Source organism: Candidatus Obscuribacterales bacterium (assembly GCA_019744775.1).
Taxonomy (GTDB): Bacteria; Cyanobacteriota; Vampirovibrionia; order Obscuribacterales; family Obscuribacteraceae; genus SBAT01.
Window position 1 is genome coordinate 517,999 of the sequence record JAIETZ010000003.1, and the last position, 57,671, is coordinate 575,669.

At 47.9% G+C, this 57,671-nt stretch carries 48 protein-coding genes (1 of these 48 running past the window's edge); 26 read left to right on the forward strand and 22 right to left on the reverse strand.

What is annotated here, in order from left to right; translation table 11 throughout:
• The 5 genes in view from K2Y22_09085 to K2Y22_09105 are tightly spaced (at most 25 nt apart) and all read left to right on the forward strand, a layout consistent with a single transcriptional unit that may run on beyond the window.
• Positions 1-1,269: the 3' portion of a hypothetical protein gene (locus K2Y22_09085; GenBank protein ID MBX9878598.1), read on the forward strand. The gene continues 33 nt to the left of window position 1, outside the view; 1,269 of the gene's 1,302 nt are visible here — the last part of the coding sequence; its start codon lies beyond the left edge, outside the window; the stop codon is at positions 1,267-1,269.
• Positions 1,270-1,276: 7 nt separating this feature from the next.
• Positions 1,277-2,527, forward strand: coding sequence for a hypothetical protein (locus tag K2Y22_09090; protein MBX9878599.1), 1,251 nt, complete (start codon positions 1,277-1,279; stop codon positions 2,525-2,527).
• The gene (locus K2Y22_09095; GenBank protein ID MBX9878600.1) at positions 2,528-3,148 is read left to right on the forward strand and encodes a CDP-alcohol phosphatidyltransferase family protein; all 621 of its coding nucleotides are present in this window, start codon (positions 2,528-2,530) and stop codon (positions 3,146-3,148) included.
• A complete protein-coding gene (locus K2Y22_09100) occupies positions 3,145-4,098 on the forward strand; it encodes a phosphatidate cytidylyltransferase (GenBank protein ID MBX9878601.1) in 954 nt (317 codons plus the stop codon). Before K2Y22_09095 ends, K2Y22_09100 begins: the two co-directional genes overlap by 4 nt.
• A 25-nt stretch (positions 4,099-4,123) precedes the next feature.
• Entirely contained in the window at positions 4,124-6,814 is a 2,691-nt protein-coding gene (locus tag K2Y22_09105) for an AMP-binding protein (GenBank protein MBX9878602.1), read from the forward strand.
• Positions 6,815-6,817: 3 nt separating this feature from the next.
• Here K2Y22_09105 and K2Y22_09110 read toward each other — a convergent pair whose 3' ends face one another.
• The 3 genes from K2Y22_09110 to mutS all read right to left on the reverse strand — a co-directional run bounded on the left by K2Y22_09110 (position 6,818) and on the right by mutS (position 12,347).
• Entirely contained in the window at positions 6,818-8,185 is a 1,368-nt protein-coding gene (locus K2Y22_09110; GenBank protein MBX9878603.1) for a rhomboid family intramembrane serine protease, read from the reverse strand.
• A 255-nt stretch (positions 8,186-8,440) separates the two neighbouring features.
• Entirely contained in the window at positions 8,441-9,658 is a 1,218-nt protein-coding gene (locus K2Y22_09115) for a 1-acyl-sn-glycerol-3-phosphate acyltransferase (protein ID MBX9878604.1), read from the reverse strand.
• Between the two features lie 136 nt (positions 9,659-9,794).
• Positions 9,795-12,347, reverse strand: coding sequence for a DNA mismatch repair protein MutS (mutS, locus tag K2Y22_09120; GenBank protein MBX9878605.1), 2,553 nt, complete (start codon positions 12,345-12,347; stop codon positions 9,795-9,797).
• Between the two features lie 114 nt (positions 12,348-12,461).
• Here mutS and K2Y22_09125 point away from each other — a divergent pair, with 114 nt between their 5' ends.
• The 3 genes from K2Y22_09125 (at position 12,462) to K2Y22_09135 (ending at position 15,120) form a co-directional block, all read left to right on the forward strand.
• A complete protein-coding gene (locus K2Y22_09125) occupies positions 12,462-13,349 on the forward strand; it encodes a hypothetical protein (GenBank protein MBX9878606.1) in 888 nt (295 codons plus the stop codon).
• A gap of 138 nt (positions 13,350-13,487) precedes the next feature.
• The gene (locus K2Y22_09130) at positions 13,488-13,856 is read left to right on the forward strand and encodes a roadblock/LC7 domain-containing protein (GenBank protein ID MBX9878607.1); all 369 of its coding nucleotides are present in this window, start codon (positions 13,488-13,490) and stop codon (positions 13,854-13,856) included.
• Between the two features lie 199 nt (positions 13,857-14,055).
• Positions 14,056-15,120 carry a hypothetical protein gene (locus tag K2Y22_09135; protein MBX9878608.1) on the forward strand — a complete coding sequence of 355 codons (1,065 nt, stop codon included), beginning with the start codon at positions 14,056-14,058 and terminating at the stop codon, positions 15,118-15,120.
• Here the strand turns inward: K2Y22_09135 and K2Y22_09140 are convergent, their stop codons facing one another.
• Entirely contained in the window at positions 15,121-15,873 is a 753-nt protein-coding gene (locus tag K2Y22_09140; GenBank protein MBX9878609.1) for an isoprenyl transferase, read from the reverse strand.
• Between the two features lie 120 nt (positions 15,874-15,993).
• Between K2Y22_09140 and K2Y22_09145 the strand changes: the two genes are divergently transcribed.
• Together K2Y22_09145 and K2Y22_09150 are read left to right on the forward strand one after the other, a co-directional pair.
• Positions 15,994-16,479 (forward strand): YqeG family HAD IIIA-type phosphatase, encoded by a 486-nt coding sequence (locus K2Y22_09145; protein ID MBX9878610.1) that lies wholly within the window; start codon positions 15,994-15,996, stop codon positions 16,477-16,479.
• A 74-nt stretch (positions 16,480-16,553) separates the two neighbouring features.
• Entirely contained in the window at positions 16,554-18,278 is a 1,725-nt protein-coding gene (locus K2Y22_09150; GenBank protein ID MBX9878611.1) for a tetratricopeptide repeat protein, read from the forward strand.
• Positions 18,279-18,335: 57 nt separating this feature from the next.
• On the opposite strand, the gene K2Y22_09155 is transcribed toward K2Y22_09150, so the two are convergent.
• From K2Y22_09155 to K2Y22_09165, 3 genes are all read right to left on the reverse strand, one after another.
• Complete coding sequence (locus K2Y22_09155; protein MBX9878612.1) at positions 18,336-19,067, reverse strand: alpha/beta hydrolase; 732 nt, start codon at positions 19,065-19,067, stop codon at positions 18,336-18,338.
• Positions 19,068-19,098: 31 nt separating this feature from the next.
• Complete coding sequence (locus K2Y22_09160; protein MBX9878613.1) at positions 19,099-19,821, reverse strand: tyrosine-protein phosphatase; 723 nt, start codon at positions 19,819-19,821, stop codon at positions 19,099-19,101.
• Between the two features lie 83 nt (positions 19,822-19,904).
• The gene (locus K2Y22_09165; GenBank protein MBX9878614.1) at positions 19,905-21,107 is read right to left on the reverse strand and encodes a TIGR00300 family protein; all 1,203 of its coding nucleotides are present in this window, start codon (positions 21,105-21,107) and stop codon (positions 19,905-19,907) included.
• Positions 21,108-21,362: 255 nt separating this feature from the next.
• Here K2Y22_09165 and K2Y22_09170 point away from each other — a divergent pair, with 255 nt between their 5' ends.
• The 5 genes from K2Y22_09170 (at position 21,363) to K2Y22_09190 (ending at position 25,526) form a co-directional block, all read left to right on the forward strand.
• A complete protein-coding gene (locus K2Y22_09170; GenBank protein ID MBX9878615.1) occupies positions 21,363-21,644 on the forward strand; it encodes a hypothetical protein in 282 nt (93 codons plus the stop codon).
• An 87-nt stretch (positions 21,645-21,731) separates the two neighbouring features.
• The gene (locus K2Y22_09175; protein MBX9878616.1) at positions 21,732-22,139 is read left to right on the forward strand and encodes a hypothetical protein; all 408 of its coding nucleotides are present in this window, start codon (positions 21,732-21,734) and stop codon (positions 22,137-22,139) included.
• 79 nt (positions 22,140-22,218) lie between these two features.
• Positions 22,219-23,670, forward strand: coding sequence for a hypothetical protein (locus tag K2Y22_09180; protein ID MBX9878617.1), 1,452 nt, complete (start codon positions 22,219-22,221; stop codon positions 23,668-23,670).
• 78 nt (positions 23,671-23,748) lie between these two features.
• A complete protein-coding gene (locus K2Y22_09185) occupies positions 23,749-24,945 on the forward strand; it encodes a DUF1574 domain-containing protein (protein MBX9878618.1) in 1,197 nt (398 codons plus the stop codon).
• 185 nt (positions 24,946-25,130) lie between these two features.
• Positions 25,131-25,526, forward strand: coding sequence for a tetratricopeptide repeat protein (locus K2Y22_09190; GenBank protein MBX9878619.1), 396 nt, complete (start codon positions 25,131-25,133; stop codon positions 25,524-25,526).
• A gap of 37 nt (positions 25,527-25,563) precedes the next feature.
• Here the strand turns inward: K2Y22_09190 and K2Y22_09195 are convergent, their stop codons facing one another.
• The 3 genes from K2Y22_09195 to K2Y22_09205 are packed head-to-tail and all read right to left on the reverse strand — an operon-like array spanning position 25,564 to position 29,029.
• Positions 25,564-26,535 (reverse strand): NAD-dependent epimerase/dehydratase family protein, encoded by a 972-nt coding sequence (locus K2Y22_09195; GenBank protein MBX9878620.1) that lies wholly within the window; start codon positions 26,533-26,535, stop codon positions 25,564-25,566.
• Positions 26,532-27,461 (reverse strand): glycosyltransferase family 2 protein, encoded by a 930-nt coding sequence (locus K2Y22_09200; protein MBX9878621.1) that lies wholly within the window; start codon positions 27,459-27,461, stop codon positions 26,532-26,534. The genes K2Y22_09195 and K2Y22_09200 overlap by 4 nt, the downstream gene beginning before the upstream one ends.
• Positions 27,458-29,029 carry a methylmalonyl-CoA mutase family protein gene (locus K2Y22_09205; GenBank protein MBX9878622.1) on the reverse strand — a complete coding sequence of 524 codons (1,572 nt, stop codon included), beginning with the start codon at positions 29,027-29,029 and terminating at the stop codon, positions 27,458-27,460. The genes K2Y22_09200 and K2Y22_09205 overlap by 4 nt, the downstream gene beginning before the upstream one ends.
• 54 nt (positions 29,030-29,083) lie before the next feature.
• Between K2Y22_09205 and K2Y22_09210 the strand changes: the two genes are divergently transcribed.
• The 4 genes from K2Y22_09210 to K2Y22_09225 all read left to right on the forward strand — a co-directional run bounded on the left by K2Y22_09210 (position 29,084) and on the right by K2Y22_09225 (position 33,191).
• On the forward strand, positions 29,084-30,484 hold the full coding sequence (locus K2Y22_09210; protein ID MBX9878623.1) for a cystathionine beta-synthase: 1,401 nt from the start codon (positions 29,084-29,086) through the stop codon (positions 30,482-30,484).
• 9 nt (positions 30,485-30,493) lie between these two features.
• Complete coding sequence (locus K2Y22_09215) at positions 30,494-31,669, forward strand: cystathionine gamma-synthase (protein ID MBX9878624.1); 1,176 nt, start codon at positions 30,494-30,496, stop codon at positions 31,667-31,669.
• Between the two features lie 3 nt (positions 31,670-31,672).
• Positions 31,673-32,476 (forward strand): WD40 repeat domain-containing protein, encoded by an 804-nt coding sequence (locus tag K2Y22_09220; GenBank protein MBX9878625.1) that lies wholly within the window; start codon positions 31,673-31,675, stop codon positions 32,474-32,476.
• Positions 32,477-32,546: 70 nt separating this feature from the next.
• A complete protein-coding gene (locus tag K2Y22_09225) occupies positions 32,547-33,191 on the forward strand; it encodes a hypothetical protein (GenBank protein MBX9878626.1) in 645 nt (214 codons plus the stop codon).
• Positions 33,192-33,197: 6 nt separating this feature from the next.
• Here the strand turns inward: K2Y22_09225 and K2Y22_09230 are convergent, their stop codons facing one another.
• Positions 33,198-34,148, reverse strand: coding sequence for a hypothetical protein (locus K2Y22_09230; protein MBX9878627.1), 951 nt, complete (start codon positions 34,146-34,148; stop codon positions 33,198-33,200).
• Between the two features lie 18 nt (positions 34,149-34,166).
• Entirely contained in the window at positions 34,167-35,267 is a 1,101-nt protein-coding gene (locus tag K2Y22_09235) for a tetratricopeptide repeat protein (protein MBX9878628.1), read from the reverse strand.
• 167 nt (positions 35,268-35,434) lie between these two features.
• On the opposite strand from K2Y22_09235, the gene metH reads away from it, so the two are divergent.
• Both metH and K2Y22_09245 read left to right on the forward strand, forming a co-directional pair.
• A complete protein-coding gene (gene metH / locus K2Y22_09240) occupies positions 35,435-38,965 on the forward strand; it encodes a methionine synthase (protein MBX9878629.1) in 3,531 nt (1,176 codons plus the stop codon).
• Positions 38,962-39,612 (forward strand): redoxin domain-containing protein, encoded by a 651-nt coding sequence (locus K2Y22_09245; protein MBX9878630.1) that lies wholly within the window; start codon positions 38,962-38,964, stop codon positions 39,610-39,612. The genes metH and K2Y22_09245 overlap by 4 nt, the downstream gene beginning before the upstream one ends.
• Position 39,613: 1 nt before the next feature.
• Here the strand turns inward: K2Y22_09245 and K2Y22_09250 are convergent, their stop codons facing one another.
• Both K2Y22_09250 and K2Y22_09255 read right to left on the reverse strand, forming a co-directional pair.
• Entirely contained in the window at positions 39,614-40,564 is a 951-nt protein-coding gene (locus K2Y22_09250; GenBank protein ID MBX9878631.1) for a protein kinase, read from the reverse strand.
• An 11-nt stretch (positions 40,565-40,575) separates the two neighbouring features.
• The gene (locus K2Y22_09255; GenBank protein ID MBX9878632.1) at positions 40,576-41,637 is read right to left on the reverse strand and encodes a lysophospholipase; all 1,062 of its coding nucleotides are present in this window, start codon (positions 41,635-41,637) and stop codon (positions 40,576-40,578) included.
• Positions 41,638-41,870: 233 nt separating this feature from the next.
• Here K2Y22_09255 and K2Y22_09260 point away from each other — a divergent pair, with 233 nt between their 5' ends.
• Positions 41,871-42,653 (forward strand): SDR family oxidoreductase, encoded by a 783-nt coding sequence (locus tag K2Y22_09260; GenBank protein MBX9878633.1) that lies wholly within the window; start codon positions 41,871-41,873, stop codon positions 42,651-42,653.
• Here the strand turns inward: K2Y22_09260 and K2Y22_09265 are convergent.
• Complete coding sequence (locus tag K2Y22_09265; GenBank protein MBX9878634.1) at positions 42,650-44,599, reverse strand: bifunctional homocysteine S-methyltransferase/methylenetetrahydrofolate reductase; 1,950 nt, start codon at positions 44,597-44,599, stop codon at positions 42,650-42,652. The two genes, K2Y22_09260 and K2Y22_09265, sit on opposite strands and share 4 nt — an antisense overlap.
• Before the next feature lie 135 nt (positions 44,600-44,734).
• Here K2Y22_09265 and lepA point away from each other — a divergent pair, with 135 nt between their 5' ends.
• Positions 44,735-46,537, forward strand: coding sequence for a translation elongation factor 4 (gene lepA / locus K2Y22_09270; GenBank protein ID MBX9878635.1), 1,803 nt, complete (start codon positions 44,735-44,737; stop codon positions 46,535-46,537).
• Here the strand turns inward: lepA and K2Y22_09275 are convergent, their stop codons facing one another.
• Complete coding sequence (locus K2Y22_09275; GenBank protein ID MBX9878636.1) at positions 46,538-47,578, reverse strand: NAD-dependent epimerase/dehydratase family protein; 1,041 nt, start codon at positions 47,576-47,578, stop codon at positions 46,538-46,540.
• A 209-nt stretch (positions 47,579-47,787) separates the two neighbouring features.
• Between K2Y22_09275 and K2Y22_09280 the strand changes: the two genes are divergently transcribed.
• Both K2Y22_09280 and K2Y22_09285 read left to right on the forward strand, forming a co-directional pair.
• On the forward strand, positions 47,788-48,942 hold the full coding sequence (locus tag K2Y22_09280) for a DegT/DnrJ/EryC1/StrS family aminotransferase (protein MBX9878637.1): 1,155 nt from the start codon (positions 47,788-47,790) through the stop codon (positions 48,940-48,942).
• A 31-nt stretch (positions 48,943-48,973) separates the two neighbouring features.
• Positions 48,974-49,717: a glycosyltransferase family 2 protein gene (locus K2Y22_09285; protein MBX9878638.1), complete on the forward strand. Its 744-nt coding sequence runs from the start codon at positions 48,974-48,976 to the stop codon at positions 49,715-49,717.
• A 4-nt stretch (positions 49,718-49,721) separates the two neighbouring features.
• Here the strand turns inward: K2Y22_09285 and K2Y22_09290 are convergent, their stop codons facing one another.
• From K2Y22_09290 to K2Y22_09315, 6 genes are all read right to left on the reverse strand, one after another.
• Positions 49,722-50,033 carry a hypothetical protein gene (locus tag K2Y22_09290; GenBank protein MBX9878639.1) on the reverse strand — a complete coding sequence of 104 codons (312 nt, stop codon included), beginning with the start codon at positions 50,031-50,033 and terminating at the stop codon, positions 49,722-49,724.
• A 15-nt stretch (positions 50,034-50,048) separates the two neighbouring features.
• The gene (locus K2Y22_09295; protein ID MBX9878640.1) at positions 50,049-52,328 is read right to left on the reverse strand and encodes a hypothetical protein; all 2,280 of its coding nucleotides are present in this window, start codon (positions 52,326-52,328) and stop codon (positions 50,049-50,051) included.
• A gap of 133 nt (positions 52,329-52,461) precedes the next feature.
• Positions 52,462-52,878, reverse strand: coding sequence for a hypothetical protein (locus K2Y22_09300; protein ID MBX9878641.1), 417 nt, complete (start codon positions 52,876-52,878; stop codon positions 52,462-52,464).
• A gap of 237 nt (positions 52,879-53,115) precedes the next feature.
• Positions 53,116-54,744, reverse strand: coding sequence for a chaperonin GroEL (gene groL, locus K2Y22_09305; protein ID MBX9878642.1), 1,629 nt, complete (start codon positions 54,742-54,744; stop codon positions 53,116-53,118).
• Positions 54,745-54,823: 79 nt separating this feature from the next.
• Positions 54,824-55,135 (reverse strand): co-chaperone GroES, encoded by a 312-nt coding sequence (gene groES, locus K2Y22_09310; GenBank protein MBX9878643.1) that lies wholly within the window; start codon positions 55,133-55,135, stop codon positions 54,824-54,826.
• Between the two features lie 247 nt (positions 55,136-55,382).
• Positions 55,383-57,053 (reverse strand): sensor domain-containing diguanylate cyclase, encoded by a 1,671-nt coding sequence (locus K2Y22_09315; protein ID MBX9878644.1) that lies wholly within the window; start codon positions 57,051-57,053, stop codon positions 55,383-55,385.
• 142 nt (positions 57,054-57,195) lie between these two features.
• Here K2Y22_09315 and K2Y22_09320 point away from each other — a divergent pair, with 142 nt between their 5' ends.
• Positions 57,196-57,540, forward strand: a complete 345-nt coding sequence (locus tag K2Y22_09320; protein MBX9878645.1) for a histidine triad nucleotide-binding protein — start codon at positions 57,196-57,198, stop codon at positions 57,538-57,540.
• The last annotated feature ends 131 nt before the right edge of the window (positions 57,541-57,671 follow it).

Consider the following 57,671-nt stretch of genomic DNA (forward strand, 5'->3'; position numbering starts at 1 on the left):
AGTTCGAAGTATCGCAAGCTCTTGCTTGGTTTTGCCGTTGCAGCCAATTTATTGGTGCTCGCATATTACAAGTACGCATACTTTGCTATTGAAGTTGCTAATGACCTCTTAAAACCGTTAGGCAAAAGTCTGCCAGACCTCACAATGCAAATTCTTTTGCCACTGGGGATCTCATTTTTCGTATTTGAATTCATCCATTACGTGACTGATGTCTACAAGGGCAGTCAACCGGTTAAATCATTTGTTGACTTCGCGTTGTTTGCAAGTTTCTTCCCGACGCAGATAGCCGGACCGATCAAACGCTATCAAGATTTCATCCCACAGCTTTCCGCAAAACTGAAATTCGATTGGGCAAACGTAGACGAAGGCATCAACTTAATTGTCTTTGGTTTGTTCAAGAAAGTAATTTTTGCGGACAACTTATCTGCAGTGGTACAGAGCGCATTTCAAACTCCGCAGTTGCTTTCTAGTGTCGATGCCTGGATGGCTGTCTACGCATTTGCTTTCCAGATTTACTTCGACTTCTCCGGTTACACGGATATCGCTCGTGGCTCCGCCCAGCTATTCGGCTACAAAGTACCGCTCAACTTCAACCTGCCATATCTAGCTTCGTCAATTGCCGACTTCTGGCATCGCTGGCATATTTCATTGTCCACGTGGTTGCGCGACTATCTCTTCATTCCTTTAGGTGGCAGCCGCTGCTCTAAGATTTTCAACTACCGCAACTTATTCATTACGATGGTTCTTGGTGGTCTCTGGCACGGTGCGGCAATGCACTTTGTGGCTTGGGGTGCATATCAGGGCATTATGCTTATTGCTCATAAAGAATTCCAAAGTATGATGAAAAACTTTGCTTGGTGGCAGCAAGTTGTTAAATCAAAAGCGTTTCACATCTTCTCTATCGTATTGACCTTCCATGTAGTGTGTATCGGCTGGGTATTTTTTCGCGCCGACAACATGAGTATCGCAATGGAAATCATCAAGAGACTTTTCTTCCTTGGTCAGTATCCTGCCGGTGTTACAGCATGGAGTTTGTCGCTGCCGAGTGTGCATGACCCGGTTGTATTCTTGCTCTTGCCGGTAATTCTTGTTGTGCTGTTTATTGGACAACTTATCGCCGGTAAACTTGCATCACTTGGTCTTGCAAGTCCGTATAAGGCGCCGACATTGCCGCGCGGTTGGCAAGCCGTTTATTTGACGGTGATGATTTGTTTGTTGATAGCATTTTCGCCGGATGGTTCGCCAAAGTTTATTTATTTCCAGTTCTAAGGACGCAATGACCGAAAACGAGACGAGCGCTAAATCAAAAATTACGATTCGCACAAGCCAATTGGTATGGGCGCTCGGGCTTTTTGTCGTCGCAAACATTGCGTTGCTTAAGTGGCAGCCTCTGTCAAAAGTTGATCCTGAAAGTTTGCCTGCTGCTCACACATGGATATGGTGGGCAGCAAAAGAGCTGGCTCAGCAACAGCAAGGTCCCGACATTGCATTGATGGGTTCATCCTTTATGATGCATCCGCTTGCACTTAGAGATGCGGACTACCTGAAGAAAGACTTCGACTTCGTTCACCATCACTACTCTTCCTATTTGGAAGATTCGCTCAAGCAGCATCTCGGCGTTCGCAAAGCCCAGTGCTTCAACTTCGCCATGCCCGGCGGCATGATTTCCGATCATTACATGATTACGCGTACTCTTTTAAGCGGTAGCAAAAAGCCGCGCGTCATAGTCATTGGTGCAGGTGTTCGTGACTTCATGGATAAGCACGTAAGCTGTGCCGCAGCCACGCGCCCATTTAAATATCTTCAGCGCTATACAGAAATCGATGATCTCGTTGGAATCGCCATGCCGCAAATCTGGCAACAAGCCGATTACTGGCAAGGTCGCGGTATCTACCTCTGGGGCAAGAAAATGGACTTCCAGGTTGTTGCTTGTGACTGGGCAAGAAAAGTTTTCAACCCGTTGTTGGACAAATACTGCGTTAAGAGTCCACTTAATGACATAGATCAAACTCGCAATGCTCCATCAAATATGCGCATGGAAGCGGAAGAAGGTCTCTACATCGTCAAGGCAGATGCTCCTTATAAATTTGACGACAACACGCGCGAATACATGAGCCGTTACGGCAACGGCAATGACAAATTATTGGAAAACCAAAAGCTCTGGCTGGATAAACTCTTGCAATTAGCAAGAGATCAAAACATCGAAGTTCTCCTCGTAAGCATGCCCGCCACTCCAGCCAATATGCAATTGATGCCGCCAGGCGCATACAACAAATTCATCACCGCCATGCGTGAAGCCAGCCAAAAATGGAATGTGCAACTAGTCGACTTGAATGGTGGCACAGGCTTCGGAGACAAGTTTGACAAGTTGGATTTCTCGGACACTGCTCACATGAACGGTCGCGGTGGTAAGAAGCTGATTGATGCTATTAATGTTGCAATTTGTCGCGATAAGCGACTGGCAAATGCGCTAAACCAGGATAATAACGCTAATATCCAACTGGCAGGCAGCAACAAGACGCATTAAATGGGCATTTACGGTATAAAACCCTGGTTTCGCCAACAACTGCAACCGCTTATCAAACTTCTTTGGAACGTGCATCCCGACGTTCTGACGTGGGCAGCGCTATTCTTGTCATGTGTCGCCGGCGATCTTTTCTACTTGTCTGATGATGAACCCTGGTATGCGTTAGTGGCTGCGGTATTATTATTTATCCGATTGGCATTGAATGCTTTGGATGGACTGCTCGCGCAACAAACCGGCAAAGCAAGAGTTGCAGGTGAAGTTCTCAATGAGATGACCGATCGTTTTGCTGATCTGGCAATCTTTGCCGGTCTGATACTTTGCCCTCTTACAGACAAGACAATTGGCGTGGCTGCACTAATTCTAATTTTGCTAGTCAGTTACACAGGCATTCTAGGCAAAGCAGTTGGAGCAGAACGTGTTTATTCCGGCATCCTGGGAAAAGCCGACCGCATGATTTATCTTATGATTGCTTGTATCGCATATGATATTGAGCCGCATTTGCATATTGGTGGTTATACGATTTACACAGTCCTGATGCTTATCTTTATACCGATGGCAATAATAACAATTGCACAGCGTTTGCAACGCATACTCTTCTTGGTTAAGGAGAGGAAGGCTTGACTCTTGATCCAATTGTGCAGCGCACGCTTATCATTGTTGCCGGTTTCTTTATTGCAGCAGGACTAGGTGTATTTGGAGCTGAACTCAAAGGTGGAAAGCCGGATGAAAATTTGCGCAAGCGTTATTTCGCTTGGTACATGATTGCGCCGGTTGTCCTTATCCCTTCATACTTTGGTGGATTGCCATTTGCTGTTTTGGTTTGCACGTTAGCATTGTGGTGCCTGCGTGAATTCTTTGGTGTCGTCAACTTGTCTGACACACCGGCTTTTCGTTGGGTGGGACGACTAGGCGGCATTGCACTTATTCTTGCCGCATTTCTTGAGACAACACCGAATTTGATTAGCCTTGAAGCATTGGGCTTTGGACGACCATTTTTCTTTTATGTGCTGCCTGTATTTATCATCATGCTTGTCTTGAGCACGCCCGTATTATTACAACGCTACGAAGGCATGTTAGCCAAAGAAGCATTCACGATATTCGGCATTCTCTACTTCGGATGGTTCTTGGGACACTTGGTATTTCTCCGTAATTTGAACGATGGTTTTGGATGCATCATTTACTTGACTATGTCTGTTGCCCTCAATGATGTCATGGCATATACCGTGGGACGCATTTGTGGCAAGCACAAACTAGCACCGCTCATCAGCCCGAAAAAGACAGTGGAAGGCGCCATCGGCGGTCTTGTTGGTTCGTTAATAGCAGCCGCAATTTTCGGCTACGCCGTGCCGACACTCAACGCTTGGCAGTTGGTCGGTGCCGCCGTCTCGATAAGCATTGCCGCACCTCTTGGAGATCTAATTATTTCAGTCATAAAACGTGATATGTCCGTAAAGGATTCTGGTAACCTTATTCCAGGGCACGGTGGGTTATTAGATAGATGCGACAGCATCATCTTTGCTACTCCGGTATTCTATTATTACGTCTTGTTCATCGAGGTTTTTTCTCACTAGTTTTTGGCAATAGCCCGGAGCTTGTATGACTAAATTCAGTAACCTGCAGGAACTCTTTTTAGCTGCCAGTGCGCGTTGGAAAAAGAAACCTGCGTTTCGTCACATCATCAACGGCAGAGTTCGTGAATACAAGTACGAAGACCTGACGAAGCTTTCTTATCGTGGAGCGCAGAATTTAGCAGCACGTGGGCTGAAAGCCGGCGATTACATTTCTATCTGGTCGGAGAATTGCCCCGAGTGGTTGATTGCCGCGTTGTCCGCATTTCGTCTTGGACTGGTGTTGGTGCCGCTCGACGCACGCTCAAAAATAAGCGAAGTCCTGCCCGTAATCGAAAGGGCAAAACCAAAGCTTGTGCTCTGCGGGCGTAAACAATTTGTGCGAATCTCGGACAAATTACCTGCTGAGCAAGTAGCTGTTTTGGAAAGTGTGCTTGCTGAACACAATGAGTCTATTACACCTAAACTTCATACTTCATTGCCGTCAGACCCAGCACTGATTGTTTTTACGTCAGGAACATCAGGTGCATCTAAGGGTGTAGTGCTCACTCACAACAATATTGTTTCAAACATCAAATCAGTCTGCGCAAGCTATGACGTGAGCGATGAAGATAGATTGTTGTCTATACTCCCGTTGTCCCACATGCTCGAATTTACAGGCGGTTGCTTGGGACCACTCAACAATGGCTCGACTATTATTTACAGCCAGTTGAAAGGACCAGCCCATCTCAAGGCGCTGCTTAAGACGGAAAAGATATCCGTGCTTATGGGAACACCGATGGTGTTTCAAATGTTGCTCAATGCAATTGAAGCCGAAATTGAAAAACAACCGCGTTCCAAACAAATTGCAATACAGGCAGCTAAGCAAATAATCAAAGTCAGACCAAAAATGGCGTCTGTGCTTTTCAAGGAAATTCACAAGGAGCTCGGTGGCAAAATCAAATTCTGGTTGTCCGGTGGAGCGCCGACACCGCCTGAAGTTATCACTGGGCTTGGCTCTTACGGCATCAATTTGCTGACCGGCTACGGTCTAACAGAAGCGGCTCCAATTGTTGCTGCCAATCGCACTTACAGTAAAAAATCCGATACAGTCGGACTACCTATCAATGGTGTTGAAGTAAGAATTCACGAACCAAACGCCGAAGGTATTGGCGAAATAATTGTGCGTGGTCCAAACGTCATGTCGCACTATTTCGAAAATCCGGAAGAGACGGACAAAGCTTTACGCAATGGTTGGTTGCACACGGGCGACAGCGGCTTCATCGACAAAGATGGACATTTGCACATTACCGGTCGATTGAAATTCATGATCGTCACCGCTGGTGGCTACAATGTCTATCCGGAAGAAATTGAAGATGCGCTCCTCAAGAGCCCACTTATTAAAGAAGCTTGTGTCTTTGGACGCAAAGGGCCACAGGGCGAAAAACCATTTGCGGTTGTTGTGATCAACGACAACGCGAAAGCTTGGCCGGATGGTGAAGAGAAGGTGAGACAAGCTATCACCCAGTGCATGTCTGAGCTTGCTGATTACAAAGCCTTGGCTGGATTCCAAATTTGGGATCATGATCTGCCGCGTACTGCTACGACAAAAGTGAAGCGCGGCGAAGTGCAGAGGCTATTTGAACTCAATCAGCAAAAGGATGAATCAGGTGTTCCTGAACAACCAATTGATTGGGATGAAGACGGACTTATCGTTTGCCGTCAAATAGGCGATGTAATGGATCCAAACGTATTGCGTGCCATAAGTCCATCGGACTCTCGTGAGTTTCTACCGACAGCCAATCTCGAAGGGGATTTTGGACTAGACTCATTTGCTCGTCTTGAACTTGCATGCCGTCTTGAAGAGAAATTCTCCATCAATCTGCCTGAAGACTCTCTGCAAGATGTGCAGACCGTCGACGATCTTGTCGTCCTGGTGAAGAGCGTCAAAGGACACCAAGCTGCCGGCGAAACAAGTAGCGACCCAACTGCAGAAGTCGAGCCGCTTGTACCAAGTGAGCCGTGGCCGAGAAAATGGGTGGAAGTCAAAAACCTTCCATTTAGAGACGAGCCAATCCTCGCTCATGCTCGCCGTGCAATGGGCATTGGTCTCAAAGCATTCGTTAAAATCTACAACCAGCACGAAACAGAAGGCGCTGACCGCTTATTGTTAGATCCGCCATTCATCGTCGCGGCAAATCACACCAGCCACTATGACACTTTGGCTGTGTTGATGAGCTTCCCATCAAGCCATCTAAGATATGTTCACCCGGTTGCCGCCGCCGATTACTTCTTCGGCAATCAATTCATGGCGACTTTCTCATCGTATGTAATCAATGCTGTACCATTCGAAAGATTTGGCAACTTCGAAGAAAGCCTGAAAGAATGCGAAGCCTTGCTGAAGCAAGGACGCATTTTGGTTATCTTCCCCGAAGGCACACGCTCCATGACTGGCGAACTAGGCGTCTTCAAACCAGGCGCTGCCAAACTGGCAATTGCAACAGGAGCGCCAATTGTCCCTGCCTACATTCACGGTGCTTATGATGTCCTGCCAAAAGGCAGCCACATGATCCACCCAGCACACGTCAAAGTCTCCTTCGGTTTGCCCATCTACCCCGAAGCCGGTCGCGCCGACTTACGCGCCAGCCAAGAATTGACTAAGCGCGTGCGTCAAGCCATAGCTGACTTAGCTGAAGGTGTCAAAGCCGAAGAAGCTGAACGGTCAGCTGCTAAGGCGTGATAACTAATCTGTTGATCGTTTCAAATTGAACAGTTGGTGTTCCCAAGGTTCAGGTTTATAACAAAGTCTGCTTGCTTTTAATTGATCACTGCTGATTTCGTTTTCTTTTCCTAGTTGAGAAAGTATGCCGGCTCTGTGATAGTAGAAAGCTCCGTCGTCCTTTTTCAGCCCGATAGCTGTGTTGACGGCTTCAAGCGCAGCTTGATAGCGGCCAAGTCCAAAAAGAACTACAGCTCTTGTATCGTGCGATGTCGGCAGGTTTTTGTCCAAGGCAATTGCCTTATTAATATCTGTCAGCGCCTTGTCATATTCTTTGAGTGCTGCATAACTCCATGCACGGTTGTTATAGGCAAGAGCCTTTTCTGGATTTAGCTTGATAGCTATATCTAGGTCTAGGATGGCAGCTCTTTCATTGCCCAGATGGTGATTGGCAATTGAGCGTGTCAAAAGAATTGCTTGGTCATTGTTTTCAACTGCGAGGACTTTGTTGCAGTCGTCTATTACTTCGGGAAATTGTTTGAGCTCCATCAATATCGGAGCCCGTGTACCAAGCAATGAAACCGTCTCCGGATATTTTTTAAGAGCAGCATTTATCAAATTGAGAGCTTCGTCATTCTTGTGAGCAGCAGCAAGAGTTGCCGCTTGTTGTTCGATTGCTAATACATGCAATCTACTGCTTGATGAAAGAGTTTTGGTTTCCCAGAGAAAGAGTCCAACTGGTATCGAGAAGCCTAAAAGGAGAGATATAGTGGCGAGATGTTGCCATTTTTTAGTTTGCATCGGTGACAGTGCGCACCATGAGCCAAGTATCATGCCGATTTGTAGTCCGCCAATGTGGTTGGCATTGTCCGTACCAGGTGTTACGACTCCTAGCAGAACTGCATACATGGCGACAGCGATTACAACTATGCTGGATAACGATTTCTTTTGCGTGGCATCTAGTTTGCCGCGCATCCATGTGCAGATGGCATAACAACCAAGCATCCCGAAAATGCCACCGGAAATACCGCATGAAATTACTGTGGGATCCCAGAGTATGCTCGCAAGCGATCCACCAAGGATTGAAAGTAAAAGCGTGACGAGGTATCTCTTCGAGCCGATAAGTTCTTGTAGCATCGGGCCTAGTACCGCTAGAGCCCATAAGTTCATAGAAAGGTGAATAGGACCTCTATGAATAAATGCCGCACTAAAAATTCTCCAGTATTGCTCAAGGACAATTGTGTAAGGCGCAAAGTTAGCTCCAAACTTAAGTAGAAGTGGAGGCTTTAGTAATAAGACAGAAGTGAAGTGCGTAGATGCAACCGCTGCAAAATAGACTGCCAAGTTGGCAGCGATAATCGCTAGCGTTGTTTTGCTATCTATGAGTTTCATTGTGTTAGTCTATCTCATCTTTTGCGCTTGTCGAGAGAAAAGTGTGCGTCGTCGGGAAACCCCACTGAAGACGGAAAATTGTTGTTGCATTAAGCCATTTTCAAGCGCATAATTTCAACCCCTCAAAACTCAATCGCAGATATGAATAGTTGCACTTGATGCGAAATGTATGGAATAGAGTAAATCTGTTCTGTAGCGATGCATTTCAATTTCGGTGACAGCTATTTAGAGCTGGGTCATCGAAAGATGATCCAGTTAGCTTTTGCCATTTAGTTTTTTCGCAAGCGTACTGACCAGTGATTGAATTTCGTGTTGTAGGCGTTCACTTATCGAGTGGCGGACAGTGTGTGGGTCTTTGATGTAATCGTCGACGTGTTTTCCCATGTCTATTGGATGGGCGATTTTGACGGAGACACTTCTAGTCGCGATCTGCTTGGGGCGTTGGATTTTGTAGATTTCCCGTTCTAGCTTTAGGACAACTTCGGCAAGTCTGTCGGCGTTGGGGTCTTTGGTGTAGTAGTGTGGATGCCAACTTGTTAGTTGGGCAACTTCTTTCAATGCTTTGAGATCTAATTCGAGATCTTTCCTTTTGACTGGATCCTTTTCGTTGCTGATCGACTTTCGAAGCTCAGCTTCAATTTGCCAGGCTTTGTCGATTGTGGCTCCGTCGTCACGTACTTTTACTTCGGGGTGCTTGTCCAACACCTCAGCTAGAATGTCGTGTTCGGCGGTGATGATTTCTTCTCGCAGCTCTTTGGCTGTCTCGGCATTTTCACCGACTTTGTATAGGCGCTCTTCGCTCTGAAGCATGGCTTTTTGAAGTTCGAGTACTCTATCCGGAAGTGTTGCGCCGGATTCGGGCAGTATGGACATCGCCGTTTCCATTTTGGCGATGCGCTTTTCTAATTCGGGACCAATGGATTGATCGTAATGGTATTTAATTGCCATCGGCACGATAAACGCTGTCCATTCCGGATCAGTTTTTCTCTTTTCGATAATTGCCTTCAGGCATATATCAACCGCGCCATGGTGGAAAGGTTGAATCTTTTCATTCAGATAGTAAATTTCGCCTTCTGGAAAAATGACGAGAACGTCCTCACCTTGTTTGACGACGTCCTGGGCATAAGTGACTGCTGCCGAATCGCGAGCACCGCGCTTGACTGAAAATACGCCTAAGCGCGGTAGAACGAATTTGGGAATGCCGAATGCCTCGTCAAATGCTTCTCTATTGCACATGGTGATGAAGCGCTTGTTTGCCCGGCGCGATAGCTCGAAGCATACTTGCGGATCGGCTTCATCGGCATGGTTGGAGGTCAGGATGACTCCTGAGCCCGGTGGGATTCTGTGGAAGTGCAATAAGTCTTGCTCAGCCAGCTGTATCTTATTCTTGAGGAATAGATTGAAGCGAGCTAGTTCCTGGACGATCTTAATAGCCCAAGTTGCTGGTTTGGCAGGTATGAAGTCTTTTGACATCCGGGTATCCAGGTTGGCCGTGCCAGTAGAAATCTAGCACAGTGGATGATCAACTTTCCATAGCTCTAAGCAACCAGTTGCTTGGAGTGATTTTAAGGAGTTTCTGTCTTGTAGGGGCGCATTGCATGCGCTCTGTCTACTTAAATAACGACAATTGCATCGCCTCTTCAAGCGCGCTGACATCGCGGCTTTGAGGGATGTTCTTGGTGCTGTCGAGAAGTTTGGCTGCGCCGCTCTTGCGTTCCATTTGGGACATGAGGAATTGGGCGCGGTCGATGATTGATGGTGGTAGTCCTGCCATGCGCGCGACGTGGATTCCGTAGCTGCGGCTGGCGCCACCTGGGGCAAGTCGGCGCATGAATTCGACGTGTCCTTCGTATTCGCGGACCATTACTTGGTAGTTTGTTATCTGAGCGTAGTAGTTACTCAACGCATTTAGTTCGTGATAGTGGGTGGCGAATATGGTTCGTGCTTTCACCTGAGTTGCAAGAAATTCGGCTACTGACCATGCGATGGATACGCCGTCGTAGGTGCTCGTGCCGCGACCAACTTCGTCTAAGAGAATAAGTGAACGGTTGGTAGCTGATAGACAACATTGAGTTGTTTCGCTCATCTCGACTAAGAATGTTGATTGACCTTGAGTCAAGTCATCAACTGCGCCGATGCGTGTAAAGATGCGATCAACAAGTCCGACATGCGCGCTATCGGCAGGTACAAAGCTGCCGATTTGAGCAAGTAAAACTATGTGAGCAACTTGACGAAGCAGACTGGATTTGCCGGACATGTTTGGTCCGGTCAAGATAATCAATTGGTGATCATCGCTTGAGCCATAGAGTCTAGTGTCGTTGGGTACGAATTTACCCATTGGCAGCAAGCGTTCTAAAACAGGGTGGCGACCGTTGTTTATTTCCAATTTTGTTGAATCATCAACAATTGGTTTTACATACTTGTACTGGCTGGCGGCATCTGCCAATGACAATAGCGCATCGATAGATGCTAATTGATGAGCAAGGTGCGTTAGCTCTGCGCCGCATCCGGCAATTGTCTGACGGAATTCGAGGAAGAGTTTGTATTCAATGTCGCCTTGGTTTTTCTCGGCATTGAGAATCTTCGCTTCGTATTCTTTTAGTTCAGGTGTTATGAAACGCTCGGCATTGGTCAGCGTCTGCTTGCGAATGTAATCGGCAGGTACAGCATCTTTATTAGCGTGTGTGATTTCAATGTAATAACCAAATGTGCTGTTGAAGCTTACTTTCAGTGAGCTGACGCCTGTGCGTTCGCGCTCTTGCTTCTGGAAGTCCTCTATCCATTGCTTGCCGCCGCCGAGCAGGCTGCGGACTTCGTCGACTTCTGCGCAGTAGCCCAGATTGAAAATGCCACCTTCGGTTAGTTCTCTTGGTGCTTCAGGTGAAATTACGCGAGCTAGTTCATCATTGAGGCGTAAGAGATTTGCTGGGATTTGTCCGAGACAGGATAAATACTTGCTTGAGCAACTACCAACAATTGTCGCTAAATTAGGAATCGCCTCTAGCGACTGTTGAATGGCAACCAAATCTTTTGGACAGGCAGTTGCCGATGTCAGTTTGACAGCAAGGCGTTCAAGATCAGACAGACCCATTAAGCAATTGCCTAATGACTGACGCAGATCAAAACTTGCAACAAGTTCGCTAACCGCTTTTTGACGCTCAAGAATTTCCGGCACGGAAAATAGTGGAGCAAGCAACCACTTGCGCAACATGCGGCTGCCCATTGCTGTTCTTGTTTTATCAATTGCCCAGAGAAGGCTGCCTTCGAAGTTGCGATCACGTACTGTCTCTGTCAGTTCAAGATTGCGTCTCGTGTTTGCATCTAAAACCAAATATCCATTTGTGTTGTAAGTCGAAATGCCGGCAAATTTTGGCATTTGCCCAGCTTGTGTATGTTCTAAATATTCAAGCGCCGCACCGGCTGCTCCAATTGCACCAGGCATTGATTGGCATCCGAAGCCGTCGAGTGTTGTGACAGCAAACACTTGCATGACGCGACGTTGTGCCGGCTCCAATTGGAAATACATTGATGGACGACCGGTGAAGCGATACTGCCCTTCGAGTCCTGCCGGAATATCGAGAATTTCTTCTGGTATCACTTGGTCTGGCGTTTTCTTGCCGACACGTTTGGCGACAAGCACTTCACGCGGATTGAGACGTGCCAATTCTTGCGACAGTTGTTGTTCGGTTACTTGCGTGACGATAAATTCGCCGCATGACGCATCAACGCAGGCTAGTCCCCATGTATCGCCTGCGCGATTCAAGGCGACAAGATAATTGTTTTCTTTGTTGGGTAATAAGTTCGATTCAAGCACGGTACCCGGCGTCAAAACGCGCGTGACTTTTCTTTCAACAGGACCTTTGCCTTGTCCGACTTGACCAACTTGTTCGCAAATTGCGACTGAATAACCTTTGGCAATAAGACGCGCCAGATAAAGCTCGGCTGCACGAAATGGCACGCCGGCCATCGGCACACGTCCGTTTGGCGAGCTTGGCTCAGGTCTGCCGGTGAGAGTTATATCCAACTCGCGAGCAGCAACTTGCGCGTCCGCTTCAAAGAGTTCATAAAAATCACCAAGCCGGAAAAATAAAAGCGCATCTGGATATTGAGATTTGATGTCCCAATACTGGCGCATCATCGGCGATAGCTCAGAGCTTGTCACGGAAGTGCCTCGTTGTGTCAGAAGACGAATAATATCGCTTTCTAAGGGCTAAGTCGCGTAAGCTTCTGCTAATATGAGAGCCAGTGAAAATAGTTTCTTTAAAGGTTTGAATTTATGCTGACAAACAGGCAGTTGGGAATCACTTTGTCATTGACTTTGATGATTGCTGTTGGCCAGATTGGCGCAGTAGGCGCTGCTCCGACAAAAGCACCAGCCAAGACTCCGGCAAGACCGGCAGCGAAACCGGCTGCAGCTCCTGCGAAAAAGCCGGAAACTCCAACTACTGCTGTCAAGACTGAGCCGCCCAAAGTTGAACCTGTCCTGGAAAATGTCATGGATGTAACTCCTGATGATTTGGTCAACAAGCCGCATGAATATTTGAATAAAAACGTCAAATTTCAAGGTGATTTTTCCAGCTTCAGTAGCCTGGCTCTCGATTACAAACCAGCGATGAAGCCATCTAAGAGCTTTTTGTCTTTCTTGATTTTCAAAAAAGATACACACGTCCCTCTGTCTGAACTAAAGATGGCAATGGCGATTCCAAAAGAGAAAGACCCAGACAACACATTGCTCGCCACCTTGAAGGAAGGCGACCAGTTGGAGCTTGTTGGAAAAGTATTCAGCGCTGCTCTTGACGATCCGTGGGTGGAAATCTTTAAAGTCAAGAAGTTGAACGCAAAACCTGACGAGCCGAAGGAAGGCGAAAGAAAAGCAGCTGCTGATGGACAGCCCCCTTCTCCCGATGTAGCCAAGGATAAGGAAAAGAACGCCCAAGACGAAGCGAAAAAGCGCTCGGATGTGAAGCCTTCGGAAACGAAGAATAAGGGTGGAGAACATGTCTACTCCGGTAAGCCTGGAATAAAGGTGGCTCCTGGTAACCCGGCAATTAATCCAATTCCAGCTGATGTTGTTGATGGTAAGAAGCCAGCAGTTCTTGACAAGAATGCCCCGCCTGCCGTGCGTCCATCGCATACAATTAAGGCACCCGTTAAGGTAAAGTAAGCGTAGCAAGAGCTGCGGCGAGCAGGTCGCAGCGAAGTGAAGTTGGTATGCCGGAAGGCAAGCGAAGGCGGAGCGAAGCGAAACCGGAGCGAAGCGAAACCGGAGCGTTAAAAAGGTCAAATAACCGAGGAGATCTACATGAGCAATGAAGCTAAGGCTAAAGAGCTGTTAGATGCCCTCAATGGTAAGCACGGCATTTTGGGTGGCGTACTCATCAACAACGAAGGTGCAGTAATATCCTCATCGCTTCCTGCGGAGATGGATGTTTCTACTCTTGGATCGCTCTGCGCGACGCTTTTTTCCAACAACGACATTTCGATTCAGCGAATGAATCGCGGCAGTTTGTTGCAGATGACGTTGCTCACTGACCAAGGCATTTTGCACTTCTATCAAGTGCCCGGTCATATCCTTGTCGTACTAACCGCCAAGGGTCAGAAGATTAACCTTGAAGGGCTGATTACCAGCGTTGAGCAGCAAGGCACTGCCATGAGCCAAGTATTTACGTAGGTTCCCAATCTTTACGTGGGCTCCTGGTCCTCCGTAGGGGCGCATTGCATGCGCCCGCTTCCGTAGATTCTTGATAACGCCTTAGCAATTGCTTATCTTCGGCATCCCGTCAGCGTTTTAAGCATTTTCGGGTTACTATGTACTTCGTAGGGCGGCTACGGCGAACTTGTGTGTCGCCTTAGTTCAAGAGGTTATAAAAATGCGTCAATTTCGAGTGCCTAGTTTGTCGTTAGCAGTAGCTTTGGTTTTTACAGCTCTGCCGGCCAATTGCCAGATGATGGCCCAACAAGATTACGGTCAACCACAACAAAGTTATGGTCAGCCACCACAATTGCCGCAAGGTCAGGGCATGCAACAAGGTTATGCGCAAACTGAGCAGCCGGCGTACATGCAATCACCGTATGGTCAATCATTTGATGCACCACAACAGCCTCAGCAAGGTTATTCACAGCAGGGTGCATATGGTGGCGGTGGTTATCCGCAAATGCAACAACAGCAACCGCAATATGCTCCGCAACAGCCGCAGTATCAACAACAAATGCCACCACAGTACTCGCAGCGTCCCAACTTCTATCAAGGCTACGTAGCAACAGTTGCTGCCGGTACACAATTTTCGGCGACGTTGAAGAATTCGATTAACTCAGAAACAACACAAGTTGGCGAGCAAGTACAAGGTACAATCTCGCAACCTATTTATTCGGGATCGGAATTGGTTATTCCATCCGGTTCGACAATCATTGGACAAGTGACCAATGTAGTGCCGGCGAAACATCTAAAGTTTGGTGCCAATGGCAGCGTTGAGATAACTTTCAATCAAATTCAAACACCAGATGGTCGTAGTTTTCCGATGACTGCAAAGATCAACACTGATCAATTGCGTCTAACTGGTGGCACAGGAATGGGCCGCGTTGGACACAGTTTACTTGCTACAGGTGTTGGAGCAGGCGGTGGTGCTGCACTTGGTACAGGATTGGGAGCTATCGTCGGCGGCATGTCCGGCGGACGCATGGGCATGGCGACAGGTATGGGTGCCGTGTTCGGCACAGCGATGGGTGGTGGCGTTGGATTACTTGATGCCGCGTATCGCAAAGGCAACGAGATACAAATTCCCGCTGGCACCAATTTGCCTATCGTCTTGCAGTCGAATTTGCAGATAGCTGCAGGAGCCGCACCTTCCATGATGCCGATGCAACCCATGCAGCCGATGCAACAAATGCCATACGGCGGCGGTTACAGCCAAGCACCTGGTGGGCAGTATCAGTAATTAAAGACCCCAGCGTCTCTCGCGCACAGCGAATTCGGAGACGGCTTTGTCGTATTCTTCTGGGCTGAAGTCGGGCCACAGTTGTGGTGTCACGTATAGCTCTGAATACGCGGCTTGCCATAACAAGTAATTCGACAAGCGCATTTCGCCGCCTGTTCTAATGATCAAGTCAGGGTCCGGGATTTCGCGGGTGTATAACTTGGAGCTGATTAACTGCTCGTCGATGTCGCTGATGCTTATTTTGCCTGCTTGTAAGTCACCTGCAATCGACTGCATAGCCTGCGCTAGTTCCAAGCGCGATCCGTAGTTAAGTGCCACCTGCAACGACAGTCCCTTATTCTCTTTCGTTTTTTCAATAGCTGTCGCGAAGTGCTTCTGCAAATCTGCCGGCATGCCTGCGGTGTCGCCGATAAAACGAAGTCGCACGTTATTCTGCGCAAGTTCATCAAGTTCATCTGTCACAACTTTGCCGAAGAGCTTCATCAGGTAATCGACTTCTTCGTTGCTGCGATTCCAGTTTTCTGATGAGAAAGCGTAGACGGTTAAATACTTCAGCCCGGCAGCAGCTACGTGCTTGACTAGATTCTTCAGGGTTTTTACACCTTCCTGGTGTCCGCTTAAGCGCGGCAAGCCACGGTTGTCTGCCCAGCGGCGGTTGCCATCCATTATTATGGCGACGTGCGTTAATTGAGTGCCCTGGTCTCTGGCGCTCGTTCTTTCTTTTTGTCGCGATTGTCTGGTGAAGCTAAACACAGGTTGCCATTTTAACCAAAGGAAATGATCTAATCGCTCGGGAATGAGAGGATTGCTACAAGAGTAGACAAAAATTTGTACTCTTAGTGTAGTGGAATCATACTTGTTGTATGGGTGAAAATGGTATTACTTAAGCCAACTTATATTATCGATGGAGATATAACAGATATAAATCTGGATCATCTTCGTGATGCTGGAGTGCGCGGCATCATTTTTGATCTCGACAGTACCTTGCTGGCGCCCAAGTCCAATGTGGTTTCCACAGAAGTTCAAGCATGGCTGAAGAAAGTTCACGAGAATTTTCGCGTCGTTATTTTGAGCAATAACAAGAAAGATGACTACGTAAAACAAGCCGAAAAGTTGTTCGGAATGCCGGCTATCGCAAGAGCTGCAAAGCCGCGCCGGTGGGGCTTTCAGAGATCTCTTGAGATCTTAAAATTGCCTGCTGAGCAAGTCGTTGTTGTCGGCGATCGGCCGTTGACCGATGTGCTCGGTGGACATCGTGCTGGTATCAAAACGGTGCTTGTCCGAGCACTCAAAACAATCGAAGAACCGGCCTGGAAAACATTCTTTAGGAACTTAGAGCGTTGCTTTATCAAAAACTAAGGTAATATATCGCTTAGTTCTATCTAATCTATTTGCTATGCACTCATCCGGTAATTACCGGCAGAAAGGACAAAATGAAGAGAAGGGCAATTCCAGTGATTCTGGCTTTGACCGTCGTTTTGCCTGTATGCGCTCAGCCACGAAAGGCGACGGTACCAATTCCTCCGGCTAACTTAGCCATGCACACGCAGATGGTGGTACCAAGCGTGGTGCCGGGTCCAAGCAGGGAAAAACTACAAAATTTAGCCAAGAGCAGATTCCCGCGTTCGCATTACGAACTCGGCATGTATCTCAAAGAGCATGATGCGGTTGATGCAGCACTTGTTGAATTTTTGAAGGCAACCCAAGACAATCCGAAGGACGCCAAAGCTTTTTACGAGCAAGCGGTTATTTTCCAAAGTCGCGGTTTCTTGAAATTAGCCGAGTCGGCGCTGCAACAAGCTATTGTTGCTGACGCCGATGTGAAACACAACTGGCAAGCACGTATATTGCTGGCTACTGTTCGTGTGCAGCAAGGTAATTTGGAGCAAGCGCTGGGTGAGTTGTCCGAGATTCTCGGAATTACACCACCCAAGGCACTTCCTTATAAGGTAGTTCGCACGGAAAATGAAGCTCAGCATGACGATACGGAAAAACTTCTTTCGAGTATTCCTGTTATGCAGATGCCTCATGGTGTTCTGCCTGTGCCGGTAGTTGAAGCAGTCTCTGAAGCTGTGCTTGAGCCACCGCCATCCAGCGAAATCTTAAAGGGGAAATCGACTCGCACGGTTGTGACGCATCACAGCCATGACGAAGCCGGCAAAATGATCGCTGATGCTTCATCCTCTTATACAGAAGATGCAGTCGAGCGAATTCTTGCTGAAACTCGTGCTGAAGCTAAGCGCGCACAAGAGCAAAAGTCCGGTGGCTTAATGTCCTTCTTCAAGCGCGAGCCTGAACAAAAGCATGAGGATGATCCTGTTGCTGCGCGTCAAAAGGCAGTTGACCAAGTAATTCGTGAGCAAGCAGCGAAACTAAATGAAAGACTTGCTCGCCAACAAGTACCAGCAGCACAACCAACCAAGCGTCGCCGTAGTTTTATGGGTGGATTGCTTGCGTGGCGGAATTCTGAACCACAGCCGGAAACCGAAACCAAAGTTGTTGTTAAGCACAGCAGCATGCCGGATGTTGCATTGAGTGCTCATCACTCTTTGCCGGCAGAGACAACCTACACCAGCACATCGAGTATATCGAAAATCTTGCCGGTGGAAGCACCAGCTAAGATTACGCAAATAGAAGCAGCACCGATTGTGCCTACCTATACACTGCCACCTGCGCAACCAAAACCAGCAGTTGCGAAAAGCACGGGTACGCGCCCAAAAAAGCCACCGGCGAGCCAGCCCGGATCGCTGGCTCTAAGTTATCACCAACAACGTACCGCTGAGCAAGAAGCTCGGTATGAATCTGAACTGAATCAGATACATAAGAGCAATGACCCGTGGACGATGAGGTTGAACTACTTAGCCAAGCACGGCACTTCGACTCTGAAAGAAGGCGAAGCGTTCATGATGTCCGAAGAGACTGGTGAAGCGACGTTATTCCTTACTGACGGGCAAGTGATTACTCGTCATATTGGTGATAGTCATCAGGCGGAAGATGTTGCCTTGATGCGCCGTCCGGATGTGATGATGCCGGAAGACAACACCTACAATATTTCATTGCTTGGAAAAATCTTGCCGAAGAAAACAGCAGCAAAACCTGCTGCTGATGATCCCGTGGGCGGATTTGTCAAAAGCGTCAAAGGCGTTTTCGGACTCTAACCGTGTAATGTTATTCGCATTTGTGAGGGCACATTGCATGCGCCCGTTCGATTAACCTTAACGTGGATGACGAGTGACTTTATCGAGCATCCAAGTTTTAAATTGATCGGGTCTGTCATCCATTGGATTGTGTCCGGACCATTCAAAAATTTCCAGTGTAGAATTCGGCGTTGCTTTGTGAAGGCGTTGGCCATAGAAATATGGTGCTACTACGTCGAAGCGACCATAGGCAAGATGCACGGGTGCTGGAATATCTTTCACATGGTGTGTTAGATCAAGCGGACCAAAGTGTTTGAGTATTTGGCTCAAGCTATGCCACTCTGCTTCAAGCAAAGCCTGTTCACGAATAGGTAAGCGATTTTTGATCAGGCTCTTTTTTAAGCCATGATAAACGCCAAGGTTTAAAAACCAATTGAATGCGCTTGAGGTTAACTTCGGTACTTTGATAGGCAATGAAACAGCAAGACACTGGCCAATTAATTCAGGGAATTTACCGGCAATCTGCACAGAAATAATGGCACCCAGTGAATGACCAATGAAAATTGCCGGGAAACGAATGTCTTCGTTTTGCAAAGTCTCAACCATGTCATTTACATGAACACTGAGATCAGCTTCTTCGCCCGGCTCTGATGTAGAGCCGTGTCCGCGCAATTCCGGCACATAACAGCGAAAACCCATATCAACCAGAGGTTTAACCTGCTCCGTCCAGAGGCTTGCGTTGCCGCCTGTACCATGGATGAGGATAACGTCCGGTTTATTGGACGAATTCTCAACCCCGAATTTTTGCACTTGTAATTGCATTGGTTGTTTTTTAGTTAACTTAGAGCTTGAATTTGCTGCCCAGTACTGGTCCCATTTTACTGTTAATTCGCTGTTTTATGTCGTCATAAACATAAGCCATAGAAGGCGCTTCTTCTCGATGTCCCAGGAGTTGTCCATAACCCCAAAGGGCATTAACGAGGGGAATTAAGAATGGTTTGAATCCCAAGCTGATTGCTTCTTCAAAGGCTTTTTGCGTTGACCAGCCGTCCTTGTGCATGCGATATGAAGCGCACATTAAGCCGGTGCGGTCTTCGCCGAGCATGCAGTGAACGTATACCGGCTGACTGGAAGGACCCAACGCATGGCGCAAGAATTCATCAATTGCTTCTTGGGGAATTGTATTAAATGAACTAAGCGGGATGCTTACGTATTTGAGTCCGAGTTTTTGAGAGAGTGTGCGCTCGCTTCTAATCCACTTCTCTTCATTGCGCAAGTTGACGATTGTTTTTACGCCGGCTTGTTTTAGAAGCTGCAATCCCTTATAGCTTGGTTGTGCGCCGCGCACTAAATCCGAGCTTACGATGTGCAGATTCTTAATTTCGCTTTGTGCTGATTTGAGAGTGTCTACGTTTAACTTTGTCTGGTTTTCTAAAGAGGATTCCTGAAGAACTAAAGGCTCGCTATTGCCTGCCCAAGCAAACTGTATGGAAGTTGCGCCCGCAGCAAAACTGAGCAAAATTGGAAGCCAAAGTCGCGCATTGCGCCGCACTAAATTGATCACGTCACCTAACTCCTGAGCGTCTGACCTAATATGCCACTTATTAAATGACGGACGCGCGTCTGGTAATTATGTTCCCTCAATTATTAGAGTTGTGCCGACAACAGATTGAGGAATAGCCCTACGTCTGTCACTATGCCCAACGCATGGGCTGAGCCGCGATCGGATAATTTGGTGACAACAGCCGGATTAATGTCCACACAAACGGTGGTAACCCAGCCGGGCAACATATTACCCACTCCTATTGAATGTAACATGGATGACAGACACAAAACCAATCCGGCGTCCTTAATTGCCTCGGAATACTGATTCTGAGCGGTAATTAAGTCCATTTCCGTCTCAGGCAAGGGTCCGTCGTCGCGGATTGAACCGGCCAAGACAAATGGCGTTTTGTTTTTGATGCACTCATACATAACGCCGGATTTTAATACTCCTATCTCTACAGCCTTTGCTATGCCACCAGCGCGAATTATTGTATTAATCGCCTTCATGTGGTGCTTGTGACCTTCGTGAATCGGCAGTCCTTTCTCTAGGTCTACACCTAAGGACGTGCCGAACAAAGCATTTTCTATGTCGTGAACTGCCAAAGCATTACCGCTGAGCAAAACATCAACATAGTCTTTGCGAATTAATTTGCATAAGTGCTCGACGCCGCCTGTGTGAACGACGACGGGACCGGCAACAAAAACAATTTTTTCACCTGCGGCTTTCTTCTCCTTCATTAACTCGGCGACTTTTTTAACGGCGGTTTCGACGCGTCTTTCGGAGGAGACTTCCGACGACATGAAGGCGAAGCCCATGCGGTCGCGTGCTTTAAATTCCGGCATTACACGAATGCCTTCGTGCCCACAGACTATCTGGTCACCCTTGCGGATGTCTCTCAACTTGAGGCAAGTTGCCGTGCCGTCGGTGAGACGAATGACGGCGTCCATGCGTTGGTTTTCGACGGGGATCCAATTTTGCTTGTGTCTGACGACGGTGCGTTGATTGGTGCTTGAGTAGAATTCTTTTGGTGCGCAGCCGTCCATGTCGGCTTTGATTATCTGGCAGTCGGCTTCATCAACGGGATAACAGCCGAGCATCATGAGACTCGATAATGTCTGGTCGAGCTTTTCTTTTGTGTCGGCGTAGACCTTGAGCTGCAGCTTGGAGAATTCGTCGTTAGTGCGCCCGATGGTGAACTCCATCACCTCGTAGGATGCCTGGCAGGCGATGATCGTGTCGAAGATGTCCGTCAGAATCTGCGAATCAACAAGGTGCCCCGTCGCCGCGACTATTTCCGAGTGCATTTCCCGCCTCCGTCCTACCTGCCAGTAACACAGTACATTCCCGGGATTGGGACCTAACACGGCCTCCGGGTTTTAAAATCGACGTGAACGGGTATAAATATTAAGCATTGTGAAGTTGCCAAACTGCCCGATGTCCATAAAATGGATTCCAAGGATAGTCTTCATTATTCCTTAACGTTTGTGGTGGTCACGCCACGGTTTCCATGGCAGCAATTAAGTACAGATGCCTGAAATCAGGCGGACGAGGAGGTATAGATGAGAGTGGAATTGATGTACGAACCGGGCAGTTCGATACGCCGTGTATTAGATATCCTGGAAACAGCAATCGCCGAAGAGCGCTTGCCGGTGCCGGTTGAGCTTATTGAGTTGAGCGAACAACCGCGCCGTGCGCCTGTCGTGCGTATCGAAGGGCAGGAATTTAGCTGCCTGCAACTAACACCAGTTGGACCTGCTCATGGTCGCAACGAGGTTTCTTCCTTCATTGATCAAGTTCGCCGCGTGCTGGCTGAAAAGTGGAGCGAATTGCACAAAATTTAAATCCCTGAACTAGGGAATAGATTTACAGACGAAATGCTGACAAAATAATCATGTTGTGTGGTTTGAATTAGGAAGTGTCGGTTATTTATGTCTAAAAATCTAACACTGATTCTTTTGGTCGTAGCTCTTGTCGGTCTTGTAGCTCTGATCCGTATTTACTACGGCGGTGACCAAGGCGTCATGTGCGTCTGGAAAGCCCAGCCAAGCTTTGTTGATACGGTTGTGTTCATTCCAGAAGTTACAGCTCTGCCGAAAGAAGATCTTGTCAAGGATCATCCTGGAGTCTGGGAACAACTGGTAGTAATGGATTTGGTCAATGAAGAGCACGAAGCTAAGCTTGAGCAAATTCGCAATAAGCGCATGCATCGTTTCGTCAAAACTGCCAAAGTGGCTGATGCCAAGAAGGCAGTAATCAAGGAAACTGAAGCTGCTTCAACAGCCAAAGAGGACGGAGCAACGAAAGCTGCGACGACTCCTGCGAAGGAAACTCATTAGTTTTTCCTCGTGGATCTTACAAAACAACCTGGTTATCATTAATGGACCTGTTGATAACTAGGTTGTTTTGGCGTAGGCGATGCTTTTTAACTCTATTCAGTACGCAATTTTTCTGCCCATCGTTGTGGCGCTCTTCTGGGTAATTCCCCAGCGCTTCCGCGTGTACTTACTGCTTGCTGCCAGCTACATCTTCTACATGAGCTGGAGACCGATTTACATATTCCTGATCATCGGGCTAACGGTCTTCAACTATTTTCTTGGTCTGGCAATTGCCAAATCAGAAACCCGCAAGAAGTTGTGGCTGACGATAAGCGTGGTCGGCAACTTAGCGACGCTGGCATTCTACAAATACGCTTTCTTCCTGGACGACACTATTGCGTCTGCGCTGAAACCATTTGGCATCACCTTCCCGAAAATTCCTTTCGACATTATTTTGCCGTTGGGAATTTCATTCTTTGTATTCGAATTCATTCATTACGTAGTTGATGTCTATCGCGGCGGACAACCTGTTAGGTCATTTCCGGGCTTTGCACTGTTCGCTTCCTTCTTTCCGACACAAATTGCCGGACCAATTAAGCGTTATCAAGATTTTGTGCCGCAGTTTCTTGCTGTTCCCAAATTCTGTATGTCGCATTTTGATGATGGTATTGCACTCATATTGCTTGGGCTATTCAAGAAAGTGCTGATCGCAGATAACCTGACATTTTTTGTGCAAGGTGGTTTTGCGCATCCAAAGCTGTTTACGGGGATGGATCTCTGGATATTTGCTTACGCATTTGCTTTCCAAATTTACTTCGACTTCTCCGGCTACACGGATGTTGCTCGTGGCTCGGCAGCGCTATTCGGCTACAAGGTTCCAATCAACTTCAACCTGCCGTACCTGGCCAACAACATCGCCAACTTCTGGCATCGCTGGCATATTTCACTTTCAACCTGGTTGCGTGATTACCTCTACATTCCTTTGGGTGGTTCGCGTTGTGGGCGTTGGCTCAACTATCGCAATTTGTTTTTGACGATGGCGCTTGGTGGTCTCTGGCACGGAGCAGCCATGCATTTCCTTCTCTGGGGTGTTTTTCATGGAGTCGCGCTTGTTGTGCACAAAGAATTTCAACGTCTTACAGAAGGCTTCAAGGCTTTCACGGCGTTTCTTGCCAGCAAGCCGGGTAATCTTCTGTCCATGCTTTTCACTTTCCATGTTGTTTGCATCGGCTGGGTGTTGTTCCGTGCTGAAACAACTGAAATTGCAATGACGATGTTGCAGAAGATGTTCTTCTTTGAAGCAGCAACTAAGGGTGCTCAGGCGTTCGCGTTGACGCTGACTTCAATCAACTACCCGCTAATCTACCCGTCAATTTTCTTGCTGTTGCCGATATTGGCAGTGACGCATATCGTGATGGGTTATCTGAACAAGACTCAGTGGGTTGCGAAAACACCGATACCGCTGAAGGTAGCCTATTGCGTCGTCATGATGTTTTTGGTTCTTGTGTTTTCTCCGGATAAATCACCACGATTCATTTACTTCCAGTTTTAACGATTGCGGGCGCATGCAATGCGCCCCTACGAAGGACCAGGATTCACCCACGTTGACCGAAGGACCAAATAGCCCGCGATGACAGAATCGAGAGAGCCGAATAAGAAGACAGTGAGCAGAACCAAAGTTCTGAGCTATGTCGTAATTGGAATTGCGCTTCTTGCACTTCTCGATGTCGGTGCGCGCCTAACTTGGAATTACTGGCCAATCGATCACTACAATTCGCCAAATCGTAGTTGGGTGTGGTGGGCGATAAAAGATTTTCGCCGGCAGAAGCAGGCCCCCGATGTCGTCTTGCTGGGTTCTTCATTGATGATGAATGCCCTGCACGGTGGTGATTCGACTCACTACAACAGACCGGAAAATGCTGCCTTCCACCACCGCTCTTTTTATTTTGAAGAGTTGATGAGGAAGAAAGATCAAGACATTCGTACATTTGCTTTTGCAATTGGCGGGCAAATGGCGTCTGATGCTTACGTTATCTGTTCGCGATTACTCACCGGCAACATGAAACCGAAAACCATTGTCTACGGCATTGCTCCGCGTGACTTTATGGACAATACACTTGCGAGCCCTGCAAGTACGGAGACGTTCCGCTATGTGGGACGTATTAGAGACTTGTCCGACGAGGAATGGGATGCACGCAAAGGATTTTGGGAGCGCGTTGAGCATGTGCTTACAAAGGCAAGCTTCCTCTATCAAAAGCGTCTTGATTTTGTATATTTGCAAAACGAAGGCATGAAACAGTTGCTGACCAGCCTTGGTATCAAGATGGATCTCAATCATGCACCGTTTGAATTGAGAGGAATTGCTCTTGTGCAATTACCTGAAGATACCGGCCCGTCTGATCTTTGCTTCACGCCTTACGATAAGAAGCAAGCGAAGTACGCAGATAATCTGGATCAGTACCGCTATCGCTATCTGCCGTTCAAACCAAAAGTCTATTACACGCAATTGAGTTACCTTGAGAAGCTTATGAAGTTTGCGCACGACAACGGCATTGAGATGGTTCTTGTGAATATGCCCATTACGAAAGACAACATGGACATCATGCCGGCCAACTTCTACAACATATATAAGAAGGACGTGCTCGCGCTGGTTGGAAAATACGACGCGCAGATTATTGACCTGAATGATCAGAAGAGATTTCCCAAAGAGTATTTCGAAGACTCCGTTCACTTGAATGGACTTGGTGCTGTAAATTTCTTTGAAGTACTTGCCGATAAGTTTTCGAGCAAATCTGCGATCGCCCATACTAAGAACACGAACATATAGAACGCACGTTGCTTAACTGCTGCTAATGCCCCTGGCTTTCCCTATTGAGTTAGGGGGTGCCGGTAAAGTCAAGTACAGTTTTTCCTTAGCGTGTTGGCTATAATCCTCACGTCTGGACAAATGAGTATCCGGGGTTAGGGAGTTCGGTATTCAGATATCAATTAACTACCGCTGGGAGAAACACAGTGTCTATTGATGTAAGGTTGCTGACCGGAGTCGAAATTCTCGAGGAATCGGGACACCTGAATGACCTTGCCGACAAGGCAATTGAAGCAGGTGAGTATGAGAAAGCCGAGAAGCTTGCCCAGCGTGCTCTTTGTATTAAAGAAGCCGAACTTGGTGCCGTTCATCCGGTCGTTGCTTGTGACCTATTCAATGTAGGACTTTTGTGTCAAGCTCTCGGCAATTATTCCGAGGCGTTTGCCCTGTTGCGACGTGCTTTATTGATCGAACAAGCTTCAATGGGATTAGACCACCCAACGGTGTGGGAAACTCAAATGGCAATTGGCGAATTGCTTGATGAGATCGATGAGCGCGCGTGTTTAGACTCACCTGCGGAATTCTTACTTAAGGGTGCTTGATTCTGGTTGACACGCAGTCCGAAACGTTGGCGGCTAATTAGTTAAGCAGTCCGGAAGCTTTTGCCCAGGCAATTTCGTTGGACAATGCATTTGTCAGCGAAAAGGTCGGTTGGAAATTTGTTGTATCTGTTAGTTTGGCTACCGAGCAGGTTGTGGTTGTGGTTAGTTTGTCTAACTTGGAGTTACTCACTGGTGCTTTGTTGCCGAGGACGCCTTGCAACACTGAAGCCCCAGCACGTAGAAGTGGCTCAGGCACGGAGACAAGTTTGTTGTTTTTCTTCAAGCAAAGGGCTATTTGGTTGGAAAGTTCGGTGACCGAAATTGTCTCAGGATTGGCAACATTGTATTCCTGGTATCCTGCAGCGGATTTTTCGAGCAATAGGGCTATGGCTTCGGCGACATCCGCTGCGTAAATTAGACTTTTCTCTGCTTTGTTGCCGCCGATATTGAAGTATTTTCCGGTGTTGATCTGTCGAATGAGGCTTATTAAATTACCTCTGTCTCCTTCACCAAAAACAAGCGCGGGACGAATTACGATTGTACGCTCGAATGTTCCTAGATTTTTCAAGAATTGCTCACAGCGCAATTTTGATACCGCATAGGGGGTTTCCGCTTTCAGTGGAGCTGATTCGGAAATGTTTTCGAACGGACCTGAGCCGTAGACGGCGCTGGTGCTTAAAAATACAAATGTTTTTACGCCGGCTTTGGCTGCAAGAGTGGCAATTTGTTCTGTTGCTCTGACATTTAAAAGTTCGTATTCGCCGTAGCCGGCCTCCGGCTTGTGCACTAATCCAGCCGAATGAATGACTGTATCTGCTCCTTGCAGAATTGCTGAGATGGAATTATCGCTGCAGGATTCGAAGTCAATTTCCTTGACTTGAACGTTGCTGACGGCAATTTCAGGAGATAATCTTGCTCGTCGGCGTACTTGCAGTCTAAGCGGATGACTGGACAGTCTTTTGGTAAGGGCCGTGCCGATTAGTCCTGAGGCTCCAGTAATTACTATCATTTGCTCTGCGCTTTTTGTGTTTCCAGAACACTATCTGGAACTTGCGATTCTGAAGGCAGCAATTGTCTAAGCGTGCCGAGAATCATGAATATAAAACAGCGGATCCAAATGCCTGCATACACAAGCCAATTGAATGGCGCCCAGTATTTTTTGGACAGGTGCTTCTCATAAAAGACGTGCATGCCGCGATGCAAATTGATGGTGGCACCAACAGGACGCAGGCGACTTGATGCGCCGTGGTAGTGGTAGACGACGGCGTCTGGTATGTATGTGACGGTGAAGCCGGCTTCTTTGATGCGCCAGCACCAATCTATGTCTTCGCCGTACATGAAGATGTCTTCGTCCATTAGTCCAACGGAATCAATAAGACTATTGCGAACCATCATGCAGGAACCAGACAATGCGTCGACTTCGAGAACCTGTTTTGGGTCGGCGAAGGTCATGTTGTATTTGGCTAATGTTTTGTTGTTGGGGAATAGTCTGCTTAAGTAAGTTAGACGGAAAAATGCTGCCCAAGGATCTGGGAAGGAACGCCTACAGGCAAGTTGTAGTGTGCCATCGGGGTTCAGTACTTGCGGACCGGCAGCACCACATTCCGGATGCGCGTCCATGTAATCGGCCATCTTAGATATGGCGGAGTCAGTGACGATCGTGTCCGGGTTGAGAAGGAGGACGTACTTTCCTTCGGCATGTGGGATTATCTGGTTGCAAGCTTTAGCGAAGCCGACATTTTCCGTATTCGCGATGAGGTTAACGCCGGGATAGTCGCGCTTGAGCATCTCGACGGACTCGTCTTCCGAGTTGTTGTCGGCAACCCAGACTTCAAATTCTTTGTGGCGATCGTCTTTTAGTATGGAGTCGAGGCAAGCCGCAAGTAAACGCGGTGTTTTCCAGTTGACGATGACGATGGATACTATGGGGTTCACAGCGTCACCACCGGTCTGTATTTGCCGAAGGCATCGCGTAGCGTGTTGCTTATTTCGCCCAGTGTGGCGTAGCACTCCACGCAGTCGGAGATGTAGGGGATTAAGTTGTCTGTACCTTGAGCGGCGGTGTTCAACGCTTTCAACGTCTTCTCAACTTTGGCGTTGTCGCGTGTGGAGCGCAACTTCTTCAGGCGTTCCACCTGAGCAGTTTCAATCTTTGGGTTGACTTTGAGAATCGGAATAGGTTCACCATGGTCGTCGATGAATTTGTTGACGCCGACAATTACCTTGTCACCTGATTCGACAGCCTGGTGGAATTTGTACGCCGACTCCTGTATCTCTTTTTGAATGAATCCCGACTCGACCGCCTTCATCGCTCCGCCCAACTCGTCTATTTTCTTCAGATACTCGCGCGTGCCTTCCTCAATCTTGTCCGTGAGTTCCTCCACGAAGTAAGAACCGCCGAAAGGATCCGTGACGTTGGCTATGCCACTTTCGTAGGCGATTATTTGTTGAGTGCGCAGCGCCGTTAAAGCCGATGCTTCCGATGGCAAGGACAACGCCTCATCCTTGGAGTTCGTGTGTAGCGACTGCGCGCCGCCTAAGACTGCCGACATCGCTTCAAGTGAAGTGCGGATTATGTTGTTATCCGGCTGTTGCTGCGTTAGCGATGAACCCGCTGTCTGCACGTGGAAGCGTAACATCATGGACTTCGGATTCGTCGCTCCGAATTTGTCCTTCATTAAGGAAGCCCAAATTCTACGCGCGGCACGAAACTTCGCTACTTCTTCAAAGAGATTCATCTGCGCCACAAAGAAGAAGCTCAGCTGCGGGGCAAAGTCGTCTATCTTCAAGCCGCGACTCAAGGCAGCCTTCACATACTCAATGCCATTGGCGAATGTAAATGCCAATTCCTGCACAGCCGTCGCGCCGGCTTCACGAATGTGATATCCGGAAATAGAAATCGTATTAAAGCGCGGCATGTCCTTAGCGCAGTATTCAAAAATATCCGTGATGATTCTCATCGACGCATGCGGCGGATAGATGTATGTGTTACGTGCTTCGTACTCTTTGAGAATGTCGTTCTGAATAGTTCCGCTCAATTCTTTTGGATCGACACCCTGTTTGACACCAACTGCTCTGTACATCATCAGCAGAATTGCAGCAGTGGCATTGATGGTCATTGATGTGGAGACTTTTGAAAGATCAATTCCTTCAAAGAGTCTTTCCATGTCAGCAAGACTGTCTATTGCTACGCCGGTGCGTCCCACTTCGCCCAGGGCTAATGGATCATCACTGTCATAGCCCATTTGTGTAGGCAGATCAAAAGCAGTCGACAAGCCGGTTTGACCGTTTGCCAAGAGATAGCGAAAGCGCTGATTGGTTTCTTCAGCCGTGCCAAAGCCCGCGTACTGGCGCATCGTCCAGAGCTTGGCGCGGTACATCTTCTCGTGAATTCCGCGCGTGAAAGGATACTTACCAGGCTCGCCCAACTGATTGGTTATCTTCCAGTTGGCAAGATCTTCTGGCTTCCAGATGTATTTTCGCTTAGTAATGTCGTCCAACATATTGGAATATAATTGACCTTTGCGATTTACCTAATTGTACGGGAGCGAGCCAGGATGCGGTACAAAAACACCATCCTCGAAACAGTAGGTGCTACACCTCTTGTTAAGTTGAATAAGATTGTAGCTGGTCTAGAGCCATTGATACTAGCGAAGGTTGAAGCATTCAATCCGGGCGGATCAATTAAGGACAGACCGGCACTTGCCATGATTGAAGAGGCGGAAAAGCAGGGGCTTTTGCGTCCAGGCGGCACTATTGTTGAGCCGACGTCAGGCAACACCGGCACAGGGCTGGCGCAGATAGCAGCAGTCAAGGGTTATCGCTGTATTCTCGTAGTGCCTGACAAAGTGGCCGTCGAGAAGATAAATCTACTCAAAGCTTACGGTGCAGAGGTTGTAGTTGTGCCGACCTCAGTATCAGCTAGCTCTCATGAAAGCTACTACTCGGTGGCGAACAAATTGACGATGGAGATTCCTGGGGCATTCCAGCCGAATCAATTTGCAAATCCCTTTAATCCACAGGCTCACTACGACACGACTGGTCCGGAAATCTGGGAAGCAACCGAAGGCAAGATAACTTGCTTGGTTGCAGGCTTGGGAACAGGCGGAACAATTTCGGGTACTGCAAGATACTTGAAAGAAAAGAATCCGAAGATAAAGGTTATTGGTGTTGATCCTGAAGGGTCTATCTATTCAGGCGACATGGCGCAGCCATATAAAGTCGAAGGCATTGGCGAAGACTTTATTCCGCGTAACGTGAATTTGAAACTTATTGACGAGATTATTCGCGTCAGTGACAAAGAATCATTCACGATGGCTCGTCGTCTGTCACATGAAGAAGGCATTCTTGTAGGTGGTTCATCGGGGACTGCAACAGCGGCTGCCATGCGTGTGGCGAAAAACATGACTAAAGACGATGTAATTGTCGTCATCTTGCCGGATGGTGGACGTGGTTATTTGAGCAAGATGTTCTCTGATGACTGGATGCGTGAGAATGGCTTCATGCCGGCACCGGGTGTCACCTACTACGTGTCTGACTTGTTCAAGCGCAAAATAGCTCATTCAAGAATCCCGGAAATGATTGTCTTGCGTCCCAATGACACTATCCAAAAGGCAATTGATTTGATGGAAGAATATCAAATCGACCAATTGCCGGTTGTGTCTGAAGATGGACAAAACGTCGGATCTATTAACGACATCATTGCCATGCAAGTTGTCTACGAGCGCAAGCATCCTGAATCCGTGCAAGTCACGCAAGTGATGGGTCGCGCATTCCCGCAATTTGAACAAACGTCGGAAATCGATCAGGTGTATAAAGCATTCAGGCTGGGTTCTGCCATGGTTGTAATAACAGAGAATGGCAAAGCAATAGGAGTACTCACCAAGTACGACTTGATGACCCACCTTCAAGAAACAATCGAGAGCGGAATGGCTGGCAAAGTCACCGCCAAGAAGTAGGAGTTAACAGTGAAATTTTCAACTAAAGCAATCCACGTTGGCGGTGAGCCTGATCCATCGACGGGGGCGATTATTACTCCCGTATTCCAGACATCCACGTATGTCCAGGAAGGCATAGGCAAGCACAAAGGCTATGAGTATTCGCGCACAGGCAATCCGACACGCGCGGCACTTGAGGCTTGCATAGCTTCACTTGAAGGTGGCAAGTACGGACTAGCTTTTTCCTCGGGCTCGGGCGCGATGGCCACGGTGATGAACTTGTTGAACGCGGGCGACCACGTTGTAGTCGGCGAAGATGTTTACGGGGGCACGTACCGTCTCTTCACGAAGGTGTTGAGTCGGTATAACTTGGAATTTACTTTCGTGGATTCGCGCGATTCCAAAAAGGTAGAAGCGGCGATTAAACCAAACACGAAAATTCTTTGGATGGAAACACCGACTAATCCATTGTTGAACTTGGCTGATTTGAAGACACTTACTGATCTTGCCAAATCACGCAAACTCATAAGTGTTGTAGACAACACCTTTGCCAGCCCATACTTCCAGCAACCGCTGGCATTGGGCGCTGACATTGTTGTCCACAGCACAACCAAGTACATGGGCGGACACAGCGACGTCGTCGGTGGTGCCGTTGTTACAAGCAACGAAGAATACTATGAGCGTATCAAGTTCCACCAGAACGCAGTTGGAGCAATTCCGGGTCCATTTGACTGCTGGCTTGTGCAACGCGGCTTGAAGACACTTGCTGTCCGAATGCGCGAGCACGAGAAGAATGCAATGATGGTCGCCAAATTCCTCGAAGGTCATCCGGCTATCGAGAAGACGATTTATCCAGGATTACCGTCTCACCCGCAACATGATTTAGCGAAAAGACAAATGTCCGGCTTTTCCGGCATGGTGTCTTGCGTCATTAAAGGCGGCATGGAAAAAGCTGACATCTTCATGCAAAACACGAAGCTCTTCGCGCTTGCGGAAAGCCTTGGCGGTGTGGAGTCGCTGTTGTGCCATCCGGCATCGATGACCCACGGCTCCATTCCAAAGGAAGAACGTGATGCACGCGGCATAGTCGAAGGCATGGTAAGACTCTCCTGCGGTATCGAAGACGGCGATGACCTCATTGCTGACCTAGAGAAGGCGTTGTCGAAAGTATCGTCGTCGAGCACGGCCAAAGTTGGAAGTAGGTAACAAATGAAGTCACTTAGAAAACTCTGCCTCGCGGTAACTACAGCACTTATCTGCGTGTCGCCAGCGTTGGCCCAAGTAAACGTCGTCAACTCGGTCGTTATGGGCAACCGCCCAGCCACATTTGAAGGCGACCCATATGCTGGCGCTGCAATTCTAACTACTGCCGGTGACTTCACTGCGAAGCCGGAAGTTGCTGGTTCGTCGTTTGCCATCATGGCGCCCAACAACAACTGCGTCTTTACCGCCTACGGCAAACAAGCCTGGTTGTGGAATCTAACTAACGGCGTCTGCATCGCTCCCATCCCCCAAGGTTCAAACGTCAACTTCGCTGCCTTCAGCCCCAGCGGCAACATTGTTGTCGTTTCCAGTTCCAGCAATGCAAAAATTTGGGCTGTCCCCTCGGGTGAATTCCTTGGGGAGATGACCGAAGGCGACTACATTCGCTCAATCGTAATTAGTCGCGATGGTCGCTATATCGCCACAATTACAAACCAAGGTTACAGTCTCTGGAATGGCTCCAATGGTGGGCCCCTGCTACGCGCCCCAATGAACGGCACAGTATCGCAACTGGTATTCAGCCCCGATTGCAAACGAATGTTAATCATTGCCGGTGGTGCTGCCGGACTCTGGCAAATTTCAGATGGCGCCGAACTTGGTAAAATTCCTGTTGGAGGTACTGCTCGCGGCGGCGCATTTAGTCCAGACGGACGTTATGTGATTGTTTGTACCAGCGACCGTGTGCACATATGGGATGCAATTGAGTACCGTAATGTCTCCAATGTTCCATTCGGCGGTTCGGGCCAGTAAACTCGGGCTTGCTCTCGCGATAGCTTTGTCGTTACCTCTTTGCGCAAAAGAGGTGACTATCGACGCCGGTGTGAAAACCGTCGAGCTAAACGCTGCGGCGACTGTTTTGTCGACGCGTAAGATTATTCTGTTTATCGATGAGTCCGGCTCGATGAAAAAGACCGATTGTCCGGGTGATCTAAGTCGTTGGGAGTGGTGCGCGCAACAGTCTGAGCAGTTGGCGCGAATACTTGTGCCGTTTGCGCATGATAATTTGACGATTGTGCCTTTTGCGACAGAATACACAGTTTATGAGAATTGCACGCCTGCGGCCGTGGCGAAGATATTTAAGACGGAGAGTCCCAAGGGTACTACGAATCTTTTGAATCCGCTTATCGGACAATTGGCACATCATTTAGCCAACAAAGATCCGAACAGGCGCCCTGTGGTCATAGCCATCATTAGTGATGGGCGACCGGACAAAGAAATGGAAGTGGCAGATGCGATAATTACCGCCACCAAACGCATGCGTCATCCCAAGGAAGTTTCGATTGTATTCCTGCAGGTCGGCGATGCCTTCAACGGCAAGAAATTCTTAGCTGATGTTGATGAACACTTAGTCGAACGCGGCGCCAAATACGATGCTGTCACCGTGCGCATGTTTGATCAGTTGGTCCAGCTTGGGCTAGCGCGTACACTTGCGAACGCGATTCAGGAAATAGATAAAGCGAAATAACTGGGGCTACTTCTCCGCGTTTTCGGCGTCGACGCCCATTTGTTCTAGTTGCTTCATGAATTCTTTGGCGTCATTCTTGGATTTCGCGCCGCTGTGCGGAGCTTTGCCCGCCTTCAACTCGCTGTTAACGCTGTCCATGTAATTGGCGGCGGCGTCACCGGCTTTGAAGAGGTCCTTCGTTCCTTTTTGCGTCTCTGGTTTAGCGAACTCGTTGAATAGACTTTCCATAGCTTGTCCTGCGCCTTCGCCCATTAAGACTTCCATGTCGTTTTTGACACGCTTGTAGCCAGTCGGCGCAGCGAAAGTATCGGGAGGAAGATCTTGTCTTTCAAAGCTTGTTGTGTCGAGCGCGGTGACTTTCTCTCCATCACCTGTTGTCACAACCATGCGAAGAAGCACGCCTTTGTTTTCCGGCAAACTCATCGACTTATGTGATACCAAATGAAATGCCTCAGGCACGGAAATGTCGTTAGCGAAATACAGTTCCGAATCTTGCTTCGCAGTAGGCTGCAGTCCCAGCCCACCTGGTTTTGCCGGTGGCGGTGTGCCGCCTTCTTCGGTATATTGCGTGGCTTTGATGCCGGCTATTTCCAACTCGCCAGTTTTCTTCAGTGTCTTTTGCGGCGGGTCACCCATTACTTTTGCAATGCCGTCGATACCGGCTTTGCGCTTTGCTAAATTTGCTTTCCACTCATCAATTGTTTGTTCGGAATAAACTTTAGTCTGATCATTGAAGTAAATGATCTTCGGATTGTCGGCACGAACAATGCAAGTAATGTGCATTGTTGGATTGACGCTCTTTACGCCGTCACGAGAAATGTATGCGATTTGCTCGCCGGCAAATGGACTTGTTTGGTGCAGTATCCAACCTTTTTCCGGTACCATGCTGCAACTCGATAGACACATTGCCACGCCAATTAACGCGCCTGATAGGGTGCTCAGGTTTATTTTCAACATTGTCGCCCGCCTTCTTGTTTACTTGCCAGACTCTGTCTTCAGCGTGTCCAGAATATCATGAGCGCGAGAGTCCAGTTTGTCGGCGGCGTCATCCTTGCCAACCTTGTGGAGAAACTTGGCATAGTCAGTAAGTGTTTCAGCAATTGGTTTTTCAACAGGCTTGTTATCGAACAAGCTCTTTTCTTCAGAAAACTGTTCGCGTGCTTCGAGGGCATCTTTGTAGTACTTCTCGGCTTTTTCGTTATTGCCTGAGGCTTCGTAAAAATGTGCCATTTTATTGAAAGTACTACCGCGCTTGTCGAGACCGGCTTCGGATTGCTCTAGAATGGCTTCTGCTTTTTCAAAATACTTTTGTGCTTCTTCCATATTGCCTTTGTGCTGATACAAAGAAGCAAGGTCGGTATAGCGTTCAGCAGCAGCTGCATCTTTTGGTTCTTTTAGTGGATCTGCCGATTGTTTATAGAGTTCTTCCGCTTGTGCATACTTACCTTGTTCGCGGTAGAAGTCACCAATCTTATTGAGGTGTTCGGCTGAATCCGGATGATCAGCCCCGAGCTTTTTCTCAATATTCTCCGCTTGGTTGGTTACATGCTTTGGTACTACTTCGTCTTTTTCAGCTCCGTTAGAAAGCCAATTTACAATATCGGATTGATGACGCGCGGTGTAGCCCGTGCCCATTTCCTTATCAATAATCACTCCGGCTTTATTGTATTGTTCAGCAGCTAAATCATATTTGCGCTCGCTCTCGTACATGCGTGCCAAGTTGACCATTGAGCGGGCAGTAGTTAGGTCATCGCCTACCACGTCCTGGCGCAGACCTATGGCTTCTTTGTAGTAAGCCTCGGCTTCAGCATGTTTTCCCTGCTTCTCATAAACTTCTGCCATGTGACCTTTGACGGTGGCGAGGTCCTTATCCTGATGCCCGGCTTCGACTAGTTTTTCTTCCGTTTCCTTGAGAATGGTCTCAGCCTCATCGAGCCTGCCGTCCCTCAGCGCTTGAACCCCTTGCTCATTCGATTTTTCCCATTCAACATCTTCGGCGAAAGCCGGAATAGCGTAGCTAAACAGGCAAGCGCTCAAGGTGAGAGCAAGCTTTAGGTGGTTGGTTATGAAAGCCATACAAATGCTCCTCATATATTCCATTTTCCCACATGCACTTTGCAAGCTGGGCTTAAGCGGTCTAGTTTTACAGAAGTTAATTCTGACGCAATAGATGGCAACTGTGTGGCTGGACTAGCGCCAATTGACTTAAGATTATTGCCTGTAGGCGCAGGTGGATATTTGCCGTGAACCATTTCTTGGATGCCCTTAAGGAACGGATCCTCATCTTTGATGGGGCTATGGGCACGTCCATCCACAAATACGATCTGACGCTTGATGACTACAAAGGCTATGAAAACTGCCCGGAAATCCTCGTTGAAAGCAGACCGGATGTTATACGAGAAATTCACGGCTCATTCTATGAGGTTGGCTGTGACGTAGTTGAAACAGATACCTTTGGCGGATCACCAATTGTATTGGCTGAGTTTGATTTAGCACCGCGTGCCTACGAACTAAATCGTAAGGCTGCTGAATTAGCCAGAAGCGTTGCCGATGACTATTCCAAAAAAGGTCACAAGAGATTTGTTTCCGGCTCAATTGGTCCAACTACTAAGTTGCCGTCGTTAGGACACGTCACGCTGCAGCAAATGTATGAAGCGTACAGCGTGCAGGTTGCCGGATTAGTTGATGGCGGAGTCGACTGTCTGCAGTTTGAAACAGGTCAGGATTTGTTGCAGGCAAAGGCGGCAGTAATTGCAGCGCTGGACTATTTCAAAAAATCCGGCAAGCGCGTTCCTATCATTACGCAGGTAACTATCGAGGCGCCACCCATTTCCACAATGTTGGTTGGGTCGGATATTTCTGCTGCACTAGCGACACTGTCGGCGTATCCAATTGATGTAATTGGAATCAATTGCGCAACCGGACCGCAGGAAATGATTGATCACATTGGCTTCCTTTGCGCAAATTCCCCAACATTCGTGTCCGTGTTGCCTAATGCTGGGCTGCCGGAGAACGTGAATGGGGAGACGGTGTACAAGCTAACGCCGGATGATCTGGCACACTGGTTGGAGTACTTCGTCGTTGAACATGGAGTCAACATTGTTGGTGGTTGCTGCGGTACGACACCGGCACACTTGAAGCGAGTCGTAGAAAAAATCAGCGGACTGGCTCCTAAGAAGAGAAAGATCGAGGAGACGGCATGCGTTGCAAGTCTCTACACCGCTGCACCGATGCATGTTGATCCGGCTCCCTTGATTATTGGTGAACGGACAAATACAAACGGTTCGCGGAAGTTCAAACAGCTGCTGGAAAAAGAAGATTGGGACGGCATGGTCTCAATGGCGCGCGACCAGGAAAAAGAAGGCGCACATTATTTAGATGTCTGTACGGCTTACGTTGGACGCGACGAAATTCGTGACATGTCCATTTATCTCAAGCGTCTCAACACGGACTTGCAGATTCCCATCGTCATTGATACTACGGAATTCCCTGTGTTGGAAGCTTCGTTGCCGCTTCTGGCAGGGCGTGCCGTAGTCAACTCGATCAACCTGGAAGATGGCGAAGAGAAGATGATTCGCAAGGTTGAATTGATCAAACGCTATGGCGCCGCAACAATTGCATTGACTATTGACGAAGCCGGCATGGCTAAGACTGCCGAAAAGAAGTTTGAGATTGCCAAACGGATTTATGACATTTGTTTGCAACATGGACTTAAGGGCGAAGATATCATCTTTGACGATCTTACTTTTACCCTTTCCACGGGAAATGAAGATGATCGTAGACTTGGACTGGCAACCTTGGAAGGTATCAAGCTCATCAAAGAGAAGCTGCCTGGCGTTAAGACAAGTCTTGGCGTCAGCAATATCTCATTCGGTTTCGATCCACATATTCGTCAGATTTTGAATTCAGTATTCCTGCACTATGCAGTTGAATATGGACTTGATATGGCTATTGTAAATGCCGCTAAGATTCTTCCTCTGTACAAGATTGACGAGGCAGAAAGAGAGTTGCATCGCAAGCTTATTTTTGACGAACGCACACCTGAGTATGATCCGTTATTTGTACTTTTAGACTATTACAAGAAAAAGGGAGCTTCCGGAGCCAAGGAAGAGAAGAGGCAGGCGCCTAAAGAAGTAGAAGAAGCATTAAAACAGCGAATCATCGATGGCAATCGTGTCGGTCTGGAAAAAGATCTGGAAAAAGCGCTGAAGAAATACACGCCATTAGACATCATCAACACAATTCTGTTGGATGGCATGAAGGTCGTGGGCGACTTATTCGGCGCCGGGAAAATGCAATTACCTTTCGTGCTTCAGTCAGCTGAAACTATGAAAGCAGCTGTTTCTTACCTTGAACCGTTTATGGAAAAGGTCGAGGGAATGACCAAGGGAATTATGGTTTTGGCGACTGTCAAAGGTGACGTGCATGACATCGGCAAAAACCTAGTTGATATTATTCTGAGCAATAATGGTTTCAAGGTCGTTAACCTCGGTATCAAGCAACCAATCGATAACATCATTCAGGCAGCAGTCGAACACAAAGCAAACTGCATCGGCATGAGTGGACTGTTGGTTAAATCAACCGTGATCATGAAAGAGAATTTGGAGATTCTCAATCAAAGAGAAATCAATACACCCGTTATTCTGGGTGGCGCCGCACTTACACGTCGTTATGTGGAAGATGACTGCCGTGCCGTTTACAAAGGACAGCTATTCTACGGACAAGATGCTTTCGATGATTTGAAAATCATGAATGCTCTTTCGAACAATGACAGTGAAGCACTGGCAAAACTTGCCGGTTTGAACAACGGTGCCGAGCCAAAGGTACAACCGGCACCTCCTATTGCTGCCTGCGCGAGAATGGGCGGAGGACAGGCAGAAGTCGCCCAAGGCAGTAAGAAATCATCTGTTGGTACAGCCATTCGCCGCTCGGATGTGGCAAGAGATGTGCCGATTCCAAAGCCGCCTTTCTGGGGTTCGAAAGTCATCAACGACATTCCATTGAAAGAAGTCTTTAAGTATCTCAATGAGACTGTTCTTGTTCGTGGACAATGGCAAGTGCGCCAGCGCGACATGTCGCATGCCGACTACGAAAAATTATTGAATGAACAAATACGCCCAGTCATCAAAGCCTTGGAAGAACAATGTATCAATGAAAAGTTATTGATACCGCAAGCTGTGTATGGCTTCTTTCCTTGTCAGTCTGCCGGCAATGACCTGATTGTTTACAAGGAAGATCAAAAAACCGAATGGGTTCGTTTTAATTTTCCGCGCCAAGATCATGGACGTCACTTGTGCATAGCCGATTTCTTTGCGTCTGTAGATGAGGGGCGGATGGATGTGTTGCCGGCGCAGATTGTCACCATGGGTGCGCAAGCCACAGAACACAGTCAGATGCTTTTTAAGTCAAATCAATACAGCGACTACTTGTATTTCCACGGCTTGTCGGTGGAATCCGCTGAAGCCATGGCTGAGGTCGTGCACAAGCGAATAAGGGCCGAACTAGGATTTTCGCTGGAAGATGCCGGCGACATGAAGAAATTCCTCAATCAAGGATTCCGTGGTACGCGCTATAGCTTTGGTTATCCGGCTTGTCCGAATTTAGAAGATCAGCGACAGTTGTTTGAACTTTTGCAGCCTGAACGTATCGGCGTAACGTTGACAGAAGAATTTCAACTTGTGCCCGAGCAGAGTACTTCGGCAGTTGTAGTCGTGCATCCTGAAGCAAAATACTTCAACATCAATAGCGCCGTAAATACTGAGGACTCGGAATGAAGTTGTTGGAAAATATCGCCAGATGTCTTCCCTTCGTCGTAATTTCGTGTCTGTCCATTGTGCCAATACTTGCTCAGCCATACTTGGGTGGTGAGCATACGAAAGTCAGAACTAATTGGCGGGTACCTGATAAGTTGCGCATTGGCGATGCCGCTCCTGATTTCAAACTCAAGACTAAGGACTTTACTCGCGAAGTCGAACTTTCATCCTTCAAAGGAAAGCGCCCCGTTGTATTGATATTCGGAAGTTATAGTTGCCCATCGTTTCGCAGTCAGGCTGGACTCTTTGAAGAGATGTTCGGTGATTACAAAGATAGAGCCGAATTTTTCATTGTTTACATCAGAGAGTCAAATGCAATAGGTGGTGCGGCTTCCTCTATAAATGAGCGTGAAGGAATTGCGGTTAAAGATCCACAGGACTACTTGCAACGAACCGAGGTGGCAAAGCTTGGGTGTTCAGCTCTAAATATTCAGACACCTTGTCTAGTAGATAGAATCGACGATGCGGTGGCAGAAGCTTACTCGGCATGGCCTGACCGAATCTACATAGTTGATACTGATGGGAAAATTGCCTACGTTGGAAAACCCGGACCATCGGGATTTGCACAGGCTGTGCAGTTCGTCGATGCCTGGCTCGACAGAAGGTAACCTAAAGGCGCTGGTCTTTAATTTTGTTGAGAGCAGTAATTAATTCCTGGTATCCCACATCGTCCGGATCGCGCTCTAAGATGCCGTTATCCGTCAGCTTGAGCCCCACAGCCCGGAAAATTATTTGTTCCAGCGCTGGGTCTAAGTCGGGATTCATGTCGGTTGGGCGTTTAACATTGCGAAGCGGGCTTAGAAAATACTGTCCGACGCTCTCGTAGGCTGCTATCCATTCTTCGAGCGAATCGCCGATAATGGACTGGTTGGTTTGTGGAAATTGTAATGGGTGGCTTTTGACGGCTGCTTCCCAGAGCATTATCCCGAAAGCCATTCTGTCATTGGGTTCTAGGCAGGGATAGTAAAAGCAATTGGTGATTGCGCAATCTAGATCTGGACCTTCTTCGCAGTTGAGCATGCCAAAGTAACCGGAGTCGGCTAGTTTGATGCCTGTATCGGTAATTAGAATATTGTCTGGTCTAATGTCGCCATGATATTCATAGGTGGTTCTAGATAGCTCGTCCAAATGGCCGGCGATTTCGATGAATGTGCTAATGGGCAGCTCTGAAGACTTAATCAAATCTCTCAGAGTAAGTCCCTCTAGAAATTCCATCTGGAGAAAACAAACACCCGGTTCGTCAACAATGGATTCAATTTTAATTAGGGCAGGGTGGTGGCACTCTTGCATTTTGTCATAGTGAGTAAGAAGTACTTCTCGTGCATCAGGAAGTACATCGGCAACTCCACCTTCAAAAATGGTTGTAGCTTGTGTGCGTTCAAGGACATCACCGGTGTTAATCTCCAAGCTCTCATTCGGCTTGGCTACCTTGAAGGCAGCACTAGGTCCGCCATCTAGATCAGTGCCCTTATAAACCCAGGAGAAGGGACCATCATTGATCATTGAGTCAATTAGGTAATTGCCGACTTTTAGTCCAACCCATGTAAGTTCTTGTGTCATTGGTTCTCTAATTAGTTCAGGCTGACTTCTTCAATAGAAGGCTCAGCTTGTCCAACATGATGATTCGGCACTGAAACCGCGTGGTGGTATTGAGGTGCTGATTTGGAATGTGTATCCAGCCAGTGTCCTAATACTTCAAGCACTTCCGGACGCAATACAGGTGTTTCAACCAGCAAGTGACCGCGCTTAGGGATTACAGCAAAGGTTTTGTCCTGTGCGGGAATTTTTGCAAATAGTCTTTTTGTGGACCAAAGCGCGCAAAGTTTGTCACGCTCGCCGTGGATCATCAAGACTGAAGAGTCAGCCGGAATAGTTGTGGCAAAGTGTTTTCCATGACGATTAACATTCATGCTCTGAAACATTTCTTTCATCGTCTGGTGATCTCTGGCCATTGGATCAGCTAGGTGCTGTAGAGAAAATTGCTTTGTGTCCGAAAGGCGGGATTTGATGTACGGCACCATGCTCTGCTGGCTGAATGGATGATGCAAAAACTGCAGGGCGCTGAGTATCATGTAGGGTCTAAAGTACAAACTCGGCAGCGAATAAGTGCTGCACAGAATGGCGCCGTCTGCTAAGTGTTTGTAATCGCCAATCATGTGCAAGCTCATGTTGGCACCAAGGCTTTCACCAATAAAGTAAACCGGTACGCCGGGATAAGCTTCTTTGAGTCTCGTTACTATTAAGGCTAAATCTTTTTTGCTTTGCTTATAATGGAATGTCTTGTTGTACTGTCCACCAAAATCTTCGTAGTACCATTTGCCGTAACCGCGTAAGTCGGTTGATACAACCATTACGTTCTTGGCTGACAAAGCTTCGCCTAGTGCTTCGAAAGTTTTGCCGTGTAAACAGCCACCGTGTATTGCCACAACAATGGCGTTTGGGTCGCTAATCCCTTTTGACCAAACATACATCGGTAAGTGAAGATCGCCGAAAAGTGATTCGTTAATCTCGCCGCGAATTGGACTGTATGCAGCCATTGCATCTGGTGCAAGGTATTGTGCACCGATTAAAGAGATAAGAGTGACACCAGCTGCTAGTAAGTTTTTCAAATTGAATGTGTTGATTATCTTCATAGTGATTCCATGAAAAGTAAAAAAGTTCTGACGCTTTTGTTTCATTCCACGACCGAAGTTGCTATATGCACTAGTCGGTCGTATGTATCAAAGATTGTTTCGTTATCCGACATAGTGGGAATGAGAAGAGATAGAATGAAGATGCAGGGTGACAATCAACGCTGTCAATATGTCGATAAATGCCTGCAGGTGACACCAGTAGTAATTGGCTGTTGAGCCTGTCAGGAGATCGCATGAACAAAACAGTATTAATCACAGGTGCTTCCTCCGGGATAGGGAAAGAACTGGCTAAACTGTTTGCAGGGGATAATTGTAACCTAGTTTTAGTCGCTCGCCGAGTGGATGTCTTGGAAGAGCTGGCGTCGGAATTAAAAGCGAAAAATGGCATAAAGGCCCAGGTATTCGGGGTTGACCTCACGCAGCCGGCCGAAATTGCCAATCTCCACAGTGAACTAAAAAAACATAAGCTACACATCGATGTACTAGTAAATAATGCCGGCTTTGGTGCCAGCGGCAAATTTGCTGAAATTGACTTCCAGACGCAGCTGGATCAGATAAATGTAAATATCTCGGCTCTAACGGAATTGACGTACCGCCTGGTCCCGGCGATGGTCAAGAGAAAGTCCGGCGGCATCATGAACATAGCTTCCGTGGCAGCGTTCTCGCCTGGTCCATATATGGCTGTCTACTACGCAACCAAAGCCTATGTTCTTTCCCTCTCTTCCGCCCTTGCCAACGAGTTGGGAGATGCCGGCATCCAAGTCACTTGTGTATGTCCTGGACCAACCAAGACGGGTTTCGGGGAGCGTGCCCGTGTTGCTAAAGGCAGCATATTCAATAGCCCGCTGGTAATGGGTGTTGAGCCTGTGGCAAGGCAGGCCTATGACGGTTTTAAAGCAGGTGATGACTTGGTCGTTATCGGTGTCCAAAACAAAATATTGGCTTTAGCAAGTCGAATCACACCGTTCAAACTCTCAGCGTACGTAACACGCAAATTCAACCACAAGATAATTTAGCGAGTGGCTGATGCGGCTTTGCCTTTGATTTTGCCGACGAGCGTGCACATGTCGTCATAACGACCGAAGGACGGGACGACGTACATGCCTGTGGCGATGTGGCGCACTTCTTCGATTAGCTCTTCGGCTAATTCGAGTCCGACTTTGGCGCCTTCTTCTCCGGCTTTCTCCATGGCTTTGCGTACGTGATCGGGAATTGTTATACCCGGGACTTCGTTATGCAGATACTCTGCGTGTTTGAAACTGTGCAAAGGCATGATGCCGACGAGAATTGGAATGGGACAATCACCGAAATCGTCTAGGAAATCGGTTAAGTCACTTAGTTGATAAATTGGTTGTGTCATTGTCCAGTGAGCACCGGCTTCTATTTTCTTTGCGAATCGTTCTTTTTCTAAAGTGCGGTTTTCTGCGGTTGGATTCAACGCGCAGGCAATAGACAAGCGGGTTGGTGATCCAATTGAGTTGCCGGCGATGTCTTCGCCTTGGTTCAGTTGATTGATGATTTTGATCAAGCCAACGGAGTCAACGTCATAAACTGCTGTTGCGTGAGCGTAGTTGCCCACACTTGGTGGATCACCTGTAAGTGCGAGTATGTTATTGACCCCCAGTCCTTGGGCGCCGAGTAAATCAGCTTGAATGCCCATGAGATTTCTGTCGCGAGTGGTGAAGTGAATGATTGTAGGAATTTCTGCTTGTTGTTGAATTAAGTGGCAAGTGGCAAGCGATGACATGCGTACGCGTGCCATTGGACTATCGCCTACGTTGATACAATCGGCTCCGACTTTGCGGAATTCTTCGGCTGCTGCAATTATCTTGCGGGCGACTGTACCTTTGGGTGGATCCAATTCAACGCTGATGAAGAAGTCCTTGCCGCGCTGCATATTTCTAATCGTGTCAGCAAATCCAAGAAGCGGTTTGAGCTCTTTCTTTTCTTCCTTGCTAACAACTTCAATAACGGCGCCTTTTTTCTTCTCGGATGTTACTTCTACCGGATTGACGGCCTTTGCCGCTGGCTTCATGCCGTGACCGGCGATGTAATTGTCCAGCGCTTTGCGCATGATGGAAATGTGTTCAGGGGTGGTACCGCAGCAGCCGCCAATGAGTCTTGCGCCGGCATCAACAAAGGGCTCGACGAAGGTTGCGCAATAATCCGGACGCGACATGTACATGAAGCGACCGCCGACAATAGTCGGCATGCCGGCGTTCGGCAAACAGGAATAGACGATTCTGTCTGCTGGAATATCAGAGGCCTTAATCGCGGCAGCCATGCGTGTGAGGCTGTCCATCACTGAACCTGGACCGGCTCCGCAATTTATGCCAATGATGTCCGGCATGTCATCGCCTAATTCGTGCAGTAATTTAACTGCATCTTCCGGTGTGACTCCCATAAGAGTCTGTCCTTCGACGGAGAAACTAAGTTGTGCAACTACAGGCAACTTGCTAACTTTGCGAGCGGTACGAACAGCAATTGCTGTTTCACGCAAGTGCGACATTGTTTCAATCATAAACAAATCGACGCCGCCGGCTAGAAGCGCCTCCATTTGTTCCTTGAAGGCTTCTTCGAGATCAGCTCTTGTCACATCGCCGAATGGATACAGTAGTTTGCCTGTTGGTCCAATTGAACCTGCCACAAATGTAGGCTGTCCGGCAACTTCTCTTGCGTTGCGTGCGACTTTTGCCGCCCAGAGATTTATCTTCCAAACATCTTTTTCCAGACCAAACGCAGCAAGCCGGTATCTATTGCCATTGAATGAGTTAGTCTCGACGACATCTGAGCCGGCGTTTATGTAATCAATGTGAACCTGTTGGACCAAGTCTTGGTTGGTCAAATTGAGCTGTTCAAAACCGGCTTCCGGCGACGCTCCGCGAGCGTAAAGCAGTGTACCCATGGCGCCGTCGGCTAGTAGTGGTCTCTGTTTAATAGCTTCCAAAAATGGGTGCGACATTGCCTTATTTCCTAGGTGTTGAAAAACTTATCTTATCCCGTTGACAAGATTTCTGGCATTCTCCTGATAAGATAACTTGGTTGCTCTGGGCAGCTCGTATTGCCCGTGAGCAGCTGAAATCGAGTTTAATTTCCCGTGCCTACAGATCCCAAATTTATCCGGAACTTCTCCATCATTGCCCACATTGACCACGGCAAGTCGACTTTGGCCGACCGCCTGCTGGAAAACACCGGTACGGTGTCAAAGCGCGATATGCAAGCACAGTTGCTGGATACGATGGACATTGAGCGCGAGCGCGGCATAACCATCAAAGCGCAGCCGGCGCGCATGGACTACAAAGCCAAGGATGGCAAGAACTACGTCTTAAACCTCATTGATACGCCCGGACACGTGGACTTTGGATATGAAGTTTCGCGAAGCTTGGCCGCCTGTGAAGGCGCCCTTTTGGTGATTGACTCAACGCAGGGCGTAGAAGCTCAGACACTGGCAAACGTCCACTTAGCGGTTGAAAGCAATTTAGAGATTGTGCCGGTCATTAACAAAATCGATTTGCCGAGTGCGGATCCCGAAAGAATTAAAAATGAAGTAGAGGAGATAATCGGACTACCTTCCGATTATGCGGTACTTGCTTCAGCCAAGAGCAATATCGGTATTGAGGATGTTCTCGAAGCATTGGTGCAACACGTGCCACCACCGCCAGATACTGCGGACAAGCCGCTCAGAGCTTTGGTGTTTGATAGCTTTTACGAAAGCTATCGTGGCATCATCGTCTATTTCCGAGTCAAAGACGGAAAGATAAAGCTTGGTGACAAGATTCGCTTTATGGCCAACGAGAAGAACTTTGAAATACAAGAACTTGGTGTTCTAAAGCCTCAACAGGTAAAAGTTGAAGAGCTTGGTCCCGGCGAAGTAGGTTATCTCGCTGCTGCCATTAAGGACGTGGCAGTTCTCGTTGGCGATACTATTACCCATGTAGAAAGACCAGCAGCTGAAGCTCTGCCTGGTTATCAACCAGCTAAGCCGATGGTTTTTGCAGGCATCTATCCAGTCGACAATGATCAGTATCCTGATTTGCGAGAAGCTCTGGAAAAACTCAAACTCAATGACGCTTCCCTATTCTTTGAAGCAGAGTCATCGGAAGCTTTAGGATTTGGTTTCCGCTGCGGATTCTTGGGACTCTTGCATATGGAAATTATTCAGGAGCGCCTGGAACGCGAATACAACCTCACGCTAATCACCACAGCGCCATCCGTAATTTATCGTGTGACAAAAACCGATGGCACTGTAATTATGGTGGACAATCCGGCACATTTGCCGGCGCCTAATTATCGCGAAAAAATTGAAGAGCCTTTTGTAAACGCCAACATCATGACGCCTAATGATTACACGGGCACCTTGATGGAGTTGTGCCAGGGCAGGCGCTCTGTCTTTAAAGACATGAAATATCTCGATACTCGTCGAGTCATGCTGCATTACGAAATCCCATTGGCTGAAATCATCACCGATTTTTATGACGAGCTAAAATCCCGCTCGCGTGGCTATGCCAGCTTGGATTACCATTTCCATGAGTACCGTGAGGAGCGTCTTGTAAAACTCGACATTCTTATTGGCGGTGAACCAGTAGATGCTTTGTCGGCAATCGTGCACTTTGATAATGCGCAATCGGTTGGCAGGCAATTGACGGAAAAGCTAAGAAAACTGATCCCGCGTCAAATGTTTGAAGTACCCATTCAAGCTGCCATCGGCGGAAAAATTGTCGCCCGCGAAACCATTTCTGCTCAACGCAAAAACGTTCTTGCAAAATGCTATGGCGGTGACATCAGTCGTAAGCGCAAACTTCTTGAGAAACAAAAAGAAGGTAAGAAGCGCATGAAGAACGTGGGCAAAGTGGAAATCCCACAAGAAGCTTTCATGGCATTGTTGAAGCTGGAGAAGTAATTACTTCGCAGTTACTGCGACTTTGTCTTTCTTCTCTTCCAGAGTCCAGTACTTGTCGCGATGCTCTCTGTAGTATTCGAGAGTCTGCCTAATGCCGTCTTCGAGATTGGTTGTTGGTTCCCAACCGATTGTGCGGCGAATCTTAGTGATGTCTGAATAGAAATCGCCTTGCTCAAGTGCTTTGCGCTCTGGCGAGTATTCAGCAAATTTCCAGCTGCCTGTGCCGGCAGTTTCGACAATTTTCTTCACCATTTCTAGGAAGCTAACTGGAATATCCGAGCCGACATTGAATATTTCGCCGTAGCATTTTGGTTCGATTGAAGTGCGCAAAATTGCATCGACGCAATCGTCAATGTAGACAAAGTCACGCAATACGCTGCCGTCGCCGAAAACTTGAATTGTTTGGTTGTCTAAAGCCAGACGAATAAACCAATTGAATACGCCAAAGCGTGAGTGCATCATTTGCGAGCGCTGGCCATAAATATTGGTCAGGCGCAAAAGTACTGACCTGATGCCGTGCACATCGTTGTAGACCTTGATGATTTTCTCAGCGGTCAAATTGGAAATTTCGTATATGCCTTTGGGATTTGTCGGCGATTCTTCATTGGCAGGTAATGAAAGCGAGGGGCCGTATTGTCCACGTGTGCCGGCGTATACAACAATGGCTTCGCGGTTGTGTTTCTTTAGTGCTTCCATTATCACGGCAGTGCCGGTGATGTTTATCTCAATATCCGGAAATGGATTTACAAGGCTTATGACGTGGCAACCTTGCCCAGCCATATGAAAAACAAAATCCTTATTTCGAACTAAGTATTCAACGGCGTTGCTGTCACGAATGTCACAGTAATTTACGTGCACTCGGTCGCGCACTGGGAAGATGTTAAATTCGTTTGCGCCAGAGTCAGGAATCATGGCGTCAAGAACAGTCACATTGGCGCCCATGTCGGCTAGTTTGATGGCTAAATTGGAGCCTATGAAGCCCATTCCACCAGTGACCAATACGTTTTTGCCGGCAAATGCTTTGGCGTTTAATTCAACCAAGGGATTAACTCCTGCTTATGTAATCACCGCTATAGAAAAGCGCGATCTGATTACTGTGGCAATACAAGGGGAAATTCTAGCACCTTGATAACCGAAATTATAGTTCAACTAAAGCCTCATTAATTCAGTATTGACGCCTTTCTACTACTATTTACAAGTTGAAGTTCAGCCCACAGTATATTGGGGCAGACCAGAATAGGGGTAACTAGATGACTCAAGTTCCTTTTGGCGACATGAAAGCTCACTATCAACAGTTCAAGTCGGACATTGATACTGCAGTCAACCGCGTGCTTGCAAGCGGTCACTATATTCTTGGCCCCGAGCTGGATAAGTTCGAAAAAGATTTCGCTAAATTCGTTGGTGTCAATTACGCCGTTGGTTGCTCATGCGGCACCGAAGCAATTTATTTGGCACTAGCAGCGATGGGTGTTGGACCTGGTGATGAAGTAATCACTGTTGCCCACACTGCAGTACCGACCATCAACGCAATTTCTATGACCGGTGCAACACCGGTATTTGTCGACATCGATCCTGTGACTTATGTGATGGATGTGAATTCGGCTGAGTCGAAAATTACTGAGAAGACAAAAGCAATTGTTCCAGTGCATCTGTATGGACAGATGGTAAACATGGAACCTCTGATGAAGCTTTCTCTCAAGCACAGAATTCCTGTGATGGAAGATATTGCGCAAGCGACAGGTTCTTTGTTTAAGGGCGCAATGGCAGGAACAATTGGCGAGTATGGTGCTTTTAGTTTCTATCCAAGCAAAAACCTCGGTGCGTTTGGTGATGGCGGTATGGTCGTCACTAATTCCAAAGAAAATTACGAGCTTTTGCTCAAGCTGAGAAACATGGGACAGTCGCAGCGCTACCACCACGACATTGTGGGCATCAATAGCAGACTTGATGAAATTCAAGCGGCAATACTTGGTGCACAACTGCCTTATGTAAACCAGTGGAACACACGCCGTCGTGAAATCGCTAAGCGTTATAACGAAGGACTGAAGGGTTTGGTCAAAACGCCTCAGGAAGCTTCTTACGGTGCGCATGTTTATCACTTGTATGTAATTCAAACTGAAAATCGTGATGAAATGCAGAAGTATTTGTCCGACAAAGGCATACAGTGTTTGATCCACTACCCAATACCGGGTCACCTCCAGAAGGCTTATGCTTTCCTCGGTTACAAGAAAGGTGATTTGCCTGTAACTGAACATGCAGCCAATCACATATTGAGCCTGCCTATGTATCCGGAATTGACCAATGAACAAGTAGATCAAGTAATTGCCGCTGTCCGCGATTACTGCAAGGAAAAGAACACCGCTCCGGTGGCAACACCAATGAGCGCACAAGTTGCTGGACGATAATCTCGAACCGACAAACAACAGGTAAACAACAATGGCGATAATGACAAACTCAGGAATTAAGAGCGCAAAAGCTAAAGAAGCAGTGACCCTGCCGCTTGCCTCTCTGTCCTTGATAATCCCTGCCTACAACGACGAGACAACCGTAGGACGTTTGATAACAGACGCCGATGGTATCTTGCACAACATCTGTAGCGATTACGAAATTGTTGTTATCAACGACGGTAGCAAGGACAACACGCTCGATGTCTTGAAAGAAACCGCCAAGCGTATACCGCGTATGACGCTAATCAATCACGAAGTGAACCAAGGCTTCGGCGCCACAATTCGCGAATTGTATTTGACCGGCAGCAAAGAACTTATCTTCTCCTTGCCTGGTGACTACCAATATCATCCAAAAGAGCTCTTGAAGATGATTGAAGGCTTGGCTGACGGAGATTTGATTATTGGTCGCCGTGTGAAGCGTAATGACCCATTCAAGCGTCGTATGCAATCACATGTGTACAATGCCATCATGCGTATCCTTTATGGCGCATGGTTTACCGACGTAAACTCAATCAAGCTTTTCAGAAAATCCATTCTCGACTCAATCAAGCTCGTCTCGCATACACCTTTCGTAGATGCTGAGCTTTGCATTCGTACCGAGAAAGCAGGCTTCCGTGTTCGCGAAATAGACATCGAGCACTTGCCACGCGAATCGCAAGGCGCCTCTGGCGGCAAGCTTTCAGTAATCTGGGAGACATTCTCCGACTTGATTACGATGCGTAAGCACTTCTAAATACTTATTTTTTCTCGGGAACTAGGTCGTCCTCGTGGATTCGGCTTCCTGTCGGGATGGCGTGAATAGGTATGCGTCCGACTGCTAGAGCGTATGAATCTAGCGTGCCTGGCTTTGGTTCGGTGCGCGATTCTTCTTCTTTTACGCAGTCCGATGTTATTGGTTTTCCGGCTGGCAGATCGACTGCTGCAACTACAACGGTTGGCCCGTGCTCTGCCTGCTGTATGTTTCCCGTTTGTCCGAATAGCAAACATGCGCCCAAAAACGCTAACGCGGCTAAAGTCACGAAAATAATGATGCGTTGATTTGGACGCATAACTTATGCGCTTCTCTAGTGAGATCCAGCTGCTTGCGATGCGACCATGTTGTTGATTGTCGACAGCGACTCCATGTAGTTGAGGTCTTGTCCGGCTGTATAAGGACGAGCAACAACTACTACGGTCTTGCCGCCCGATGGAGCCTTGTAGGCGCAGACCATAGCCATTTCATTGCCGCCGCCCTTGCGTGGGTAACGTCCGACGAACCAGTCCATGTTCTTGCCGCCGACAGTTACTTGTCCTTTGGCCACTTGTACGCTTTGCAGATTGCTCACTTTCTGGAAGTTGGCAAATGGTACTTGTTTTGCAACTGTGTCTAGACTCTGCAGCGGTGCATTATTGCCCCAGATTGTGAACAACATCTTTTGATTTTGTTCTTGGGAAACCATTCCAAAAGAAGGCATTGGCTCTGTCCGGAATGATGTGTCTTCAAATGAATAGGCGGTAAGTGGTTGAGACTTTAGTCCGGATTGAGAGATCAATGATTCCATTGATACTTCCGGTACAACACCTTGATCGGTTGAAGCTTCCTGAATTACGCCGTTATCGTGCGAAACTGGCTTGACACCGCCATTTGGATTGGAGGCAACAGCTGGTTGATTGTGATTGCCGTTGGGTCTCGGATTTGATACAGCTCCGTAGACGAAATATAGAACTAGTCCAATTATGGCTATGCTCAAAGGCAGCATTACCAGTGCGCCTGGGTGTAAGCCGGATTTAGTTTGTGACGACTCACGCAGTCTTCTGGCATTTTCCATCTTTTCGGCCGGGTCTTCGCCTAGCGCCGCTTCTTCCATGTCGACACCGCAGCTTCTGCACATCCCAACTTCTACATTTCGTGCATGGCAGTTTGCGCAAATGAAACGACCTAATGGTTGTGAAGCTTCGGCTACTGCTTTTAGTGTGGCAGCAGCTGCTGCTTTTTCTTGAGCCTCGGCAGCCAATTCTTCAGCAGTTGGCGGAGCCGGCTCCTTGCGAATATTTTCAATGTCCTGCAGAGCGGCTACCCAAACAGAGCGATAGAGCTTTTGTGGTAATGGTGTGTGACCAGGTCTGCCGGAGTAGATGCCTGTGTAAAGGCCAATCAAGTAATTGTCTTTCAAAACAAGTGCACCATAACCCCAGTGTGGCACAGGTACTGTGTGCAAGAGGACGTTGGTGTCTACTAGTCGGCTTGGACCGAAGAAGTTGCCTTGATTAACGATTGGTCTTCCTGACAGTGGATCAAGATAGAAAGCATTCAATTCATCCCAAACTTCGATATTCATATCGACTGTTGGAACCAAAGGCGTGCCTATTTGTCCGCTTCTGACAAATGGTGACTTTCTATAAATATCAATCAAATGATTGTTGAGCATGTCTTGCAATGCTTGCACGATTGAATAGGTATCTACTCCAATGCGTTGCGTTAGTTTTTCAATTGATAGATAACCATCCAGCCATGGCCAGAGTCTTTCGGCAACCCAACGTAAGTTTGGATTGACTAGATTTGGATCGAAGGCTCCATTGCCTGCCAGATAACGAGCTTCCGGACCACCTAATGCATGAATGATTGGTCTGACTTGCTCCGCTCTCAATATGGCTTCGCCTATTAGTGCGTCTGCGCTTTGATCTAAGTTGCGCACGTTTGGCCAAACAAAGCTGTGGCTTGTCTGGAAGAGGAATGAACCAGCAGGTTTTTGATAGATGAGTTCGAATACTGCTGCTTCGTTGGTCAAATGCTTGTACGTGGCGCGTCTTATCTTGCCGCCGTGAATGTCTAATCGCGCAATAGGAATGTTGCGGCTGTCGACGACGGTAAGCAAACCATCTGTGCCGATTGAAATAGTGCGCTTGATGATGGAAGGCATGTCTTCGCCTTTGAATCCGTGCGAGACATCCATGTCGGAGATTGGCAATTGAATTGCCAGTTTCATATTGAGCTCTGCTGCCAGTTGTGGATCGAGGGGACGCAGGCGCGGCTCGACTTCAATAACAGCTATATCGTTTTCTGGAAGATAGATAGGATCTTGTGGTGAGCCTGTTTGTGAGAGATAACACCAGTGAGCCTCTGTGGTGTTGAAGGTTGGGTGCAGTGCTATTGATTTAACCGCGTACTGCAAATCAGCGTGTGGGAAGTTAACCGCTAATGCCCACGGAGCTTCGATGTATTTGAATACGGCACTGGCATTCACCAGCATTCGGTTTGTTGAAATAAGACAGGCAGGACCAAGTGTTTTCTCTGGATTAAGTGTGCGATCCACTACAAAACCAACAGAGTCGTAAATGGATTCCCAAGACTTATCGATTTCCATACCCGGTTATCTCCCATGTAATGACTGGCTCCCGAGATACATACCCGCGCAGCCTAATTTTCAAAATGGGATCTTACGGAAGTAACATTAACTTCTTGGCTTGCCAAGAGGCTTTTGGCTGTTTACCAAATGGCTATGAACGCCAGAATTGCCACCAGTGCTTCTTTTGGGCTTTGGCAGGCTCATCGGAGCCAGTCTCGGGTGTAGCGACCGGGATTTCAACTGTCTTGGTGAAGGCGATTTCGACGTCGGCGTTCTGCTTTTGTCCGCCTTCAGGGGTTATCTCTAAATGGTAGATGCCGGGCATCAGGTAAAAGCTTGATGTACGGTATAGACCTTCTTGACCCTTTTTGTCGTAGACGCGTGTTTCGATAGCGGTGACTGGGTGGTCGGTCTTGAGCTTCACTTCGCCGGTGTAGAAGTTGGCTGTCAGCCAGACAAGGACGGTGCCGGCAGCGCCTACTATGGTTATGACTTTGGTGACGACGCCGAGGGTTTTGTCGGCGTGTTCCACTTTTGTGGGGGTGGGTTTTTCAGCTTGAATATTCATTTCACTTGATATTAGCAAAGACCTTCAAAGGGATCTTTGATTCTGGCTAAACTTGCTATAGCAGAGCAAAGAGCGGCGATAGAGCCGGTCGCAGCGATGCGTGGAAGAGCGGGCAGCAAGCGAAGTTGCCGGCTCGGCGGCAACGGAGCATAAAAAAGAGGTGGGGGGTACCCACCTCTTTTATTTCATCTTGGTCCGTTGTAGGGGCGCATTGCATGCGCCCTTTATGAGTTCTTGTTAGAACTCACCCATGCCGGCGCCGGCTGGCATGGCCATCTTCTTTTCTTCAGGAATGTCTACCACGAGGGCTTCGGTGGTGAGGAACATGCCTGCGATTGAAGCAGCGTGCTGGAGGGCACTGCGCTCAACTTTAGCTGGGTCGATGATGCCTGCTTTGTCGAGGTCGATGTATTCGAAGGTCTGGGCATTGAAGCCGATACCGTCTTTTTCACTCTTAACTTTCTCGACTACGACTTCACCGGAAAGACCAGCGTTGTCTGCAATCTGGCGAACTGGAGCTTCGAACGACTTGAGAATGATATCGAAACCAGTCTTCTCATCGCCTGAGAGTTTGTCTCTCACTGGCTCAAGCTTTTTGACCAAGGACAGAAGCGTGGTGCCGCCGCCTGGTACGTAGCCTTCTTCAACAGCTGCACGAGTTGCATTCAATGCATCTTCCATGCGCAGTTTGCGATCTTTCAATTCGGTCTCGGTAGCAGCGCCGACTTTGATAACGGCTACACCACCGGACAATTTAGCGAGACGCTCTTGGAGCTTCTCTTTGTCGAATTCGGAATCAGATTGTTCAATCTGAGCCTTGATCATCGAAACGCGCTTAGCGACAGCGTCTTTGGTGTCGTTACCGGCAACGATTGTTGTGTCGTCTTTGTTGACGCGCACTTGTCTGGCACGACCGAGCATGTCGATGGTTACGTTTTCCAACTTGAGACCAGCTTCTTCAGCAATTACCTTGCCGCCTGTTAGGATGGCGATGTCTTCGAGCATTGCTTTTCTGCGATCGCCGAAGCCTGGGGCTTTAACAGCGCAGCAGTTCAATACTGAACGCAACTTATTAACAACCAATGTAGCGAGAGCTTCGCCTTCAACATCTTCAGCGATGATGAGCATTGGGCGACCAGCGCGAGCAACTTTCTCGAGAACTGGAACCAGATCTGCCAGCAAGTTGATTTTCTTGTCGACGCAGAGGATGTATGGCTCTTCCAAAACGGCTTCCATACGCTCAGGATCGGTCACGAAGTAGGCGGAGATGTAGCCCTTGTCGAACTGCATGCCTTCTACAACTTCCAACTCGGTGGAAAGTGATTTGGATTCTTCAACGGTGATTACGCCGTCTTTGCCAACTTTCTCCATTGCATCAGCGATAAGTCCGCCGATTACGTCGTCGTTACCTGCAGAGATTGTAGCTACCGAAGTAATAGCGCTCTTGCTCTCAACCGGCTTAGCTATTTTCTTTATCTCAGCAACAGCGGCTTCAACAGCTTTGTTGATACCACGGCGCATAACCATGGGGTTAGCACCGGCAGCTACGTTGCGCAGACCTTCTTTGATCATTGCTTGAGCCAAAACTGCAGCGGTTGTTGTACCGTCGCCTGCAACATCATTGGTCTTGGAGCAGACTTCGCGAATCAATTGAGCGCCGGCATTTTCCAGCGGGTCAGCCAATTCAATTTCCTTTGCGATGCTGACGCCGTCATTAATGATTTGCGGAGCGCCGAACTTCTTTTCTAAAACGACATTGCGACCAGCTGGACCCAAGGTCACTTTTACCGTGTTAGCTACTTGGTCCATGCCGCGTTCTAACGCGCGACGTGCGATTTCATCATAAACGATTTGTTTAGCCATAATTTTCGTTATCCCCTTTGATTGGAAAAACTACGTGTGTAAAGAGTATCGGGCGTATGCAATGCGCCCCTACAAAAGCTGCTTAGCCGACAATTGCCAGAATGTCGCGCTCTTGAAGAATCAAATACTCGACGCCATCGATTTTGACTTCGGTGCCGGAGTACTTAGCAAAGAGAACCTTATCGCCAGCTTTGACTTCCATTGGTTGGCGGTTGCCTTTATCGTCAAATCTGCCAGGACCTGCAGCCAGAACTTCGCCTTGCTGTGGCTTTTCTTTGGCGGTGTCAGGCAGGACGATTCCACCGGCGGTCTTTTCCTCGGCTTCGAGTTTTTTGACGACAACGCGGTCGGCTAGTGGTTTCAAACTGAGTTTATTAGGTGTTGCTGTAGCCACTGGAACTCTCCTCAAATTGGTTTAGATTGGAACGAAAGGTGAGACGGTTTTCAGAAGAAAACTGTTCTCGCCCGACAAATAGAAGTTTATCTATTAGAAACCGCTGGAGAGCTGCTTTAGCTACATTTTTTAAGGATTTTTGACGCACCGAAGCGGAGCAAGAGCGGCGAAGAGCCGGTCGCAGTGGAGCGGCCGGGCACAGCCGGATGGCAAGCGAAGGTGTAGGCGTTAGCCGAAACCGGAGCTATTAGTCAGATTTCTTCTTGAACAAAGTCGGCGCCGAACGCATCCAGGGAGAGAACTCCTCCTTAGCGTTTATTACATGTTTCATCTTGGCTTGCCGCTCGCCGACCACAGCCAATCGGGCTTTGGTAGCCAGCTCTTCCCAGGCAATTGGACCCTGGTTCTGTTGCCCCAACTCAGCCAATTTGACTCTATCTCGGCCTTCGTATTTAGCCACGTCCAGAGCCTGTTCAGCAGCCTGCAGAAGCTGTTCTGCGTCGGTGGCATTATAAGGACAAGCCGCTAAGCCGATGGAGACTGTCACCATGCCGATTCCGGGGGCTGTTTTTCCCCGTATCTTCTGGCGCAGGCGGTCAGCCACGTCATTGGCATTTTGCAGAGGTGTTTCCGGCAAGATTATTCCGAATTGCGCCCCGGCTGTGCGACAAGGAATATCTATGTCGCGAAGCGTCTCTTTGATAATCGCTGCTGCGTGTTTAATTGCTTCATCGCCTTTGTCTTGTCCGAAGTATTCGTTGACATGCGAAAGGTGATCAATGTCTATTAGCATAACTGCTAAATCGCGCTTGTGGCGCTGCGATCTCTCAATCTCTTTAGCCAATGATTCTTCAAAGTGCCAGCGATTGTAGAGACCGGTATGCGCATCTTCAATTGCTTGAGCAGTCACTGACTCGTGAGTGAGTGCTGTCGACAGGGCTGTCGAGACTTGCGCAACAAGTGATTCTAATAGTTCAATTTGTTCGCGATGGAAAGCGCGCTGTTCAACAGCGAATACGAGAATTGCACCTAGTGCTTTACCGTCGTGAATCATGGGAATAGCTAAAGCCGAACCAAAGTTGCTACCGTCGGCAGCCCTTGGCAAGCCATGAGCATGATTGCTGGCATCGGGTAAATATTCCGGTTTGCCGGAGGACATTGCTCGTCCGGTAATTGTATTGCTTAGCGATAAATCCAATTGATCCATGCCGCGTCCGTCGAAACCTTTGAACGCAGTTACCTTCAGCGCATTTTCCTTTTCCGGATCGTTGAGCAAAATCATGCAGTCTGAAGTGTTACTTAAAACAAGCACTGTGTCCGCAGCAATTTGCAGAACTTCCGCCACTTTTAAGACACTGGAATTAAGCGCGCAAGTCGTTTTGTAGAGAGTATTCAGACGCTCACGCTCGAATTCGCTGCGTCCAAAGAGAATGGCATTCGCCACAGCTAGAGCAATAATGTCTGCTACTTCTTGCAATATAGGAGCTTGAGCTGCGCCCATTGGATCGGAGAGATCGATGAGTAATGCGCCAACCATTAGTTTGGATGCGATAAGCGGCAAAGCAATTTGGGTTTTAGAGTTTTCTCGCTGCATAACTGTATGCGAAATATCAGGGGCAGGTCTTCCTTGACCGGCAGTTGCCGACGCTCTTTTTTGAGCAACTTCTTTCAATAAGCTTTCAGCCGTAAAAGGAACAATTCGCAATTGCTCCATAGAGGCTTCGGAGTATCCGCGAGCCGACATTAGCTTAAATGCCAAGCCTTCGTTATCGGCAAGAAAAATGGCTACCTTAGCTCCGCCGGGCAACTCGGACAAGTGCTGGGTTGCAGCTTCCAAGACGTCCTTGAGGCGTAATGAGGTAATGAGAGCCTTTTGCATGGCCATATAACGCTGCAAAAGGTTGGTATCGCTTATCATTTAAGATCTCCCTTCTTTAGCCTCATATACCCTGTTCTCTTTAATTAGCACATTCCTATAAGACATATGGAATAGGGGCGCACTATTATCAGGCGCTCGATAGATAAAAATACGTCGGTAGACAAAAATAAACGGAGCATCAATGACTAAAAAAATAGACGACTGCCTTTTCTGCAAAATTGCCGCAAAGGAAATTCCTTCCAATATAGTGCTTGAAGGTGATGACTTCGTGGCTATCCGGGACATTCATCCACAGGCGCCGACTCATATGCTGATTTTGCCGAAAAACCATTACGACAATTTGGCACAAGCCGAAGATGCTGAAGAATTAGGCCGGCTCTTTATGGTTGCTAAACAATTGGCTGAACTGGACAAATTAAAAGGGTTCAGAGTTGTGGTCAACAACGGGCGTGAATCAGGTCAAACCGTCGACCACCTACATATTCATGTGCTCGGCGGGCGCTTCCTCAAATGGCCACCAGGTTGAAGAATGTTTCCTTAAGTAACGAGCCTGGCTAAAGTCACAAAAAATAGCGAGAACGAGCGTTGCGGGTAGCGAAATAGCGACGAAGGAGCTATGGAGCGGACTTGTGAGAATCCAATGCGAGTGGAGCGCGG

What these genes read in the sequence shown, in the direction of transcription:
- K2Y22_09250 (MBX9878631.1), bottom strand. Translation starts at nt 40,564, where the DNA reads ATGACACAAGAACTTACATGGGTTGGACTAAAAGTCGGCAATTACCTA.
- K2Y22_09125 (MBX9878606.1), top strand. Translation starts at nt 12,462, where the DNA reads ATGCTGACAAACAGGCAGTTGGGAATCACTTTGTCATTGACTTTGATG.
- K2Y22_09110 (MBX9878603.1), bottom strand. Translation starts at nt 8,185, where the DNA reads ATGAAACTCATAGATAGCAAAACAACGCTAGCGATTATCGCTGCCAAC.
- K2Y22_09150 (MBX9878611.1), top strand. Translation starts at nt 16,554, where the DNA reads ATGAAGAGAAGGGCAATTCCAGTGATTCTGGCTTTGACCGTCGTTTTG.
- K2Y22_09165 (MBX9878614.1), bottom strand. Translation starts at nt 21,107, where the DNA reads ATGCACTCGGAAATAGTCGCGGCGACGGGGCACCTTGTTGATTCGCAG.
- K2Y22_09210 (MBX9878623.1), top strand. Translation starts at nt 29,084, where the DNA reads ATGCGGTACAAAAACACCATCCTCGAAACAGTAGGTGCTACACCTCTT.
- K2Y22_09295 (MBX9878640.1), bottom strand. Translation starts at nt 52,328, where the DNA reads ATGGAAATCGATAAGTCTTGGGAATCCATTTACGACTCTGTTGGTTTT.
- K2Y22_09170 (MBX9878615.1), top strand. Translation starts at nt 21,363, where the DNA reads ATGAGAGTGGAATTGATGTACGAACCGGGCAGTTCGATACGCCGTGTA.
- K2Y22_09205 (MBX9878622.1), bottom strand. Translation starts at nt 29,029, where the DNA reads ATGTTGGACGACATTACTAAGCGAAAATACATCTGGAAGCCAGAAGAT.
- K2Y22_09115 (MBX9878604.1), bottom strand. Translation starts at nt 9,658, where the DNA reads ATGTCAAAAGACTTCATACCTGCCAAACCAGCAACTTGGGCTATTAAG.
- K2Y22_09255 (MBX9878632.1), bottom strand. Translation starts at nt 41,637, where the DNA reads ATGAAGATAATCAACACATTCAATTTGAAAAACTTACTAGCAGCTGGT.
- K2Y22_09245 (MBX9878630.1), top strand. Translation starts at nt 38,962, where the DNA reads ATGAAGTTGTTGGAAAATATCGCCAGATGTCTTCCCTTCGTCGTAATT.
- K2Y22_09185 (MBX9878618.1), top strand. Translation starts at nt 23,749, where the DNA reads ATGACAGAATCGAGAGAGCCGAATAAGAAGACAGTGAGCAGAACCAAA.
- K2Y22_09145 (MBX9878610.1), top strand. Translation starts at nt 15,994, where the DNA reads ATGGTATTACTTAAGCCAACTTATATTATCGATGGAGATATAACAGAT.
- K2Y22_09105 (MBX9878602.1), top strand. Translation starts at nt 4,124, where the DNA reads ATGACTAAATTCAGTAACCTGCAGGAACTCTTTTTAGCTGCCAGTGCG.
- K2Y22_09230 (MBX9878627.1), bottom strand. Translation starts at nt 34,148, where the DNA reads ATGTTGAAAATAAACCTGAGCACCCTATCAGGCGCGTTAATTGGCGTG.
- K2Y22_09130 (MBX9878607.1), top strand. Translation starts at nt 13,488, where the DNA reads ATGAGCAATGAAGCTAAGGCTAAAGAGCTGTTAGATGCCCTCAATGGT.
- K2Y22_09300 (MBX9878641.1), bottom strand. Translation starts at nt 52,878, where the DNA reads ATGAATATTCAAGCTGAAAAACCCACCCCCACAAAAGTGGAACACGCC.
- K2Y22_09280 (MBX9878637.1), top strand. Translation starts at nt 47,788, where the DNA reads ATGACTCAAGTTCCTTTTGGCGACATGAAAGCTCACTATCAACAGTTC.
- K2Y22_09195 (MBX9878620.1), bottom strand. Translation starts at nt 26,535, where the DNA reads ATGATAGTAATTACTGGAGCCTCAGGACTAATCGGCACGGCCCTTACC.
- K2Y22_09320 (MBX9878645.1), top strand. Translation starts at nt 57,196, where the DNA reads ATGACTAAAAAAATAGACGACTGCCTTTTCTGCAAAATTGCCGCAAAG.
- K2Y22_09265 (MBX9878634.1), bottom strand. Translation starts at nt 44,599, where the DNA reads ATGTCGCACCCATTTTTGGAAGCTATTAAACAGAGACCACTACTAGCC.
- K2Y22_09235 (MBX9878628.1), bottom strand. Translation starts at nt 35,267, where the DNA reads ATGGCTTTCATAACCAACCACCTAAAGCTTGCTCTCACCTTGAGCGCT.
- K2Y22_09285 (MBX9878638.1), top strand. Translation starts at nt 48,974, where the DNA reads ATGGCGATAATGACAAACTCAGGAATTAAGAGCGCAAAAGCTAAAGAA.
- K2Y22_09095 (MBX9878600.1), top strand. Translation starts at nt 2,528, where the DNA reads ATGGGCATTTACGGTATAAAACCCTGGTTTCGCCAACAACTGCAACCG.
- K2Y22_09315 (MBX9878644.1), bottom strand. Translation starts at nt 57,053, where the DNA reads ATGATAAGCGATACCAACCTTTTGCAGCGTTATATGGCCATGCAAAAG.
- K2Y22_09220 (MBX9878625.1), top strand. Translation starts at nt 31,673, where the DNA reads ATGAAGTCACTTAGAAAACTCTGCCTCGCGGTAACTACAGCACTTATC.
- K2Y22_09090 (MBX9878599.1), top strand. Translation starts at nt 1,277, where the DNA reads ATGACCGAAAACGAGACGAGCGCTAAATCAAAAATTACGATTCGCACA.
- K2Y22_09175 (MBX9878616.1), top strand. Translation starts at nt 21,732, where the DNA reads ATGTCTAAAAATCTAACACTGATTCTTTTGGTCGTAGCTCTTGTCGGT.
- K2Y22_09290 (MBX9878639.1), bottom strand. Translation starts at nt 50,033, where the DNA reads ATGCGTCCAAATCAACGCATCATTATTTTCGTGACTTTAGCCGCGTTA.
- K2Y22_09135 (MBX9878608.1), top strand. Translation starts at nt 14,056, where the DNA reads ATGCGTCAATTTCGAGTGCCTAGTTTGTCGTTAGCAGTAGCTTTGGTT.
- K2Y22_09260 (MBX9878633.1), top strand. Translation starts at nt 41,871, where the DNA reads ATGAACAAAACAGTATTAATCACAGGTGCTTCCTCCGGGATAGGGAAA.
- K2Y22_09180 (MBX9878617.1), top strand. Translation starts at nt 22,219, where the DNA reads ATGCTTTTTAACTCTATTCAGTACGCAATTTTTCTGCCCATCGTTGTG.